The organism is Jeotgalibacillus aurantiacus, assembly GCF_020595125.1.
GTDB lineage: Bacteria > Bacillota > Bacilli > Bacillales > Jeotgalibacillaceae > Jeotgalibacillus > Jeotgalibacillus aurantiacus.
Window position 1 is genome coordinate 1 of sequence record NZ_JACNMS010000003.1, and the last position, 57,671, is coordinate 57,671.

The 57,671-nt window shown below is 40.2% G+C and carries 56 protein-coding genes, 8 tRNA genes and 2 rRNA genes; 49 read left to right on the forward strand and 17 right to left on the reverse strand.

Going from position 1 to position 57,671, the window contains the following annotated elements; translation table 11 throughout:
* The 17 genes from H7968_RS09450 to glmM all read left to right on the forward strand — a co-directional run.
* Positions 1-164 (forward strand): 23S ribosomal RNA (locus H7968_RS09450); the annotation flags it as partial.
* A 149-nt stretch (positions 165-313) separates the two neighbouring features.
* Positions 314-429 (forward strand): 5S ribosomal RNA (gene rrf / locus H7968_RS09455).
* A 5-nt stretch (positions 430-434) separates the two neighbouring features.
* Positions 435-509, forward strand: a tRNA-Asn gene (locus tag H7968_RS09460).
* Between the two features lie 7 nt (positions 510-516).
* Positions 517-592: transfer RNA gene (locus tag H7968_RS09465), tRNA-Thr, on the forward strand.
* 5 nt (positions 593-597) lie between these two features.
* Positions 598-672, forward strand: a tRNA-Glu gene (locus H7968_RS09470).
* Positions 673-695: 23 nt separating this feature from the next.
* A tRNA-Val gene (locus tag H7968_RS09475) sits at positions 696-771 on the forward strand.
* A 7-nt stretch (positions 772-778) separates the two neighbouring features.
* Positions 779-854, forward strand: a tRNA-Thr gene (locus H7968_RS09480).
* 16 nt (positions 855-870) lie between these two features.
* Positions 871-954: transfer RNA gene (locus tag H7968_RS09485), tRNA-Tyr, on the forward strand.
* Positions 955-1,025: 71 nt separating this feature from the next.
* Positions 1,026-1,100 (forward strand) — tRNA-Gln (locus H7968_RS09490).
* A gap of 1 nt (position 1,101) precedes the next feature.
* A tRNA-Lys gene (locus tag H7968_RS09495) sits at positions 1,102-1,174 on the forward strand.
* A gap of 684 nt (positions 1,175-1,858) precedes the next feature.
* Positions 1,859-2,761: an arginase gene (gene rocF / locus H7968_RS09500; RefSeq protein WP_227395917.1), complete on the forward strand. Its 903-nt coding sequence runs from the start codon at positions 1,859-1,861 to the stop codon at positions 2,759-2,761.
* A gap of 321 nt (positions 2,762-3,082) precedes the next feature.
* Positions 3,083-3,646 carry an RNA polymerase sigma factor SigW gene (gene sigW / locus H7968_RS09505; protein WP_227395918.1) on the forward strand — a complete coding sequence of 188 codons (564 nt, stop codon included), beginning with the start codon at positions 3,083-3,085 and terminating at the stop codon, positions 3,644-3,646.
* Between the two features lie 15 nt (positions 3,647-3,661).
* Complete coding sequence (locus H7968_RS09510) at positions 3,662-4,294, forward strand: zf-HC2 domain-containing protein (RefSeq protein ID WP_227395919.1); 633 nt, start codon at positions 3,662-3,664, stop codon at positions 4,292-4,294.
* Positions 4,295-4,457: 163 nt separating this feature from the next.
* Complete coding sequence (locus H7968_RS09515; protein ID WP_227395920.1) at positions 4,458-5,501, forward strand: GGDEF domain-containing protein; 1,044 nt, start codon at positions 4,458-4,460, stop codon at positions 5,499-5,501.
* A gap of 169 nt (positions 5,502-5,670) precedes the next feature.
* Positions 5,671-6,510 (forward strand): diadenylate cyclase CdaA, encoded by an 840-nt coding sequence (gene cdaA, locus H7968_RS09520; protein WP_227395921.1) that lies wholly within the window; start codon positions 5,671-5,673, stop codon positions 6,508-6,510.
* Positions 6,503-7,840 carry a CdaR family protein gene (locus tag H7968_RS09525; RefSeq protein WP_227395922.1) on the forward strand — a complete coding sequence of 446 codons (1,338 nt, stop codon included), beginning with the start codon at positions 6,503-6,505 and terminating at the stop codon, positions 7,838-7,840. Before cdaA ends, H7968_RS09525 begins: the two co-directional genes overlap by 8 nt.
* Before the next feature lie 44 nt (positions 7,841-7,884).
* On the forward strand, positions 7,885-9,234 hold the full coding sequence (gene glmM, locus H7968_RS09530; protein ID WP_227395923.1) for a phosphoglucosamine mutase: 1,350 nt from the start codon (positions 7,885-7,887) through the stop codon (positions 9,232-9,234).
* 581 nt (positions 9,235-9,815) lie between these two features.
* Here glmM and H7968_RS09535 read toward each other — a convergent pair.
* Positions 9,816-11,681, reverse strand: a complete 1,866-nt coding sequence (locus tag H7968_RS09535) for a DUF2207 domain-containing protein (protein ID WP_227395924.1) — start codon at positions 11,679-11,681, stop codon at positions 9,816-9,818.
* An 839-nt stretch (positions 11,682-12,520) separates the two neighbouring features.
* Between H7968_RS09535 and glmS the strand changes: the two genes are divergently transcribed.
* Positions 12,521-14,323: a glutamine--fructose-6-phosphate transaminase (isomerizing) gene (gene glmS, locus H7968_RS09540; protein ID WP_227395925.1), complete on the forward strand. Its 1,803-nt coding sequence runs from the start codon at positions 12,521-12,523 to the stop codon at positions 14,321-14,323.
* A 205-nt stretch (positions 14,324-14,528) separates the two neighbouring features.
* Positions 14,529-18,377, forward strand: a complete 3,849-nt coding sequence (locus tag H7968_RS09545) for an RNA-directed DNA polymerase (protein WP_227395926.1) — start codon at positions 14,529-14,531, stop codon at positions 18,375-18,377.
* Between the two features lie 288 nt (positions 18,378-18,665).
* On the opposite strand, the gene H7968_RS18160 is transcribed toward H7968_RS09545, so the two are convergent.
* Entirely contained in the window at positions 18,666-18,932 is a 267-nt protein-coding gene (locus H7968_RS18160; RefSeq protein ID WP_406566409.1) for a hypothetical protein, read from the reverse strand.
* The gene (locus H7968_RS09550; RefSeq protein WP_227395927.1) at positions 18,896-19,306 is read right to left on the reverse strand and encodes a hypothetical protein; all 411 of its coding nucleotides are present in this window, start codon (positions 19,304-19,306) and stop codon (positions 18,896-18,898) included. Before H7968_RS09550 ends, H7968_RS18160 begins: the two co-directional genes overlap by 37 nt.
* Before the next feature lie 244 nt (positions 19,307-19,550).
* Here H7968_RS09550 and H7968_RS09555 point away from each other — a divergent pair, with 244 nt between their 5' ends.
* Positions 19,551-20,168 carry an SLATT domain-containing protein gene (locus H7968_RS09555; protein ID WP_227395928.1) on the forward strand — a complete coding sequence of 206 codons (618 nt, stop codon included), beginning with the start codon at positions 19,551-19,553 and terminating at the stop codon, positions 20,166-20,168.
* Positions 20,169-20,358: 190 nt separating this feature from the next.
* Here the strand turns inward: H7968_RS09555 and H7968_RS09560 are convergent, their stop codons facing one another.
* From H7968_RS09560 to H7968_RS09570, 3 genes are all read right to left on the reverse strand, one after another.
* Positions 20,359-21,024, reverse strand: coding sequence for an ABC transporter ATP-binding protein (locus H7968_RS09560; RefSeq protein ID WP_227395929.1), 666 nt, complete (start codon positions 21,022-21,024; stop codon positions 20,359-20,361).
* Between the two features lie 78 nt (positions 21,025-21,102).
* Complete coding sequence (locus tag H7968_RS09565; RefSeq protein WP_227395930.1) at positions 21,103-21,576, reverse strand: hypothetical protein; 474 nt, start codon at positions 21,574-21,576, stop codon at positions 21,103-21,105.
* Positions 21,577-21,767: 191 nt separating this feature from the next.
* Positions 21,768-23,417 (reverse strand): restriction endonuclease, encoded by a 1,650-nt coding sequence (locus H7968_RS09570; protein ID WP_227395931.1) that lies wholly within the window; start codon positions 23,415-23,417, stop codon positions 21,768-21,770.
* A gap of 379 nt (positions 23,418-23,796) precedes the next feature.
* On the opposite strand from H7968_RS09570, the gene H7968_RS09575 reads away from it, so the two are divergent.
* The 5 genes from H7968_RS09575 (at position 23,797) to H7968_RS09595 (ending at position 28,695) form a co-directional block, all read left to right on the forward strand.
* Positions 23,797-24,477 carry an EcsC family protein gene (locus tag H7968_RS09575; protein ID WP_227395932.1) on the forward strand — a complete coding sequence of 227 codons (681 nt, stop codon included), beginning with the start codon at positions 23,797-23,799 and terminating at the stop codon, positions 24,475-24,477.
* Positions 24,478-25,648: 1,171 nt separating this feature from the next.
* Positions 25,649-26,524 carry a phosphotransferase family protein gene (locus H7968_RS09580; protein ID WP_227395933.1) on the forward strand — a complete coding sequence of 292 codons (876 nt, stop codon included), beginning with the start codon at positions 25,649-25,651 and terminating at the stop codon, positions 26,522-26,524.
* A 73-nt stretch (positions 26,525-26,597) separates the two neighbouring features.
* Complete coding sequence (locus H7968_RS09585) at positions 26,598-27,503, forward strand: aminoglycoside phosphotransferase family protein (RefSeq protein WP_227395934.1); 906 nt, start codon at positions 26,598-26,600, stop codon at positions 27,501-27,503.
* Between the two features lie 123 nt (positions 27,504-27,626).
* Positions 27,627-27,917 carry a hypothetical protein gene (locus tag H7968_RS09590; protein WP_227395935.1) on the forward strand — a complete coding sequence of 97 codons (291 nt, stop codon included), beginning with the start codon at positions 27,627-27,629 and terminating at the stop codon, positions 27,915-27,917.
* A 610-nt stretch (positions 27,918-28,527) separates the two neighbouring features.
* On the forward strand, positions 28,528-28,695 hold the full coding sequence (locus H7968_RS09595; protein ID WP_227395936.1) for a hypothetical protein: 168 nt from the start codon (positions 28,528-28,530) through the stop codon (positions 28,693-28,695).
* A gap of 215 nt (positions 28,696-28,910) precedes the next feature.
* On the opposite strand, the gene H7968_RS09600 is transcribed toward H7968_RS09595, so the two are convergent.
* A complete protein-coding gene (locus H7968_RS09600) occupies positions 28,911-29,489 on the reverse strand; it encodes a hypothetical protein (RefSeq protein WP_227395937.1) in 579 nt (192 codons plus the stop codon).
* 162 nt (positions 29,490-29,651) lie between these two features.
* On the opposite strand from H7968_RS09600, the gene H7968_RS09605 reads away from it, so the two are divergent.
* Both H7968_RS09605 and H7968_RS09610 read left to right on the forward strand, forming a co-directional pair.
* Positions 29,652-31,898 carry a DEAD/DEAH box helicase gene (locus tag H7968_RS09605; RefSeq protein ID WP_227395938.1) on the forward strand — a complete coding sequence of 749 codons (2,247 nt, stop codon included), beginning with the start codon at positions 29,652-29,654 and terminating at the stop codon, positions 31,896-31,898.
* 284 nt (positions 31,899-32,182) lie between these two features.
* Positions 32,183-32,500, forward strand: coding sequence for a hypothetical protein (locus H7968_RS09610; RefSeq protein ID WP_227395939.1), 318 nt, complete (start codon positions 32,183-32,185; stop codon positions 32,498-32,500).
* 87 nt (positions 32,501-32,587) lie between these two features.
* Here the strand turns inward: H7968_RS09610 and H7968_RS09615 are convergent, their stop codons facing one another.
* Positions 32,588-33,526, reverse strand: a complete 939-nt coding sequence (locus tag H7968_RS09615) for a sigma-70 family RNA polymerase sigma factor (RefSeq protein WP_227395940.1) — start codon at positions 33,524-33,526, stop codon at positions 32,588-32,590.
* A gap of 231 nt (positions 33,527-33,757) precedes the next feature.
* Between H7968_RS09615 and H7968_RS09620 the strand changes: the two genes are divergently transcribed.
* The 10 genes from H7968_RS09620 (at position 33,758) to H7968_RS09665 (ending at position 42,340) form a co-directional block, all read left to right on the forward strand.
* On the forward strand, positions 33,758-34,720 hold the full coding sequence (locus tag H7968_RS09620; RefSeq protein ID WP_227395941.1) for a helix-turn-helix transcriptional regulator: 963 nt from the start codon (positions 33,758-33,760) through the stop codon (positions 34,718-34,720).
* 74 nt (positions 34,721-34,794) lie between these two features.
* Positions 34,795-35,421, forward strand: a complete 627-nt coding sequence (locus H7968_RS09625) for a type 1 glutamine amidotransferase family protein (RefSeq protein WP_227395942.1) — start codon at positions 34,795-34,797, stop codon at positions 35,419-35,421.
* 247 nt (positions 35,422-35,668) lie between these two features.
* The gene (locus H7968_RS09630; protein ID WP_227395943.1) at positions 35,669-35,917 is read left to right on the forward strand and encodes an acyl carrier protein; all 249 of its coding nucleotides are present in this window, start codon (positions 35,669-35,671) and stop codon (positions 35,915-35,917) included.
* A complete protein-coding gene (locus H7968_RS09635) occupies positions 35,898-37,295 on the forward strand; it encodes an AMP-binding protein (RefSeq protein WP_227395944.1) in 1,398 nt (465 codons plus the stop codon). The genes H7968_RS09630 and H7968_RS09635 overlap by 20 nt, the downstream gene beginning before the upstream one ends.
* A gap of 18 nt (positions 37,296-37,313) precedes the next feature.
* Positions 37,314-38,765, forward strand: a complete 1,452-nt coding sequence (locus H7968_RS09640; RefSeq protein ID WP_227395945.1) for an MBOAT family O-acyltransferase — start codon at positions 37,314-37,316, stop codon at positions 38,763-38,765.
* 7 nt (positions 38,766-38,772) lie between these two features.
* The gene (locus H7968_RS09645; protein ID WP_227395946.1) at positions 38,773-39,681 is read left to right on the forward strand and encodes a hypothetical protein; all 909 of its coding nucleotides are present in this window, start codon (positions 38,773-38,775) and stop codon (positions 39,679-39,681) included.
* A 10-nt stretch (positions 39,682-39,691) separates the two neighbouring features.
* Positions 39,692-39,940, forward strand: a complete 249-nt coding sequence (locus H7968_RS09650) for a hypothetical protein (protein ID WP_227395947.1) — start codon at positions 39,692-39,694, stop codon at positions 39,938-39,940.
* A 112-nt stretch (positions 39,941-40,052) separates the two neighbouring features.
* Positions 40,053-41,027, forward strand: a complete 975-nt coding sequence (locus tag H7968_RS09655) for a quinone oxidoreductase family protein (protein WP_227395948.1) — start codon at positions 40,053-40,055, stop codon at positions 41,025-41,027.
* A gap of 95 nt (positions 41,028-41,122) precedes the next feature.
* Positions 41,123-41,407, forward strand: coding sequence for a hypothetical protein (locus H7968_RS09660; protein WP_227395949.1), 285 nt, complete (start codon positions 41,123-41,125; stop codon positions 41,405-41,407).
* Positions 41,408-41,542: 135 nt separating this feature from the next.
* Positions 41,543-42,340, forward strand: a complete 798-nt coding sequence (locus H7968_RS09665) for an aminoglycoside adenylyltransferase domain-containing protein (protein WP_227395950.1) — start codon at positions 41,543-41,545, stop codon at positions 42,338-42,340.
* Between the two features lie 82 nt (positions 42,341-42,422).
* Here H7968_RS09665 and H7968_RS09670 read toward each other — a convergent pair whose 3' ends face one another.
* The 4 genes from H7968_RS09670 to H7968_RS09685 all read right to left on the reverse strand — a co-directional run bounded on the left by H7968_RS09670 (position 42,423) and on the right by H7968_RS09685 (position 44,674).
* A complete protein-coding gene (locus tag H7968_RS09670; protein WP_227395951.1) occupies positions 42,423-42,707 on the reverse strand; it encodes a hypothetical protein in 285 nt (94 codons plus the stop codon).
* A gap of 42 nt (positions 42,708-42,749) precedes the next feature.
* The gene (locus H7968_RS09675) at positions 42,750-43,679 is read right to left on the reverse strand and encodes an alpha/beta hydrolase family protein (protein WP_227395952.1); all 930 of its coding nucleotides are present in this window, start codon (positions 43,677-43,679) and stop codon (positions 42,750-42,752) included.
* 64 nt (positions 43,680-43,743) lie between these two features.
* On the reverse strand, positions 43,744-44,196 hold the full coding sequence (locus tag H7968_RS09680) for a hypothetical protein (protein WP_227395953.1): 453 nt from the start codon (positions 44,194-44,196) through the stop codon (positions 43,744-43,746).
* 37 nt (positions 44,197-44,233) lie between these two features.
* Complete coding sequence (locus H7968_RS09685) at positions 44,234-44,674, reverse strand: class I SAM-dependent methyltransferase (protein WP_227395954.1); 441 nt, start codon at positions 44,672-44,674, stop codon at positions 44,234-44,236.
* Between the two features lie 459 nt (positions 44,675-45,133).
* Between H7968_RS09685 and H7968_RS09690 the strand changes: the two genes are divergently transcribed.
* Together H7968_RS09690 and H7968_RS09695 are read left to right on the forward strand one after the other, a co-directional pair.
* Entirely contained in the window at positions 45,134-45,451 is a 318-nt protein-coding gene (locus H7968_RS09690; RefSeq protein WP_227395955.1) for a PadR family transcriptional regulator, read from the forward strand.
* Positions 45,438-46,004, forward strand: coding sequence for a DUF2812 domain-containing protein (locus H7968_RS09695; protein WP_227395956.1), 567 nt, complete (start codon positions 45,438-45,440; stop codon positions 46,002-46,004). The genes H7968_RS09690 and H7968_RS09695 overlap by 14 nt, the downstream gene beginning before the upstream one ends.
* Positions 46,005-46,066: 62 nt before the next feature.
* On the opposite strand, the gene H7968_RS09700 is transcribed toward H7968_RS09695, so the two are convergent.
* Positions 46,067-46,936, reverse strand: coding sequence for an Rgg/GadR/MutR family transcriptional regulator (locus H7968_RS09700; protein ID WP_227395957.1), 870 nt, complete (start codon positions 46,934-46,936; stop codon positions 46,067-46,069).
* Positions 46,937-47,225: 289 nt separating this feature from the next.
* Here H7968_RS09700 and H7968_RS09705 point away from each other — a divergent pair, with 289 nt between their 5' ends.
* A complete protein-coding gene (locus tag H7968_RS09705; RefSeq protein WP_227395958.1) occupies positions 47,226-47,927 on the forward strand; it encodes a hypothetical protein in 702 nt (233 codons plus the stop codon).
* A 190-nt stretch (positions 47,928-48,117) separates the two neighbouring features.
* On the opposite strand, the gene H7968_RS09710 is transcribed toward H7968_RS09705, so the two are convergent.
* Positions 48,118-48,522 carry an HIT family protein gene (locus H7968_RS09710; protein ID WP_227395959.1) on the reverse strand — a complete coding sequence of 135 codons (405 nt, stop codon included), beginning with the start codon at positions 48,520-48,522 and terminating at the stop codon, positions 48,118-48,120.
* 287 nt (positions 48,523-48,809) lie between these two features.
* Here H7968_RS09710 and H7968_RS09715 point away from each other — a divergent pair, with 287 nt between their 5' ends.
* Positions 48,810-49,658: an MBL fold metallo-hydrolase gene (locus H7968_RS09715; RefSeq protein WP_227395960.1), complete on the forward strand. Its 849-nt coding sequence runs from the start codon at positions 48,810-48,812 to the stop codon at positions 49,656-49,658.
* Positions 49,659-49,735: 77 nt separating this feature from the next.
* On the opposite strand, the gene H7968_RS09720 is transcribed toward H7968_RS09715, so the two are convergent.
* Positions 49,736-50,329: a hypothetical protein gene (locus H7968_RS09720; RefSeq protein WP_227395961.1), complete on the reverse strand. Its 594-nt coding sequence runs from the start codon at positions 50,327-50,329 to the stop codon at positions 49,736-49,738.
* Entirely contained in the window at positions 50,313-50,849 is a 537-nt protein-coding gene (locus tag H7968_RS09725; protein WP_134376049.1) for an RNA polymerase sigma factor, read from the reverse strand. The genes H7968_RS09720 and H7968_RS09725 overlap by 17 nt, the downstream gene beginning before the upstream one ends.
* Positions 50,850-51,037: 188 nt before the next feature.
* Between H7968_RS09725 and H7968_RS09730 the strand changes: the two genes are divergently transcribed.
* The 8 genes from H7968_RS09730 (at position 51,038) to H7968_RS09765 (ending at position 56,660) form a co-directional block, all read left to right on the forward strand.
* On the forward strand, positions 51,038-51,820 hold the full coding sequence (locus H7968_RS09730; protein ID WP_227395962.1) for an MBL fold metallo-hydrolase: 783 nt from the start codon (positions 51,038-51,040) through the stop codon (positions 51,818-51,820).
* A gap of 118 nt (positions 51,821-51,938) precedes the next feature.
* Positions 51,939-52,466: a nucleotidyltransferase domain-containing protein gene (locus H7968_RS09735; RefSeq protein ID WP_227395963.1), complete on the forward strand. Its 528-nt coding sequence runs from the start codon at positions 51,939-51,941 to the stop codon at positions 52,464-52,466.
* Between the two features lie 44 nt (positions 52,467-52,510).
* Positions 52,511-52,945, forward strand: coding sequence for a hypothetical protein (locus H7968_RS09740; protein ID WP_227395964.1), 435 nt, complete (start codon positions 52,511-52,513; stop codon positions 52,943-52,945).
* 56 nt (positions 52,946-53,001) lie between these two features.
* Positions 53,002-53,571, forward strand: coding sequence for a GNAT family N-acetyltransferase (locus H7968_RS09745; RefSeq protein ID WP_227395965.1), 570 nt, complete (start codon positions 53,002-53,004; stop codon positions 53,569-53,571).
* Positions 53,572-53,675: 104 nt separating this feature from the next.
* Positions 53,676-54,374: an SGNH/GDSL hydrolase family protein gene (locus H7968_RS09750; RefSeq protein WP_227395966.1), complete on the forward strand. Its 699-nt coding sequence runs from the start codon at positions 53,676-53,678 to the stop codon at positions 54,372-54,374.
* A 124-nt stretch (positions 54,375-54,498) separates the two neighbouring features.
* Entirely contained in the window at positions 54,499-54,951 is a 453-nt protein-coding gene (locus H7968_RS09755; RefSeq protein WP_227395967.1) for a hypothetical protein, read from the forward strand.
* A gap of 17 nt (positions 54,952-54,968) precedes the next feature.
* The gene (locus tag H7968_RS09760) at positions 54,969-55,490 is read left to right on the forward strand and encodes a GNAT family N-acetyltransferase (RefSeq protein ID WP_227395968.1); all 522 of its coding nucleotides are present in this window, start codon (positions 54,969-54,971) and stop codon (positions 55,488-55,490) included.
* A gap of 369 nt (positions 55,491-55,859) precedes the next feature.
* Positions 55,860-56,660 (forward strand): hypothetical protein, encoded by an 801-nt coding sequence (locus tag H7968_RS09765; RefSeq protein ID WP_227395969.1) that lies wholly within the window; start codon positions 55,860-55,862, stop codon positions 56,658-56,660.
* Between the two features lie 49 nt (positions 56,661-56,709).
* Here the strand turns inward: H7968_RS09765 and H7968_RS09770 are convergent, their stop codons facing one another.
* Positions 56,710-57,039, reverse strand: coding sequence for a hypothetical protein (locus H7968_RS09770; RefSeq protein ID WP_227395970.1), 330 nt, complete (start codon positions 57,037-57,039; stop codon positions 56,710-56,712).
* Positions 57,040-57,671 lie beyond the last annotated feature (632 nt).

Here is a 57,671-nt window from a genome sequence, read left to right on the forward strand (position 1 = left end):
CGGGATAAGTGCTGAAAGCATCTAAGCATGAAGCCCCCCTCAAGATGAGATTTCCCACACGCAAGTGGTAAGATCCCTGAAAGATGATCAGGTAGATAGGTTCGAGGTGGAAGCATGGCGACATGTGTAGCTGACGAATACTAATCGATCGAGGACTTAACCAAATCGGTGATTCTCGGAAAAACCTTGCGGTTGTTTGATGTTGTGTCCAGTTTTGAGGGAATGAAATTTTTTGTTCTTTCTTTTAAACCTGTTGTTGAAATCAGCAATGGAAACTTGGTATAATAGTTTTTGTTCCAAGCAAGCAGAATAGTCTAGTGATGACAGCGAAGAGGTCACACCCGTTCCCATGCCGAACACGGAAGTTAAGCTCTTCAGCGCCGATGGTAGTTGGGGGTTTCCCCCTGTGAGAGTAGGACGTCGCTAGGCAATATTCCACAGTAGCTCAGTGGTAGAGCAATCGGCTGTTAACCGATCGGTCGTAGGTTCGAGTCCTACCTGTGGAGCCATTTTTCTGCTTCCATAGCTCAGCAGGTAGAGCACTTCCATGGTAAGGAAGAGGTCGCAGGTTCAAATCCTGTTGGAAGCTCCACTCATGGCCCGTTGGTCAAGTGGTTAAGACACCGCCCTTTCACGGCGGTAACACGGGTTCGAATCCCGTACGGGTCACCACTTTTAAAATGAAATCATCCCATGGAGAATTAGCTCAGCTGGGAGAGCATCTGCCTTACAAGCAGAGGGTCGGCGGTTCGAGCCCGTCATTCTCCACCATTTATTTGCCGGTGTAGCTCAACTGGTAGAGCAACTGACTTGTAATCAGTAGGTTGGGGGTTCAAGTCCTCTTGCCGGCACCAGTTTTCATTTAAATACGGAGGGGTAGCGAAGTGGCTAAACGCGGCGGACTGTAAATCCGCTCCTTCGGGTTCGGCAGTTCGAATCTGCCCCCCTCCACCATTTTTTAAAAAACGGACATATTAAAAGATGTCCTTTCTGTTTTTTTAGGGCATACTGTTCTTAAATAACATTGGGCTATAGCCAAGCGGTAAGGCAACGGACTTTGACTCCGTCATGCGTTGGTTCGAATCCAGCTAGCCCAGCCAAGAGCCATTAGCTCAGTTGGTAGAGCATCTGACTTTTAATCAGAGGGTCGAAGGTTCGAGTCCTTCATGGCTCATTACAAAGCGTCTCATCGATTTTATCATCGATGGGGCGTTTTTTATTTTGGTTTTTGAGTTAGTGAGGTCGGCACAATAAAGGGGCAGGAGTGTCTAATAATGGTGGAGGTCCTCATAATAATGAGGAAGGGCTATCTAATTGGGGGTGAGGCTGCGCTCAATGCTCTTCGGAACGGATAGTCCATGGTCCAGATCCAGTCGCGAGCTTGTCTTTGAGTTACCCAACGGCATGAAAGGCCCCCGGGCTTCGCCGGGATGTTTCTGGAGGTGTGCAGAATGAGGAGCGAAGTGTGTAGAATAACGGTGAAAGTATATCGAATAAGACCAAAAGTATGAAGAATGAAGAAGAAAGTGTATCGAATAGCAGGCTTAGTTTATAGAAAAGCCGCTCGCTGCAGTTAGCTAACTTCATGAAAGGCCCCGAGCTTCGCCGGGATGTTTCCAGAGGTATGCAGAATAACGAACGAAGTGTATCAAATAAAGAGCAAAGTCTATCGAATAAACCCAAAAGTAAGAACAATAAAGAAGCAACTACATAAAATAACCACGCTAGTCATCATAATACTCCCCCAACTGTTCTCCACCCATAGACACCTGTATATATATACATAATTCTGCCCAGTTGAGTCACTTCAAATGAAAGCGTTACAATAAGAAGGCAGTACATTGAAGGGGGAGCAATCATGCAAAAGAAAAACATCTCTGTAATCGGAGTACCGATGGATCTTGGTCAGATGCGCCGCGGCGTGGATATGGGACCGAGTGCGATTCGTTATGCCGGATTACTTGAACGTTTAGAGAATATTGGTCATACGGTGACAGACCTTGGTGATATCCGGATTGACCAGGCTGAGCGCGTACATACGGCTGAGACGAACCTTCGTAATCTTGAGGCTGTGGTAAAGGGAAATACGGAGCTTGCGGATCAGGTAAAGGCTGTGAAGGATGCAGGTGATTTTCCACTGATTTTAGGTGGAGATCACAGTATTGCGATCGGCTCACTGGCAGGGATCAGCAGCAAGCATGAGAGCCTTGGTGTCATCTGGTATGATGCACATGGTGATTTAAATACAGGTGAAACGTCACCTTCAGGTAATATTCACGGGATGCCGCTTGCGGTGAGTCTCGGTCTAGGACACGAGGACCTTGTGAACATTCACGGCTATACGCCTAAAGTAAAGCCGGAGAACATTGTCATTATCGGAGCACGATCTTTAGATGAAGGGGAACGTGAGCTGATTAAGGAAAAAGGCATCCGCGTCTACACGATGCACGAGGTTGACCGTATGGGTATGACGCGTGTAATGGAAGAGTCGATCGAGTATCTGAAAGGTCGCACGGATGGTGTGCACCTGTCGCTTGATCTGGACGGACTGGATCCAAGTGACGCACCTGGTGTGGGCACGCCTGTACTTGGCGGCATCTCTTACCGCGAAAGTCACCTGGCGATGGAAATGCTCGCTGAGGCGGATATTCTGACGTCAGCTGAATTCGTGGAAGTGAATCCGATTCTTGATGAAAAGAACAAGACTGCAACGGTTGCAGTTGCTTTAATTGGATCTTTGTTTGGCGAAAAGCTTCTGTAATAAGCTAACGCAATTCTTCATTTAATAGTAAGGTGAACAGACCGGAACAACCTTTTGCAGCTTGTTCCGGTTTGTTTAATTTTTAACTATGTTACGCACGCATATACCCTCCCCACCTATTCCCAAAAATTTCATATCTTTTTACTTTAACTGGATGACCCTTGTGTCGAAACATAGTATAATAGAAGGGATGTAATTCGACACATAGGTCGAAAATGGACGTACATAAAAAATCTCGAAATAAAAATAAAAAGCGTGAAACCTTTTGCGCCTTCGATCCGTAAACAGGTTAGAGCCGCATGAAGCGGAGGTAAAGGAAGAATGGAACTCATCGTGAAAAAGAGAATACAGCAGGTGCTGAAGGGTGATCAGAATGCGTTCGGCGAAATTGTGGAACTCTATAAGGACAGAGTGTATCATGTATGTTTCAGGATGTTAGGCAATCGTCATGAGGCGGAAGATATTGCGCAGGAAGCATTTATCAGAGCTTATACCAACATTCATACATTTGATATCGACCGCAAATTTTCAACGTGGATTTTCCGTATCGCCACGAATCTTTGCATTGACCGGATCCGTAAAAAGAAACCGGACTATTACCTGGATGCAGAAGTTGCTGGGACAGAGGGGTTGACGATGTATTCTCAGGTGGAGTCGGATGAACCGTTGCCTGAGGATGAAGTAGAATCAATGGAATTACAGGAATCAATTCAGAAAGAAATTTCATTATTACCCGACAAATATCGTTCTGTGATCGTATTAAAGTATATAGAGGAGCTATCGCTGAAGGAAATCAGTGAGATTCTGGATTTACCGCTTGGAACAGTCAAGACCAGAATTCATCGTGGACGGGAAGCGCTCCGAAAGCAATTAAGATCAATTTAGGAGAGGGTGAGTCTCGTGAACACTTGTCCTGAACACATCGTGCATTTAATGCATGAGTATTTAGATGAAGAGATTTCACAAGAACAGGAAAAGGAGTTAAAGGCGCACCTTCAGCAATGTGAAGCGTGCAAAACTCATTTTCATGAATTAAAAAAGACGATTGCGCTTGTCCAGAGCACATCGCATATCCAGGCGCCGTCTGACTTTACGGCAAACGTCATGAACAGACTGCCAAAGGAAAAGAAAAAAGCCGGTATGAATCGATGGTTCCAGCGTCATCCGCTGTTTGTAGCCGCAGCTGTGTTTTTCGTCTTAATGAGCGGAAGCCTCTTCACCACATGGGGTGGGGACAATGAGTTTGCCTTTACACCAAGTGAAAAAGTGGTGGTAGAGGGCAGTACGGTTGTGATTCCTGAAGGAGAAACGGTTGAGGGCGACTTTACGGTCCGCAACGGCGATCTGCGTGTGGAAGGGGAAGTCACTGGTAATGTGACCGTTATTAACGGCGAACAGTATACGGCAGGTGCCGGAACGGTTACAGGTGAAATTGAAGAAATTGACCAGGCCTTCGAATGGCTCTGGTATTCGATTAAATCAGCTGTGAAGGATCTGAGCGATTTCGGTCGCTCTTCAGATAACGAGTCATAAGAACTGCCCTTGAGGTGGTTCTTTTTTCTGTTGTATACAGTATCTGAACTTAAATGAATGATTTAAAATAAAATAAGTGGTTTTTGGTTGAAAAATGGGTATAAAGAATTATAAGACGATTCGCATTCATTGTGTTAAAGTGATGAAGAGAGGGGGATGGAAGATGAAGGATATCAAAACAGAACAATTATTTTCCCTGTTACGCTGGATTTTTCTTATTGCGATCTTCGCAATCTATCTGATCCCTTATTTACGTGAACAAATCGGCTTTACCGGACAGTCGTTTCCAATATTGGTTTTGACCTTTTTTCTATTTACTGTGTTCGCGCAGGTTCAATTATATAAAGCGACAAGACAGCAGTTGTTATTCCCGCGGTTGTTGCAGAGTGGTGTGTGGATCGATTACGGCGCCTTTGTCTGGCTCGTAGCGATTACAGGTGGAATCGAAAGTGAGTTTCTGCCGATTATGTATATTATTTTGATGCACGCGATGATTTACTGGAAAGAACGCGGTGCTGTTTTGATGACCATGGCCTTAATGATGGCCATCTGGTCCATGCCGTATTTTTTAAATGGCTATACGCCGGAGGTTCTGATTTCCGGTGCACTGCAGACGTTTATTTTAATTGTCATGGCCGTTTTCAGCGCCATCCTCGTTTTGCAGGAACGCAGGCATTTAGATAAGGCCGCACATCTTGGAAATGAACTTCGCCAGGATTATTTAACGGGCCTTTACAATGTCCGTCATTTTGATGAAGAGCTTGAGCAGCTCGTGAAGCGCAATGAGCCTTTTCATTTATTGATCGGGGATGTTGATCACTTTAAGGTGGCAAACGATCACTATGGTCATCTATATGGCGATTATGTGCTTGAAAGGGTTGGCCCGATGCTGAAAAAGGTGAGCGGCGAGCATCTTGGAAAGGCATTTCGCTACGGTGGCGAGGAATTTGTCTTTTTATTTCCCGGGAAAGAATTTAATGTCGAACGTTTTTTAAGTGATCTTCGGAAAGAAGTAGAACTGCTGGATCTGCAACAGCCTGAGTGGACGCTCAGTATGAGTGTAGGTTACACGATCTTTAAGCGGAACCGTTCTGCTGAACAGGTCGTGGCGGAAGCCGATCAGCGTCTGTATCACGCGAAGCGGAACGGGCGGGCATGTGCCGTTCTTGAAGATGAACAGGTCTTTCACTATTTAAAAGCACAGTAACAGCTGTTTCAGTTTGATGACATTCCGTTTCACACACACGAAACAGGGGCATTGTGTTATAATGGTGGAGTTTAAATGATTTTATACCTGATGGTGGTAAGTGAAAACTGCCTGAACAATAGAGAGATAAGTGAACAGCCCTTTTAAATAGATAAATGGAGGAAGTCCCATGCCGTTTTTTGAACAATTTTCAGATTTAACGGTGTTAGACATTGCAGTGCACCTTTTAGACATACTCCTCGTATGGTATTTGTTGTATAAGCTGATTACCCTGATTAAAGGGACGAAGGCTGTCCAGCTGCTAAAAGGAATCTTTGTCATCGTTATTGTACGGATACTAAGTGAACTCCTTGGTTTTAATACACTTGCAAGTATTATGCAGGAAGTCATGTATTGGGGGGTTCTCGGGGTCATTATTATCTTCCAGCCGGAGCTTCGTCGTGCACTGGAGCAGCTTGGACGGGGAAGGATTTTTACAAGAGGTAATTTGCAGGAGGATGAAGAGCGGACACGTCTTGTGGAAGCGGTCACGAAGGCCGTCAGCTACATGGCCAAACGCCGGATTGGTGCCCTGATCTCCTTTGAGCGTGAAACGGGGATGGGGGACTATATTGAAACCGGCATCCCGATGGATTCCAAGCTGACGAGCGAGCTGTTGATTAATCTGTTCATTCCGAATACACCGCTTCACGATGGAGCGGTGATCGTTCAGAAGAACCGGATTTCAGCCGCAGCATGTTATTTGCCGCTGTCCGAAAGTCCGTTCATTTCAAAAGAGCTGGGAACGCGGCACCGTGCTGCACTGGGTGTCAGTGAGGTCACGGATAGTATTACAATTGTGGTATCAGAGGAGACAGGAGCCATCTCCATCACGACAAACGGTGAACTCAAGCGTAACCTGGAGCTGGAGGAATTCAGTAAGATCCTCCGCCGCGAATGGTTTAACGAAAAAGCCGGCACATCCGGATTGTCACGATGGAACTGGAGGGGGAAAAAGTCTAATGGATAAATTCCTTGAAAGCCGTTGGTTTTTGCGAGGTTTTGCCCTCATGATTGCCCTTTTTATGTTTTTTTCCGCCAACACTGAAGAAGAAGGGTCTAACAGCTCGACCAGCTCTCAAAATGATATCGAAACAATTGAAAATGTGCCTGTTGATACGATGTACAACGAAGAAGAATTTGTTGTCAGCGGTGTGCCGAGCACAATAGACGTCACAGTGGAAGGCCCTGCTGCGCTTGTGATGAGAACGGAATCCGCACGTGATTTTCGCGTGTTCATTAATATGGCTGACCTTGGAATCGGGACACACGAAGTGAATATTCAATATGAGAACTTTTCCCCTGAGCTTCGTGTCACGCTGAATCCTTCTGTGGCAACGGTCACCATTGATGAGCGCTTGACACAGGAATTCAGAGTGGATGCCGAGTTCAACCAGTCGATCGTTCCGGAAGGCTATCAGCTTGATTCAATTGATGTTGAGCCAGAGACCGTTGAAATTACCGGCGCCAGAAACGTGCTCGAGTCCATTCGTTATGTACGTGCCTCCCTGAGTGCAGATGGAGAAGTAGAGGATGGAGACACCTTTGAATCCGCCGTTCAGGTGCTTGATGGCAATCTGGACAAGCTGCCGGTTTCCATTGAACCGCAAAATGTGGATTTGACCGTCAACATATCACAGCCGAGCAAGGAAGTAACCCTTGTTCCGGTTCAGGAAGGCGAACCTGGCGACGGACTTGAGCTTGAAAATATTTCTTTAGTCAATGAAACCGTCACGATCTTTGGTCCGGCAAGAACGATCGATGCGATTGAGCAGATTGAAGTACCGTTTGACATATCAGGCGTAACAAGAAGCGGTTCGCGCATTGAAGTGCCAATTCCGGTACCTGAAGGGGTCTCAGAACTTTCATCAGAAATGGCTTCTGCGGTCGTGACATTGACAGAAAGCGAAGGAAACGCAGATAATACCGAGGAGACAGCTGACACTGAAGAACCGGTTACTACTGATCCGGACCAGGACGAAACGGCTTCCGGTGACAATGATAATAATGAAAATACAACAGAAGAGCTGACTTTGTCGGCTCTTCCTGTTGAAACGAGAAATATTGGCGAGGATCTGCAGGCAACCTTTTTAGAGCCGGCCGGCGGGGAGCTGAATCTGCGTGTATCGGGTGATGCCGAGACGCTTGAAGGCTTATCAGAAGAAGATTTTTCACTGTATATTGATGCTGAAGGTTTAGATGAAGGTGAACACAACGTTGAGGTCCAGGTGGAGGGGCCCTCGAACGTCACATATATCCTGTCGCGGCCAAGTGTCACCATTTCACTTGCGCAGGCGTAATCCTGTATAAAACAGGAGCGATTAATTAAGGAGCGATGATTAGAATGGGTAAATATTTTGGGACAGACGGTGTACGTGGAGTAGCAAATACAGAGCTTACACCTGAAATGGCTTATAAATTAGGACGTTTTGGCGGTTATGTTTTAACAAAAGATACGAACCGTCCAAAAGTATTAATCGGACGTGACACACGAATCTCAGGACATATGCTTGAAGGCGCACTCGTTGCAGGTCTTCTCTCAATCGGGGCAGAAGTCATGCGCCTTGGTGTCATTTCAACACCTGGTGTAGCATTCCTGACGAAAGCAATGGGTGCACAGGCTGGCGTGATGATCTCAGCTTCACACAACCCGGTACCGGATAACGGAATCAAATTTTTCGGTCCGGACGGCTTTAAGCTGACAGATGAGCAGGAAAATGAAATAGAAGCACTGATCGATGCAGAAACAGACCAGGCACCACGCCCAACAGGAGGCGATCTCGGTATTGTGACAGATTACTTCGAAGGCGGACAGAAGTACCTTCAGTATCTGAAGCAGACAGCTGACGAAGACTTCGGCGGCATTCATATTGCATTAGACTGTGCGCACGGTGCAACATCAGCGCTTGCTACACACCTATTTGCCGACCTTGATGCGGACCTTTCAACAATGGGTGCATCACCAAACGGCCTGAATATTAACGAAGGTGTCGGCTCGACACACCCTGAAGCACTTGCTGCCTTTGTAAAAGAGCGCGGGGCAGACGTCGGTCTATCCTTTGACGGAGACGGTGACCGCATGATCGCGATCGATGAAAACGGCCAGATCGTAGACGGCGACCAGATCATGTTCATCTGCGCGAAGCATCTGAAATCAGAAGCACGCCTGAAGCAGAACACAGTCGTATCAACGGTGATGAGTAACCTCGGTTTCCATAAGGGGCTTGAGGAAGCAGGCATCCAAAGCATCCAGACCGCTGTTGGTGACCGTTACGTTGTAGAAGAAATGAAAAAAGGAAGCTACACACTGGGCGGAGAACAATCCGGCCACATCATCTTCCTTGATTACAATACAACAGGAGACGGCCTTCTATCCGGTCTTCAGCTCGTCAACATCATGAAGCTGACTGGCAAAAAGCTGTCTGAGCTTGCGGCTGAAATGGAAATCTTCCCGCAAAAGCTCGTCAACATCCGCGTAAGCGACAAGCACGGCGTAACCGACAATGCACGCGTTAAAGCCGTGATCGAAGAAGTCGAAAAAGAAATGAACGGAAACGGCCGCATCCTCGTGCGTCCATCCGGCACAGAACCACTCGTCCGCGTCATGGCGGAAGCCCCAACCAAAGAACTTTGCGACCAGTACGTCAGCCGTATCGCTGCAGTCGTGGAAGAAGAGATGGGTGTAAAAGCATAATCAAGTTAAATGAAGCAGGTATCCTTTGGGTGCCTGTTTCTTTTTGTTTGGGCAGTGGCGGGTGTCTGGCGGAGAGGTAATGCGTTGTTGGGCGGCTGGCGGGAAATGAGGGGATGAGGATGTGTCTTTAAACGGCTGACCGGAAGTGAGGGAATAAAGTTGTGGAGTAAAGGAATCAGGAGGCCGGAGTGATGGAATCTTGTCCTGCAATGAAGGGAAAAAGGAGCTGGATAAGCTTAGTGAAGGAATTAAATTCCAGAAAGAAGGAATAAAAATCTGAAAAGCACGAAATAAAATCTCAAGCGATCGAATAAGTGCCAACAGTGAAGGAATCCCGGGCGCCGCCAGAAATCGCATCACTGGTTACCCAAGTGCATTCAGCAGGACAGGTACCGCAGAACCGGACAGACTGATCTACAAACCCCAATTGCGCAAGCAGCTCTTCGGCAATCAAGAAGCAGAATCTGAGCAATAAGGCGGCTCCGCAGACGAGACAGTCTACCAATGAAGCCCCATCTCCGCAAGCAGCCTTCAACCACACAAAAAACCTCCGCATTCACGGAGGTTTCTCACACGATGAATCAGTCGCCACCACCGCCGCCACCGTCACCGCCTCCATCAAAGGAGCCGTGGTCGTGATGGTTGGCAGGACCGTCATCAAAAATCAGTATGCCGTCAGAGGAATTTCGGTTCCTTTTCAGCATGTGACTCATGAATTTAAAAGGATCTTTCCTGTGCACGACACCATACGTGAACGGATGATCGCGCAGGCTGCCGGCATCTTTAGGCGCATATTGCTTCAGATTGGCATTCCGGCGTTTAATCATGGCAGCGCGCAGCATCCACGGGTCAAGCGCCTCATCCGTAATCGTAAATGTCTCTTTTGAATCAAGCACCTTACGGAAAGCCTGAATACTGGATTTGATGCGGTTTAACTCCAGGTTTTCTGTAAAGATCGGGATCAGCAGGATATAAAAAAGTGCCGTGATAAAAAACAAAAAGAAGGCTCCTGCCGAACTTGTACTCTCCAGACTCACGGCAGCGAAAAAACTGACGAATACGAGCAGAATGGCCCAGCGCTTACGCATAGGCAAGCGGATAGATTGTACGAGTAAAAAGCCTGCAACCACAGTGAAAATCACCATCTCCCAAATGCCGGAGCGGTCAAGCACCTGAAAGACTAAGACGAGCACCAAAAGTAATCCAAGAAGACTATTCCGCACAATAATGGGCCACCGCACCGTGCCCAGCTTCTGTTGAAATTCTTTTTTCGCAAGCCTGCTCCACTTATTTTCACGATAGCTGAAACGCGTTTTGCTGTGAACGTCCTCACCAAGCGCTTCATCCAGCCTGAAGGTTCCGCCGGTCGGAAACAGCCAGTCGAGTAAGTACGTCTCAGCATCCGTGTAATCCTTTTTATTGCCGACTTTTTCAAATGCGACCGTTTCCTCTGGCAATCCTTTTTTGCCGACAGATACGACGGACGTTCTCAACACACCCTGCTCTACAAGTGAATACAGGCCGGCGATCAGTCTGTGCTGAATCGAGGCAGATTTAAACTGAATAAAATACAGCATCAGCGGATCAACGGTCATGATATCAATGGCATCTCCGCGCTGTCTTCGTTTACGGATCAAGAAAAGCACGCCCGATACAATTAAAAGGCCCAGCAAAATGGCGCTTGCACCTGCCATCACAGGACTGATCGCATCCTGAATGCCCCGGAAACGTTCCGCTCTGGCAAGCGCAGCTTCCTCACGTTCCACCGCCTCTTCATACGATACAGGAGCGGCGATAGCAGGCATCAATGGCACAACCTCTGATGGAAACAGGACCTTCACCTCCGTTGTCGTAAACAGCGGTGATTCCGGTGTTTGGAACATGACACCGTCTGACTCCTGATGCACAATCCGCCCGTTGCGGTCATCGAAAAAGGCGCTGTAGTTTTCAGGTGCAACCGGCTCCGGGAAAATAACCTCGATCGTCACGTTATAAAGATCTTCATCATGCTCACTGCCCGTGCCGAAGAAGGGAAGGTACAGCTCGCTGTATTCATAGTAGCGATCAACCGCTTCTTCAAGCGTATATGCATAAAAAATCTTATACTCACCGGCTTCGGCATTGATATTCATCCGCATTTCATTGGCGCTGCTGACCACATCAACCGGACTTAAATCCTCAGCGGATAAATACCCTGGTCGATCCTCCTCACCAACGACCCGGTAAGCCTCAAACGCCTCCACACCTTCATGTCCCCTCTCATGAATCGTGCGCAAAATATCCTCCTGCCTGTCATCGAATGTATAATGAAACACTTCATTGACGATAACATCCCCATCCGGCTCAATCCAGGCGCGCACTTTTACCTCATCAATCGTAAAGGCACCCGCAGGCACAGCGATGGCAAGCCAGATTAGAAAGGTTGTAATACTAAGTTTAATCTTCATCGTATCCTCCATAAAAGAGTTATTGTATGTAATGGTGGCTGTTGGGTGAAACAGGACAAAAACGGGCTGGAACGATACAAATCGTTACCTGAAACGGAACAATCCATGCAGTGAACATAACAAAAAATGTCACGTTGCAGGTGAACGATACAATAAAAAACTGAAACGATTGAATCCCCGTCTGAAACAAGCGAAAAATCATGCCAAACGATTGAAAAACCAGCCGTAACGATACAAATCGCCACCCCCGCAATCCGCACCCAAAAAACCAAAAACCTTCTATTTTTTACAATATGTGATTATACCATACCGGAGGCCCGATAAAATTATTTTTTCAAATATGAAACTTATTTCATTTCCCGGCGTCTTATCCTATGTACCACCGCATACATAGAAATGTAACGTTTTCGTAACCCACGGCAACGCGGCACGTGCTATAATCCTTTTCGTGCGTGATAAAATCACGATTGACGAAAAAAAGTGATGTCGCGTATGATGGAAAGAGTGTAAACTTTATGTAAACGGGGTATACACAAAAAGTTCAAATCATTCTAGAGAGAGAAAGGTGGATCGTGAGGTAGGCAAACAGAGCAACACAAAGCGCCAGGACTGCCCGGTGGAGCGGCAGTTGACGAGGAGAAGGAGCATCGACGATTCGGCGGATGCCTTCCGGCTGATGACTGCACAGCCGACAACCTGTGATCTGAAATCATAAAGGCGACTTTATGGACAAAGACGCAGGGCTGCAGCACCAAAAAAACTTATAAAAGAGAAAAGGAGGGCCCGACCGTCCTCTATTCGGTCATGCCCTCCGGATCCATATTGGAGGAAAAATTATTATGTGTGGAATCGTAGGATATATTGGATTAACTGACTCTAAGGAAATTTTGCTTAAAGGTCTTGAAAAGCTTGAATACCGCGGTTATGACTCTGCCGGTATCGCAGTGAAAAACGAAGACGGCGTATCTGTTTTCAAGGAAAAAGGACGTATCGCAGATCTTCGCGCAATCGTAGATGACAGCGTAACAGCGAACATCGGAATCGGGCACACGCGCTGGGCAACACACGGTGAACCAAGCCAGGTCAACGCGCACCCTCACCAGAGTGCATCAGGCCGCTTCACGCTTGTACACAACGGCGTCATCGAGAACTACTCAGGTCTTAAGCGTGAGCACCTGTCAGCCGTTGCGCTTCAGTCTGAAACAGACACAGAAGTCATCGTTCAGATGATTGAAACATTTGTCAATGAAGGTCTTGAAACAGAAGACGCATTCCGCAAAGCATTAAAAGAGCTGAAAGGTTCTTATGCAATCGCGCTTTTAGATAACCAGAACGAAGACACAATCTTTGTAGCGAAAAACAAGAGCCCATTACTTGTTGGACTTGGAGAAGACTTCAACGTTGTTGCATCTGATGCAATGGCGATGCTGCAGGTTACTGATCAGTACGTTGAGCTGATGGACAAAGAAATGGTCATCGTGACAAAAGACAGCACAACAATCAAAACGCTTGAAGGCGAAGTCGTTGAACGTGACGCGTACACAGCTGAAATCGATGCAAGCGACATCGAAAAAGGCACGTACCCTCACTACATGCTAAAAGAAATCGACGAGCAGCCAGCTGTCATGCGTAAAATCATCCAGGCATACCAGAACGACAAAGGTGAGCTGACAATCGAGCAGTCTACACTAGACGCTGTCAACGCAGCTGACCGCATTTACATCATTGCCTGCGGAACAAGCTACCACGCAGGTCTTGTCGGAAAAGAATACCTTGAGAAAACAGCGAAGATCCCAACAGAAGTACACGTGGCAAGTGAGTTCGTCTACAACACGCCACTGCTTTCTGAAAAGCCATTATTCATCTTTATTTCTCAAAGTGGAGAAACAGCAGACAGCCGTGCCGTACTCGTACACATCAAAGAGCTTGGCCACCCGGCACTGACACTGACAAACGTAGCAGGATCAACACTTTCGCGTGAAGCGAACCACACGTTACTGCTGCACGCTGGTCCTGAAATCGCGGTAGCATCAACAAAAGCCTACACAGCCCAAATCGCTGTCCTTGCGATCCTGGCTGAAGTAGCAGGAAAAGCAAAAGGCTTCGACCTGAAATTCGACCTGATCCAGGAGCTTGGCATCGTCGCAAACGCGATCCAGACCCTGACAGACGACAAGGAAGCATTCGAGCAAATCGCACGCGACTTCCTAAGCACAACACGCAACGCCTTCTTCATCGGACGCTCAATGGATTACCATGTCGTTCAAGAAGCGGCGCTGAAGCTGAAAGAAATCTCTTACATCCAGGCAGAAGGCTTCGCAGGCGGCGAGCTCAAGCACGGAACCATCGCTCTAATCGAAGACGGCACACCTGTCATTGCCCTTGCAACACAGGAAAACGTCAACCTGAGCATCCGCGGCAACGTCAAAGAAGTAGCAGCCCGCGGCGCCAACCCATGCGTCATCGCCATGAAAGGCCTTGAAGAAGAAGGAGACAGCTACGTCATCCCACACGTACACGAACTCCTGGCACCACTAGTTTCAGTTGTTCCAACACAACTGATCGCCTACTACGCAGCCCTTCACAGAGACTGCGACGTAGATAAGCCACGTAACCTGGCGAAGAGTGTTACTGTAGAATAATCGGGAAAATTAGAAAAATTTGCGAAAAAATGTAGTACAATGGAACCCTTTCCGTTACACTTATTGTAAGTGTGATGGGGAGGGTTTTTTGTTTTTCAATTGCCACCTATCAATGCTTAAAGGTTAGTTTAGGTATGAGAAAAATGGTTGGTAGTAAAAATAAATATCTAATACCAAACTAAATAAATTTAATAGGTGTGATAATGTGAAAATATTAACTGAAAAATATAATAATCTTAGACCAGACCCTAGCTTTTTAAATGATCCAGTTATTTTATCAAGTGCATGGAAGAAATCACATAATTATATCAGACAACACAATTGGTATGCGGATATTTTAGAGTTAGATAGTAGTGTCATAAACTTAGGTTCAAACATAAGTGATTTATCAACAAGATTAAAAAATAATGAATATAGACCTTCTTCCCTAAGACTTGTACCTGCTCCTAAAAGCCATGAATGGTATTTTCCAGAGGGGACTGATAAGTGGATACCTAAAAAATCAGAAAATGAGAAGGGTCAAGAACTTAGACCATTAGCGCATCTTAATATTGAAGATCAGACTGTCGCTAGTGCCGCTATGATTTGCCTCGCTGATGCAGTTGAAACAGCTCAGGGACCTACAGAGTATAGTGGTTACTTAGATGCTCAAAAGAGAAAAGTCTATAGCTATGGCAACCGTCTACATTGTGAGTGGTTATCTCATTTTAATAAGAAAAAACAAGCAAAATTTAATTGGGGGAACGCTCAATCTTATAGGAAATATTATATTGATTACCAAACTTTCTTAAAGAGACCTTACGAAGTTTGTCGACATCATAATGATACAGTCCAGTTCGATGAGGAACTTTTTATCGTTTCAATTGATTTGAAGAAATTTTATAACAATATTGATCTAACGGCTTTAATAAACGTTCTTAAAGATATCTATAAAAGTTATTGTAAAGAATATTCAATACAGTTGGAAAATGATTATGAAAACTTCTTTAAACAATTGGAACAAGTTTTTGACTGGAGATGGGATTCAGAAGATGAACAATACATAAGTTTTTTTAAAAATTCTAATGATGATACAAATGATAACAATGATGTAGTTAAATATGGTCTTGGTCTGCCCCAAGGGTTGGTATCAAGTGGCTTCTTTTCCAATGCATATCTTACAAATTTTGATCAGGATATGGGTAACGAAATAGGAAAGAGAAACATAAATCAATGCATTAAAGTATTAGATTATTGTAGGTATGTAGATGATATTAGGATAACAATAAAAGTAAAAAAAGATAAAGAAATTAATGATAATAATATAGAAAAATTAGTAATTAGTAGGATTACAACAATACTGGAGAGTTATTTAGAAAAAATAAAAGCTAAGAGTAAAATTTCAATTAATGGACAAAAAACAAAGCTTATTCCTTTTAAACAAGTTTCATCTGAAAAAAACATATCTTCTTTAATGAATAGTATACAAAATAGAATTAGCGGAACCCCGAATGCAGATTCATTAGAACAAATCGCAGGAGAACTTTATGGATTACTTAATTCTACAAATGATTTAAATAGGGTAAATGTAAGTTCAAATAAACTCAAACTCTCTAACATTTTTTCAACAGATACAGATATTAAAGATGATACTTTAAAGCGCTTTGTAGCTACTAGACTAGTAAAAACGTTAAGAAACAAACGTACCATGACCGTATTAGGAGAAGAAATTTCGTGGAGTGAAATCAATAATCAGCCTGTTACAGCTGAACAAATTATTGACCAACAATTTGAAGCAGCAGCAAGGAAACTAATTTCACTATGGACAGATAATCCGTCTCTTTCCCTCCTTTTAAAGGTAGGTCTCGATTTACATCCAGACTTTCAACTGTTAGACCCTGTATTAGATGCCATAGAAAACAAGCTTTATGATGAAAATACTCCATTTAAGGAGAAAAAAACTATCGAATATCTAACGGCTGATCTTTTAAGAGCAGCTGCAGTAAATATAGGTTATGGAAATGAAAAGATTTATTCGAGAAATATCAATTTGAATATATTTAGAGAAAGGATTTGTAAATTCGCAAAAAAAGTGTTGAAGTATCACATACCTTTTCCTTGGTATGTTCAACAACAAGCAGTTTTATATTTGATTACAAATCAGAATTTAGGTTTTACATTTTCGATGGATGTTAAAGAATTAAAACATTATAAGGCGTTATATAATTCATCTATCTATAAATTCGATGCCGATGAGGATATCAGTGATTTAATAACATATATTATAATTTTTCAACAAATGAACCCCAATAAAGAAAAAGCCATCGCTTTTTTACAAGAGATATTCGAGACATTGAATATTTCGGATAAACAAAAGGTTATACGCATTTTGAAAGAAACTCAACCAGCATTTTTAGAGGAGTTGATAAAGAGAGAAATAAACAAAGGAGCTTCAATGCGGAAATTACTGTCACCTCAAGAAGTAAGTTATTACACGTTAAAAAGAGAGAATTTAAAACTTACTAATTTTGATAAGTCACCTTTGCTTAAAGTGGTTTATAGTTTAGATAATCCTTTCAAACAGGAAAATGCAGTATTACTCTTAATCAAAGCAATATTAACTAATTCAGATAGTATTGAAATACTAAACAATATAAACGCAATAGATTATTTAACAATCAGTTGCAGAGACTGGTCAGATATTCAAAATCCAAAGAATAAAGATATCGATAAATTTATAGAAATAAAATATGATAAGAAGAAAAAACGAAATAACTCAAATTTATTTCCAACATGGGTAGATGAAAATTATTACTGGGCATATACATTAGGAACCATCATTAGATCTTGTTTAGTAGGTAGCAGGGATTATACTGAGCACACATTTTTATATCGTGATGATATTGATGTATATAGAGGAATTAAATCAACTGCTGTCACTAGACAGTTTTCATTAATTAATCAAGGATCAGCACTGATGGGTGAACCATTACCTATAACCCCTTGGTTAACCGAGCTGCTTTATAAACTTCTTCAGTGGCCTGGAATAGATTCATTCAACTCTTTTATAAAAGACTGGGATGATGTAATTGATATTAATGACTTTCATAAACTAATCAAAAATAGATTGGATGAACAAGCTGTATTGTATGGAGATCTATCAAATACTCCTATGTATAAGTTGCCAGTTCCTAAAAATTCCGAGAAAGAATCGAATAATTTAAGGTGTGCGATAGTCCAGACATTAATGCCTCAGACTACAGACTTTAATCAAAAAGATCCAACAAGTTGGAGTGTTAATTTTAGAGCTAAACATAGAGATCATCTAGCGTCAATGTGTGAACTATTAATTAAACAAATTAAAGCCTCGAATTATGTAAAAAAGAACATAAATAGTAGTAAAGGTGCTATTGATGTAATCATTTTCCCGGAACTATCAGTTCATCCAGATGACTTGGATATTTTACAGAGACTTTCTGACAGCACGGGAGCTCATATTTTTGCAGGCTTAACTTTTACTAAATTAAACTCATCGGATTTAGTTATAAATCAAGCTCTTTGGCTAATTAGAACTAAAACAAAATCTGGTAGAACACTTACTCCCTTATATCAGGGAAAGTATTACATGACCACTAATGAAAAGAAAATGAAAATCACTTCATCAAGAAATTATCAATTAATTATTAATTTACAGGATGGAAGAGATGATATTAATCTCACTGGTGCGATTTGTTATGATGCAACGGATATGAAATTAACTGCCGATTTAAGAGATATATCAGACGTCTTTATAGTTGCAGCTTTAAATAAGGATATACAAACATTTGATAACATGATTGCTTATTTACATTATCATATGTTTCAGCCCGTTATACTTGCTAATACTGGGGAGTTTGGAGGTTCATCCGTTCAAGTACCATTAACCCGACATGAGAGAACAGTTTCTCACGTTCATGGAAACCAACAAGCTATAATAAATATTTTTGAACTAGAGCCCGGAATATTTAAAGATGTGTCTAAGCCAAAAGAAATAAAAAATAAAAAAACACCACCCGCTGGATTTATGGGGAGATGAATAAAAATTGTAAAAAAATGAATTTTATGCGTAGGGACGTATGCCGCACATTAAGATTTGTGGGGACGTATATTTTGAACCATTAGAGACGCGAATGATTCATCATATACGTCCCTATGTTTCGCAAGGTCAATATATAAATAAATTACGTTAAAATCTAGAAGGCTATTTATTTCAATATTATATCTTTAAAAAAAGATTGGTTAGTTGCAATTGAATCACTTCATGAGAACGATTCAATTCAAATTATGACAACACGTCTGTTGATTAACCAATATTTAGGTATGTTTAATAGACTTCATGTCTAAGATCATAAAGCCATTCTGACAGCGCATTCCGCCAGTCGATTGGTAAAGCATCACATATAAACATGCTCATAAAACCCTTTTGTGACAGGTGTTTCCTCACTTTTTTCTTGATTTCACTAAAGGTCCATTTGATCAACAGATAAGTGAGCAGCGCGATAAATAGTTGAGAAAACACCGCATTTGGCGATGTCCCAAATAAAGTCGGGACATTCAGTTCCCCTTTAATCCATTGAAAGAAGGATTCGATTTTCCAACGGTGATGGTCGTAGAATCAATCAATAGTAAAGCATGTCTGATCGGCTTCGATCTCCTTTGAGCGCGATTACAGTGGCTAACAAGCAGGTGAAACAGATCCTTGACTAACTCATAAGGAACCTCTGCGGCCTTTTTACTGATCGTTGAATAATGAACAGCCTTTAACTGAAGGGAGGCCATCCGGTCCGCACCGTCACGGTAGCCATCCCATTTTTCAAGCGCTGCGGCCATGAGAAAATCAATGAGATCTCTCACACTGAATTTACGAGAAACGTCCGTGTAATCGTGCTTTTCGAGTAAAGACTGAAATGAATCTGTTGAAATTAAATGATCAAACAAGTCGGAAATTGTGCTAAACTGGTTCATAGAAAACACCTTTCTGTGATGTGGGTTTGGTCGCTTAACATCGTATCAGAATAGGTGTTTTCTTTCTATATTCAAGTGGAAAAAACTAAATAATCAACAAACATGATAAATGAAGGAAAAAGTTCACTCTTGTCGAATGTAAAAAGATAGGATGAGATTTAAGAGGGATTTTCCATTTAATGTTTGGGATGTTCAAAAATAAGTTTTATTTTAATCCATGAAATATGGTGGAGGTAGGAAAAAGGTGTCAGAAGAAAAAAACTATGCTAAAAGTATTGAAGAAGAATTTATTGACTTGAAGAAGCGAATTAAAGCAACTAGAAAGTCTAGAATTGAAGCTTCAAAGAGATTAAGAACAAAAAATAATTTTTACGAAAAAATAACCCATTTTTATTCACTAGTAGTATTAATTTTATCAGTTTGGTTCTTAAATCTAGCAGGTGACGGAGGGCTGTTTACAGCAAAAGTATTACTTATACTTTCACTCTCCATTACTTACTTTACACTCTTTCTTAGTTTAAGAAATTATAAAGAACGAGCAGGGGATTTTGAAGTGAACTACCAACACTTAGATGTTCTAACTAATAAGTTAGATCGATTTGCCACTAGCGGCGCAACACTGGACGAAACGGTTTTAAAAAGTTTTCAAAGAGAATATGAAAAATTGATTATTGGAAAAGAAAATCATACAAATATTGATTATTATAGGTCAACCGATGAAAATCAAATAAAGTATAAAAAAGAAATTAAGAGATTTATTCTTCAAGAAAGAATAGCGAATGTATTAATAGCAGTTTATCCTATTTTCATATTTTTAATTATTTTTATATTTTCCAAGATAGTAACTTTTTTCGATCAATAAAATTAATATGGAAACAGCCGAATATAATTAAAGCCATGACTTTTCGAAACACGGGGACGTAGATCTTGTTTCACTCGATACTCGAAAGATTGCTGACTAAAACCAGAATATTAAACTGTTAGATACGGGGCGTGTGTTGGGAATCATCAACCAGTTGATTCCCAACTCACGTCCCTGATTTTTAACTATTTTAAACCACCCGCCTAACCCCAACTTGTCCATCCAAAAAAATCTCCTCCAAAGAAGGCTCTTCTACTTCCACACGATAGATATCGATCTTGCACTGGTTGAAGGCGCGGATGATGTCTGCGATTTTTTTCTCCTGGTTAACGGTGATGATGATATGTTGCTCTTTCATTTCTAGGTTGTCGCCGACGTGGGTTAGCCATTGGGTGAGCTGGGTCATGTCTGCGGTAGGGATGTTTCCGTGTTTGATTTTGACTAGAATGGTTGATTGGTAGTAGGATCTGAGTTCGTCCATGGATCCGGTTTTGATGATTTGACCGTCTTTCATGATAGCGATTCTTGTGCAGAGCTTTTCGACTTCGTCCAGGTTGTGGGAGGTCATGAAGATGGTTTTGCCTTCATGATGCAGCTCACGTATGAGGTGCTGGATGTGAATGACGGATTCGGCGTCCAGGCCTGATGTTGGTTCGTCGAGAAAGATGAGCTCAGGGTTATGGATGATGGCTTGGGCGATGCCGAGCTTCTTTTTCATGCCGAATGAGAATTTACCGGTTTTCTTATGGGCATCCTTTTCAAGGCCGACTTTTTTCAGGATGGATAGGCATGTTTCTTTTGATGCTTTGTTTCCTGACAGTTCGGATAAGAATCTTAAGTAGCCCATGGCAGTCATGGATCCGTCAGAACACCGTTAGAGTTAGTAGAGACACTTAATTATCATTGTAAAAACGTCTCAATAACTTGGTTACTTCTAAATAAAATCACTATTTAGGATGGCCTTTTCTTTTTCACTTGCCTCATGAGTTAACTGATCAATTTCATTGCTTAATTGATTAAATGAAAATTTTATTGATTTCATTATATGCTCATAACCGAATTTATTTAATAAATTTTCTAATTCTACTGATGAATATTCATTTGTTCTATTATTAGATTCATTTGAAATTATTTTGTCATCTAATGAATATACCCAGAATTCATCTTCAAAGTTACTAAATGCAATTATAGGACCAGTTTGTGTATAGAATTTTTTATCTGAAGTTGAAAAGACAACACCTTTTTCTTTCAATAAACTAAAATATGGGTAGGCTGTCTTAAGACTTTCTTCAATATCTGTGATTTGATAATCCAAATAGTCTTTGACTTTCTTTTTGGATAAGTCCACTTTTCTTAAGTCGCTCTCTAAACTATTTATCTTCTTTTTTACTTCTTTTTTTGTGATCAAGTAATACGCGCCTCCCATTAAAGTAATAGTCTTCTTAATTGAGGTCAAACAATTTTATCGTAGAAGAAAGCTATTGTTCTAAGAAATAAATACATCGCATTAAAAATGACTGAGATTGAATGATTTTAGAAATTTTCAACGGTTGTGGATTTATTCTGTCGAATAATTCAAGATAAAAAGGTTTTTGAACATTAGTTATTCTGCTTAAGAATCTTCTTAGCTTCCTTCAAATCTATCTTCGCGCGATGGCCGTGCTTTTCTAATAAGTGAAGCAGGTTGCTGCCATTCAATAAAGTGATCGGTTTGTCTGTAGCAAAGTTATAGGCATCTGGTCCGTAATCTGCTGTAGAGACTAAAATTCCTTTTGTTGCACCTTCGTTTAAAACTGTTCCATATAAATCCCTTACCGCAGAAACTCCTTCGACATTTGTATAGCGCTTTGCCTGAATGACGATTTTTCCGCCACGGATAGGGTCTGGGTCAAAGGCTACTGCATCAACTCCACCATCTTTACTTGCCTGGGTAATTTTAACCTCGCCACCACTTGAGTTAAATTCTTTCTCGAATAGTTCTCTGATGAGATGTTCGAAATCCTGCCAATCCATAGCAGCAAGGTTTGTCTCCTGATCCATTGTTGCAGCAACATCATAAGAGCTTACAAAACGAGTATCTTCGCGATTAATATTCAGAATTGGAGCGATAGGAGTAAGGCTAGACAGCTTGCTGCTCCCGACCCCTTTTAAATTCTTGAAGCATATTTTAGAATCAACCTGTTGCAGATTGATAGCCAGGAACGCATCTTTATTGGCTTGTACAGATAAAATGCATTTTTTTTCATAGTTTCCATTCGCCTTATTTAATGTGTTGACCCACCCGTTAAAGACGATAGAATCCAGTGCACCTGTAGCATCCGCTTCATACAATTCATGAATAGTCCTTAAAGTCGTGTCATAAAGCAGTTTTTCGTAAATTTTATTGACGGCAGCCTCTGTCAAATAAGTTTCTTTATACTCATCTTTAGTGGCAACATATTTAACTTCTTTTAATTTTGGTATTGCCTCAATATCTGGAAGATTATATTCGACTAATAGAGTTTTAGTGGCTAGAATGTACTCTAAATCGTATTCCTTAGGGAAAAGATCAGGGTACTCTGAGTTTGATAAGACCATATCACAATATTCTTCAATTGCTAAAGGATCATTATCAAAATATCTTTGTTTTTGGAGATCAACGGCCTCATTAGTTTCTTTTTTCTCCAATTCAAATTGATTTTTGCTCTTCTCCCAATCTGCAAGTAAAGATTTATACTTTTTAAGCGCTTCGGCGTCAGAAATTTTTATACGTTCAATTTCCAATGTCCATTCTTCCAATGCTTTAGAATAGTTGAGATCTGCTTCTTTTATCTTTTTTTCTTTATTCTTTGAGAAGATTTTATCTGTAATACTAAAGGTTGGTTCAAAAGCACTTTTAACTGGCTGAGAAGGTCTATGAAGAGGAGTAGGCTTTACTGGATAAGGTTCTACAAAGCTAGAATGATCTTTCAAATCATCCCAGTCGATCCGGTCATCGATATCTAATGTATGCAATAAGACATTGTCTAAGACTTGTAAGTTCTCTACAGCATCAGTCGTTTGTTGAGATGCATATTCTTTCTTTTCTTCTTTTTCCAATGCTAATAATTCTTTTTCATGTTTCTTTTCAAGCATTTCTAATTGTTTTTCCCATCTCTCATCCCAATCCTTAATTTGAACAGCTGCCTTTTGTTCAACGACATGCCTATCTTTTCCTTTTATCAACCGGTACTTATTTAGTCCATCATGCTTGATCTCAATTTGATACATATAATCACTCCTCAAAAATGTAATAATTTTCTGATATCTACAGTTTAACACTATAATACTGGTAATTTATATAATATTATTAGTAAATTTGAAACATCGGGAAGTAAAGATTATTTCGTTTGAAACTCTAAAGGTTAGTGACTACAGCCATAAGATTGATCAAGCGCTGCATTTAGTAATTAAGAAATGGGGAGGGACCCTGTTAATCATTAAACATCCAAATGATTAACAGGATACGTCCCCCTTAATTCCTTGGTTAGTCAAGCATTATCTCCGTCTTGATATTTTAAAAACCCCAGTAGATATTATCTTTGATATTACAATTTATAGAAATAATATATGATGTGATCAATAGATAAAGAGAGGCGGTAGTGTGCTGATGGCTAAAAATAAACCAAAAGAATTGACGCATGAAGCAATAATGACAGCTCTAGATTGGTCTTATGATAAGGCGATCAATGGCGGAATACCAGGTATGGATACAGCTACAGAGGTAGCTGATAGTTACTTAAAGAAAAAGGGCACACTTGATGAAAAGGTAAAGAGTTTAATCCGTTGGCAGAATACGAAAAGTGCTACTAGTGGATTTTTAGCTGGGCTGGGAGGGATTATTCTTATGCCAGTTTCAATTCCGGCCAATATAGCAAGTGTGATTTTAGTGCAGATAAGAATGGTTGCTGCTATCGCGCATATGGGTGGATATGATCTGAAAGATGATCAAGTTAAGTCGTTTGTATACGTGTGTTTAGCGGGAACCGGCGCAAAAGATATCCTCAAAAGCACCGGTATTCAAATAGGTAAAAAACTTGCGGTTAGCGGGATTAAGAAGATTCCATTTGAGATTATTAAAAAAATCAATCATGCAGTAGGATTCAAACTGTTAACAAAATTCGGAGAGAAAGGCGTTATCAATCTCGGAAAGATGGTTCCTCTAGCAGGAGGGGTGATCGGTGGAACTGTCGATGCTGTCTCAACAAACATCATTGGTAAAGTTGCTCATAATGTTTTCATAGAGAATTCAGAAATGGATCATGATCAGGACATTATAATTATGAGTTAGTTGGATTTGTGGGGACGTATATTGTGAATCATTAGACTTTCGAATGATTCACAATATACGTCCCGACGTTTCTTAAGCGTTTGATTACAATGGTACAAATTCAATAAAATAAACAATGAGGAGTAGATAGTTTTGTGAGTGGCGTGCTTATAGAAGAATACATGAAATTTATCTATTTACCTTTATTATTACAATTTATAATAATAATTCCTTTAATTTTCGTGTTTTTCTGTATTTTTTTCTTTATAATTAGAATGGTGGATATTAGTATAAAAGGTTCTAAAAAAAGTTATTATGAAACTAGTTATGATCCGTTAACATTCAAAAGATTATTACGAGCAGCTTTTTTTTGTACCGGTTCGCTAACAATACTTCATATAATGGTTTTATTTGATAGGTGAAAAATAACTGAATATAAAATTTAGGTGTTTGACTGAATTATTAAAAGGTCTGTATTGAAGTAAAACCTTCTCACAGACCTTTTAATTTTATTGGAAACACCGGGGCGTAGATCTTGTTTCATTTGTCACTCGAAAGGTTCCTGGCAGCAGCCATTAAATTGATCTGAGGTTGCCATTTTTTGCTCCACCCTTGCCACAATGAGATCCATTCTACTTTTAATATCAAGTGGTGTATTTAGAAAATAATCAGTGATTTGTGGGGACGTATGTTTTGAATCATTCGGGATGCGAAGAGTTAACCCTAAGCGTCCTTTTTTGACAGAAATGATCAAAAGTAATGATAACAAACCTGACTAATTATGGTTATAATTAACATTAAAAAAGGGGAGGGAGATCTGTGCTAGAGGCAATCATTAGCGGTTTATTTGCATATAAGCTATAAAGTGTTCAGATATCTACTTGATAAATGTAAAAGTTTATCAAGTGAATTTACTTTAAATATCTTTCCTGGCTGGCTTTTTATTATGGTCACTTCTGGCATAGTACTCTCTCTTCAATATGATTTTCCTGGTATCATCGTTATACAATTTGTTTTTGAGTTATCAACATTTTTTACAATCTCATTAATGATCATCCTATTTATTATTAAACCGATATCTAAACCTTTACACGATAAGATAACAGGAACGATCGATCGGATTTATAGGTGATTCATCATATACGTCCCGGTGTTTCAGAATTAATAACTAATTTAAATGGAGAATTACTAAATGAAAAATAATCTTATAAAAAGCATTCAATTGGTTTATTCTGATCTTCCCATTGAAGACTATTATGTTAATGAAATTGGACAGAATAACGATGTGTTGATTGTAAACAATTCATTGGTTTTTAGATTTCCGAAATATAAAAATGGAATCACTCAATTAAAAAGAGAAACAGTAATTTTGAATTATATTAAAGATACTGTCTCTACTCCTGTTCCGATCCCTATTTATCAATCTTTTGCAGATTTAGAACCAGGCAAGGTTTTTACCGGCTATCATCTTATAGATGGAGTCCCTTTATGGAGAGATAGTTTGGATGGTATTAAGAGTGATGAATTAGTTAGTGTAATAGCAGCTCAACTTGTTTCATTTCTTAAAGAACTTCACTCTATAACAGAAGACAAAGCAAGTAAAGATTTGAATTTAAAGGCTCGCCATCCGCGAGAACAAATGCATAGCTTGCATAATAAGATTCAAAGTAAACTGTTTTCTTATATCAGAAAAAGCGCTCAAGAAGAAATCTCACACTCTTTTGAAACGGTCCTAAATGGGAAAGCATTTTCGAATTTAGATAATACCCTTATACACGGAGATTTCGGAGCTGCTAATATTTTATGGAATCCGGAAACAAACAGGATATCAGGGATCATTGATTTTGGTGGTTCTGGCATAGGAGACCCTGCGTATGATTTCGCCGGAATACTCTCCAGCTATGGTGAAGACTTTTTTAATATGTGTATGAATCTATATCCCAACGGTGAAGAAATATCAGAACGAGTTAGATTTTATAAAAGTACATTCGCTCTACAAGAAGCATTGCATGGAGTGGAGAATGATGACAAAGAGGCTTTTGAAAATGGAATTAAAGATTATAGATAGAATGAAACACCGGGACGTATACCGTGTTTCATAAGATAACTTTTTAGAAAATGAATAACAGGAGGGTGAGGACTTGAGTGAAGCATTATTAAAACAGATCCCTTTAATAAGTAATTACAAAGAAGCTGTTGAAATTAAAAAAGGATTTTCCTCAGATGAAAAATACGTGATACATATGCCGAATGGTAACGATAAGTTCTTGCTTCGGATGTTTGATGTAGAAGAGTTGGAATCAAAGAGGACGGAATTCTTTATCTTAAAAAGGATGCAGGATTATGACGTTACTTGCTCACAGCCGGTGGCGATTGGTGAGGCGGGAAATCGGGGGTATATGGTTACATCGTACATAGAGGGTGAGGATGCTGGGGATGTCATGCCAACATACTCGAACCAGGAACAATACAGTATTGGTTTTGAAGCGGGAAGAGAATTAAAGAAAATGCATCAATTTGCTGCTCCAAGCCATATCCCTTCGTGGTATTCAAGGAAGGTCGAAAAGCATCGGAAGTATATAGATGCTTACTTAGCTTGTGGGGTAAAGATAAAAAATGATCATAAAATCATGAGTTTCATTGACGAAAATATCCATCTCATGAAATCACGACCGAATTTGTTTCAACATGATGATTTTTGTCCTGGAAACATCATTGTGAATGATCAAAAATTTGCAGGAGTGATAGACTTTAACCGATATGATTGGGGAGATCCTATTCATGAATTTCTGAAGATAGGAATTTTCACGCGCGAAATAAGCGTTCCTTTTTCAATCGGTCAAATCAGAGGTTACTTTGATGATAAGGAGCCAGACGAAGATTTTTGGAGGTTGTATTCACTTTACTTAGCAATGTGCGTTTTCTCAACAGTAGTCTGGACATTAAATACCATTCCAGACAATATGGATGAGATGTTAGATAAAGTTTATACCTTTTTAGAAGACCATGATGATTTCAGTAGATTGAAGCCTAAGTGGTATGAATAAAACATGGGGACGGAGCGGCCGTTCCTTTTCTTCAGCTCTGTCCCCCAGACTAAAAAGACAGAGGGACAGAGCTTAGCCATTGGCGCACCCGCTCCGTCCCCTTGTTTCAAAGGAGAGTTTTTGATGAAGAGAATAAAGATGACACTTGGAATAGTGGCAAGTGTAATTTTGGGATTTATTTTCATGGGTGGATTGGATTTGGATGACATTACTTTTCGAAGGAATATCATGAGACTGAAAAGAGAGGAATGGTTCAAAAAAATTATTAAGTCCGGCTATCATTATAACGAAATATATGACAATCCAAAAGTTCGTGAATATTTACTTCAAGAGAACATTGTCTCGAAAATTAAAAATAATGAGAAGGAAAGAGAGTATTTTCAACTTATGATAAGTAAGAATACGCCTAAGTAACTAAGTGAGAGCTTTTTTGAAACACAGGGACGTATACTATGTGTGATTTGTGGGGACGTATATTGTGAATCATTAGACTTCCGAATCATTTTTTAGCTGCATTTTCTAATATTGATTTAACTAGAAAGTTCAGAACTTTTGACTTTAGTGATAACTACTTTATACATGAGAAAGGGGAGTACTATGATGGGGAGATTAGACAATTCACGATGGAAACTTAGTCTGGCTGGCTTCACTGCGTTTATTATTGCGACTATTTTCTACTTAATAACGGGTCCTAATATACCTGGAATACTTGGCTTTTTAACTGCTGCAATCGTATTATTTATTCTTAATGCTGCGTATGTTTTATATACGAATAAGAAATCTGAGGGATGATTTTTGGGGACGTATACTGTGAATCATTAGTGACACGAATGGTCCACTATATACGTCCCCGCACTTCCCTTACAGATGTAAATATTAAATTTGAATATGGGCATAAAAGAGTTTCAGGCTCTGTAGCTGTTGGAGTATATCCAGGTGGTTTTGGAATTATCCCTGCTTGGAATACTGATCTTTCATACCCATACGCATTGACAATACATTATTAAAAGGTGGTTTAAAAGATATGGCAAAGGTTTTAGGTGTTTTTGTATTAGTTCTTATAATTTCGGCTCTTGTTTTGTTTCCTTTGACTAGTAGTGCTAGTGTGGACAGTGAATACATATTGTCACTTTCAGTTATCATCGTGGTTCAAAATGCATTGATCATAGCACTTTTGTTAGGAAAAAAATAAGTAACCACTGTATTGATTAATCTAAAACATCCTTACTGCCTATCTTTTTTAGATTCAGTAAAAAACATACTGAAACACCGGGACGTAGATCTTGTTTCATTTGAAATGCGAAGGGTTGCTGACTAACTGCAGTCACAAGACCAATGCAGGGTTGTTCTAAAACTCAACAATACCCTCAACATTTGGACATTTGAAACAGCAATACCCCTAATGAGCTAGAGAATAGGCTCATCAGGGGTATTTTCATGTGAATTTATTTGGTCATTAAGATATGACCACACTTTTAAAATATGATGGTCTGAAAAAATTTCTTTCTTTCGAGGGTTCCAATTTTTCACCTCTTTAATAACATAGTTGGAGTCTGTAGACTTCACTAGGTTTTCTTGCATGATCCAGTAAACGGTAGAGAGCAGCTCCATTCCGTAGGGATTCTCGAAACCTTTGATAAGTGATTTCACTTCTTTAAGTCGCTCTGTTACAATTTTGTCATTTTGAAGAAAATCTTTTGCTTTTTCAGCTGCATCATCAACCAGATAAATCTCTGCTTCGCGAGTTCGATCACCATATCCCCGGATATAATGACCTTCCATTCTCTGCAGTACGTGGTTTAAGTTTTCTGCATAAGGGCCATATTTATATTTCTTAAAGTCCAGCTTCATTTGTTCTCCAGTTTCCTGAAGAATATAAGCTAACTTTTGAACTTCCAGATGAGAAAGGCGGTATCCAGGGACTGCATAGCTCTCCATCAACGCAATGAGTAATGCCTCATGAGTATTCATTTTATGCTTTTCCATCCTCCTCACCCTCCCACTTAACTATATTATGTTCTTTTAGCATGGTCACAAATGAATATATGAGAAAAAATCTCTATGTATATAGTTCAGTAAAACGCTTTTCGATATACTTAACTCAACAATAATCGAATTTTTTTATACCCCAATCCAGGAGGTGACACAATGTCCTTAGAAAGCAAACTCGAGGAACTAACTGCTGAAAATAAACGTTTAAAGAAACAACTTGAGCAATATCGCTTCATCCTGGAGCAACACAATCTTCTCCCAAAAGAAGATCATAAATCTCAGCCACCATCTAATGAAATCAACAAGAATGAGGTTATTCGCAGGAGACTTCAAATTTACATGTCCCTATTCAGAGGAAGAGATGACGTGTTTGCTCATAGATGGACTTCTGGGGAGCAGGCTGGTTATGCGCCGGTGAAGAATCAGGATGGTTCGTTTGCGCCTTTGAGTGAAGAGGTTCTTTATCGGCATTTGTCAGGGGAAAAGACGGTTGGATTGTATCCATTGGTTACAGATAACAGCTGCTATGTACTTATTTTTGATTTTGATAAGAAGAACTGGATGGATGATGTTTCTGCGTTTGGTCAGGCTTGTGCACGTTTTCAAATTCAATGCTCTTTTGAAATTTCCCGATCTGGTGAAGGGTGTCACGTGTGGTTGTTTTTCTCTGAGAAGGTTCCTGCAACAATTGCTCGTCAGTTAGGAGAACGGATGTTAACAGAAGCAGCTTTTATCAGAGGGACGAAGAAATTGAAGTCATTTGACCGTATGTTTCCAACTCAGGATCATTTAACGGAAAATGGTCTCGGGAATTTAATTGCATTGCCTCTGCAGGGTGAGAAACGAAGATTGGGATGCACCGTGTTTGTGGATCAGAACTTTCAAATCATAAAAGATCAGTGGGGACATCTTGAGAACGTTCGACGATATACATGTGATGAGATTCAAAAGTTTGTTGATGACGTGGTTGAAGGTAAAGTGAAAAATGAAGGTCATGGGCAAAATGAAGCCGTGTTGAGAGAAGGGATTTTCATTCCTAAAAGCATGCTCAATGCAGCGACTGCCGAAAAGTTGACTAATATGTGCACCGTTAAGAATCCGGAATATTTTAAGGCAAAAGCACAACGGTTTTCAACCGACAGGATCCCTTCACAAATCAAAGCTTACTCAGAAAGTACCAACGCATTTGTTTTTCCAAGAGGGAAAGTGGAAGATGTAATAGCGGAGCTTGGTGATGGGAATGTCTTAAAGGATTTACGGCATTATGGAGAAAAATTAGACGTGGATTTTCTGGCCAGTTTATTCCCGCAGCAGCAGGAAGCTTTGGATCATTTAAAAGCAAGGAACTGTGGCGTGCTTTCTGCAACAACAGGGTTTGGTAAAACGGTAGTTGCTTCAGCTCTGATTGCAGAACGGAAAGTAAACACGTTGATCCTGGTACACAGAAATCAACTCATTCAACAATGGAAAGGAGCTCTTACTTCTTTTCTATCAGTAGATGCTGATCAGATAGGACAAATAGGAGGCGGGAAGAATAAGCCCACAGGTCAAATCGATATTGCCACAATACAGAGTATCAGAAACAAAGAGCTGCCGCATCAGTATGGTCAGGTCATTGTCGATGAGTGCCACCATATCTCCGCCTATTCATTTGAGGAAATCCTGAAGAAGCTCAGAAGTGCATACGTACATGGGCTGACGGCTACACCTGTCAGGAAGGATGGACTTCATCCTCTGATGTATATGCAATGCGGTCATGTTGTTTACAAAGTAGATGCGAAAGATCAGGCAGAAATCAGACAGTTCCATCATCTGATCCATCCAAGAATGACAAATTTTAAAAGCAGGGCAGACACTACAGATATTCAGGATATCTATAACCAGTTGATACATGATGAAAAGCGTAATGAAATGATCTTTAATGACATATTAAAGGCGCTGGATCAAAAGAGAAATCCTCTTGTATTAACGGAACGCATTGAACACCTTCAGATACTCGTTGAAAAACTTAAGCATTTTACAAAGAATATGATCATCCTGACTGGCGCATTAAGCAAAAAAGAACTGCAGGTCCAGTTCCAGAAGCTCGCCTCTATTCCTGATCATGAAGAGAGAATTATTCTTGCGACAGGTAAGTATATAGGAGAAGGCTTCGACAACCCAAGACTCGATACCATCTTCCTGACCATGCCCGTCTCCTGGAAAGGCACCCTCGCACAATATGTCGGCCGTCTTCACAGAGCCTATGAAGGGAAAGAATCTGTCGAAGTATATGATTACGTTGACCGGAACGAAAAAGCGTTAATGGAGAAGTACGAGAAGCGGTTGAAGGGATATAAATCACTTGGTTATTCTACCGTGGAGGAAGCGAAGAAAGAAAAGAAACAAATGAAGTTGTTTTGAGGTGCAATAAGAAGCTGATAAGAGGAGTATAAAAACTCCAATCAAAGGAGCTGTAAAATGACACAAAGATGATCTGCAGGGCGGCAATCCTGATCTCTGGTAACTATCTGAAAGATAGCGCGTGGGGAACCATTCCCACCTCAGATTATCTTTGTGTTATTCATTAGTATAATTTATAAATTATGATTTGTGGGGACGTATATCTTGAATCATTGGTGATACGAAAGATTCTGCCTATGTTTCTCAGTGCTCCATCAAAAATAAATCATTAAGGCGGTGTGCTCATGGAAAATTCAACGGGATTCACTATCTTTCAGCCCGTAGGTATCAAAATTGACTATGTAAATGTTGATTTAAAAGAACAACGGGTGGCGGCAAATATTTTATGTCACGATGTAGTAAAGATGACTTTTGTGATCGATTTGAATCTTAATCAGGTATATAGAGAAGGTTCCATGGAAGAAGTATACGCTTTATTGCCTGATAAGGATGAGGAATCATATGTTGAGGAAATTACCAGATGGGCTCAAATATTCATCGATAACAAAGTCACTGATCCTAAAAAGTATTTCGAATCGTTAATACAAAACGCTGGGACATAGAGCCTGTTTCGTTTGAAGCATGGGGACGTATAACGAACCATTAGTGACACGAATGGTCCGCCATATACGTCCCCGCACTTTCCGGTTTTAGTTCCAGTTCACTGGTGGTTTTATTAACTGTGCTTTCATGCCGAGCTCTTCGGCCGCAGCTAAGATAAATTCTTTTCTGAAAAAGTAACTTTTATGGCTTACTATTTTTCCATTTTCTATTTCCTGCATTTGTATGTCATGTATTTCGCGCCCCTGATCACCATCAGCTAAAACAATGATAACGGGTTTACCCCAAAGGATAAATTCTTGAGCGGTATGGCCAGGCAATCCGAATTTTAGAGACCCTTTAAGCATTTCTTTCTTAGAAAATTCCTGGAAGCCAAAGAATGCTTCGTTTTGTGCGTTTTCACTAAACAAACTTAACATGCTATTTAAATCTCCATTATTAAAGGCTTCTAAGTATGCTTGAACCGTTTCGTTTTGACCTTGTGACGTTACACCGGATTCAGTTTTCGAAAAGTCTAAAGAAGCTATTTTTCTTCTCGCACGTTGCACAGCTGAATAGACACCTCCTGGCGTACTTTGAACAATACCGGCTACTTCTTCTGCGCTAAATTGGAAAATATCTAATAGTAGGAATGCAGTTGTTTGTTTAGGCGTCAAATTCGATTCCAACGATGTTAGGATTTCTTCCAGAAATAGACGATCTGAAAAATCAACACTTTGTTCAGGTACTTCATCTAAAGACCCTACTTCACGCTTTAATTTTCTGCACTGATCAAGCCACGTATTTGTGGCAATTCTGAACAGGTAGTACTTCTTGTCCGTGATATCACTCCACCTTTGAGGAAGTAATCCAAAAGATTTTATCATCGTTTCTTGATAAAGATCTTCTCCATCCCAAGGCGAACCAGTGACGTATTTACAATAATTCCAAAGATCTGTGGAATAAACTGACACGATCTCTGCAAAGTCATTTCTTAATTTTCGAGCTTCATCTATAAAATCCTTGTTAATGCTGCTTGTTTGCTCCATATGGTTTCCCTCCTAAAATGTTTACACTATAAAGACGTTTCCATTTAGAAAAATTATACGGTTAAATTCAAAATAATTATAGAAACTTCAATATGTTGTATTACACTAGGAGTGATTCATGTCATTAATTAGACAGCTTAAGCGATTTTAACAAAGTATGATAGCTCTTATTTATTCAACTATAACGTTCCTTAATTTTAATGAAAATAATTCAAATAGAGGCGGAATCAGATGCCCAAAATTGACAACATGTTAGCAATTCTATGGATGCTTCGTTCAGGTGAAAAGGTGACGGCGCAACAGATTTCAGAGAGGTTAGAGATGAATATCAGGACGGTGTATCGTTATATTGATACGATTTCAACGAGTGGGGTACCGATCGTGTCAGAACCGGGACATAATGGTGGATACAGTTTATTGGATCATTTTGTTGAGGCGCCTTTATTTTTTGATGCTGAGGAGCAAACGTCACTGTTTCACGCTGCTGTTTTTGCAGAAGAAGCCGGGTATTATGGTGGTGAGGCGCTGAATAGGGCGATTTCAAAACTGAGTAATTACTCGAATCAAGTGCAGGAAACGAAGGTGAACCAGCATGTCGCGAGTCTTGAAGTCATCAGTCGCTCACGCTCATTTTCTGTGGAGCCTTTTTTGAAGGAGCTGGAGCAGGCGGTTGCTGACGGTTACTCAGTAAACATGGTTTACCATAAAAACGGATCAAAGCAGTTGGATGATAGACTGGTCGATCCGTACAGAATGATCTATTGGAATCATAAGTGGTATGTGATTGGATTTTGTCATCTCAGAAATGATATTCGTAGTTTTAGAGTAGATCGAATTGAAAGTCTCACGCCAACCGAAAATACATTTAGCCGGCCCGAACATTTTTCAGCACGGGACTTTTTTACAAGAAATCTTCTTCCAGCTACAGATGATAAGGATGGGGTTATTTCTTTTGTGATCAGTGGGGATCGGCGTGTACTGGATGATATTTGCGAGCATTGGTTTTTGGGGCATTATGTAAAAGAGCGCACTTCCAATCAAGCTGTTTTCCTTCTTGAAGAAGATGTACTCCATACTTATGTGCCTTATTTGCTTTTACCGTACAATCAATCGATTAAAGTAGTAGAGCCGGTCAGTCTTAAGAAAAGAATGGTTGAAGTTCTGAAGGAATTAATCAAATTTCATGAAGTATGATCACTTCCCTGACGCTAACTGTCAGGGAAGTTTTATTATACTGGCAATATCAAATGTGATTGGAGTGTTAATGGATGCAAACGAAAAAAGCTTATTTATATGTATTTGATACAATGTCGGACTGGGAATATGGCTATTTAATCGCGGAACTCAACTCAGGAAGGTATTTTAAAAAGGATCTAGCACCTTTAAAAGTGATCACAGTAGGAGCGAATAAAGACATGATTACCACGATGGGAGGACTTTGCATAAAACCGGATATGTCCCTTGATGAATGTACGTTTGGAAAAGATGATCTTGTCATTTTACCGGGAGGGACTACGTGGAGTGAAGACATTCACCAGCCTGTCCTGGAAAGAATCGGCCGCGCTTTAGAGATCGGCACCATTGTTGCGGCAATTTGTGGCGCTGTTGATGCCCTCGCAAATAGAGGATACTTAGATACCAGAAAGCACACAAGCAACAACTTGGAATACACCAAAATGGTAAGCCCTCACTATAAAGGCGAGACCTTTTATGAATCGGGAGCTGCCGTCGCTGATACAAACTTAATCACCGCATCAGGAATCGCCCCGCTGGAATTTGCCATAGAAGTACTGAAAAAAATAGAAGTATTTACACCAGACGCTATACATTCATGGTATAACCTGAATAAGACAAATGAGCCTGAATACTTTTATGAGTTGATGAACGGTAAGTGACACTGGGGGACGGAGCGGCCGTTCTTTTTCTCCAGGTCTGTCCCCTTGATTCTAAATACATAGGGACAGAGCTTAGCAAATGGCGCAGCCGCTCCGTCCCCTTGTTTCCCACCCCTACCCACGAAAACCCTTTTCCTGTAGCATTCTTCCTCAAAACTAAATTGACCCTTACCCTTTCGCGTGCTAAAATCAGGAACGGGAATGATAATCGTTCTCAACATTATGCACGATGGAAAGGAACAGACTGATGAATAACATTCAAAAATATAACCAGGCTTTTATAAATATACTGGAAATCGACAAAACACAAGTAAATGAGGGGCTGGCGCTTGGCGTCACGCGTGAATGGGATTCCATTGCGCACATAGGCCTGATCTCCGAGATGGAGGAACTGTTTGATGTGTCGATCGACTATGACGTGCTCACGGAATTTAATACCTATGAAGCGGGTATGAAGCTTCTTGAGGGTCTTGGCGTTGACTTTAGCAATGACTGATTTTAAGACGCTGGAGGCATTCAGTGACCGGATTGCCTTGCATGCAGAGCGGGACTATTCTTACTCAGATATGATCGGGATCGCGGACACGATCGCGGATGCCGTCGGAAAGCGCACACTAGTCTTTATTCTCTGCGCGAACAATAAAGAGTCCGTGTTTGGCTACGTCGGGTTTCTTCGTAGCCGGATCGTTCCGGTGTTACTGGATGCAGCGATCAGGCATGATCAGCTCGAGAAACTGATCGATCTCTATCAGCCTGCGTTCGTCTGGGCACACAGTTCGCATCCATTTCTAAGCGAATCGATGGAAAGCACATTCACGCATGCGCATTATACTTTGTTTCGTCATCCGACACCTGCAGATCACGCTCTGAACGCGGAACTGGCTTTGCTCGTTACGACGTCCGGCAGCACGGGGAGTCCAAAGTTTGTGCGCTTAAGTAGCAATAATTTGTTCAGTAATGCGGAGTCCATTGCGGAGTACCTTCATATTACATCAGATGACCGGCCGATCACGACTTTGCCGATGCACTATTCATATGGGCTGTCGATCTTGAACAGTCATTTGATACGAGGTGCGACGATCATTTTGACGGACGCATCGATTGTCACAAAAGACTTTTGGCAACTTTGCAAAGAACAGCGTGCCACGACATTCGGCGGTGTGCCGTTTGTCTATGAGATGCTTGACAAGTTAAAATTCGATAAGATGGAGCTCCCTCACTTGCGAACACTCACACAAGCTGGCGGCAAGATGAAGCCCGAGCTCGCCTGCAAATTTGCTGAAATCTGTCAGTCAAAAGGCATCGAGTTCATCTCTATGTATGGGCAAACGGAAACCACAGCCCGTATGAGTTATCTTCCGCACGAGAAACAATTCGATAAACCAGGTAGCATCGGCAGGGCCATTCCAGGAGGGGAACTGACCCTGCAGGATGAAGAGGGGAACGAGATCAGTGATCCTCACATCAACGGCGAACTGATCTATAGAGGCCCGAACGTGTCACTTGGTTACGCGGAATCGATCGAAGATTTGGCAAGTGGTGATGACAATCACGGTATGCTTCGGACTGGGGACATTGCGTACCGGGACGAAGACGGTGATTTTTTCATCACCGGGCGCTTGAAACGAATCATCAAACTGTACGGCACACGCATCAGTCTTGATGAGATTGAACGCTTGCTATATGACCACGGCCACGACTGTGTCTGCACTGGGAACGATGATGAACTCATCATTTATACGGTGAAAGATGACACGGACGCGATACAAAAAACAATGAAAGAACATCTACACGTAAAAGGCTTTACTATTCGAAAACGAGACGAACTGCCACGCAACGCGTATGGAAAGATCCTCTATTCGGAGTTACGTTGATTTTTATAAGGTGATCCCATGGCTTTTATTTCAATAGAATTTCTCATTTTTATCGCACTGGTTGTTGTGACGTATTACACGTTGCCTCATCGTTTCCGGTGGATGCTGTTACTCGTTGCGAGCTACGTCTTTTACGCGACGCTCAGCATCCAGTTCATCCCGCTGCTTCTCATCAGCGCGGCGTTTACTTACGTGACCGGGATTTGGATCGAAAAGCAGGAAACGAAACAACAGAAAAAGCGCGTAATGCTCGGCGGGATTATTGTCCTTCTTTTGGCGCTCGGCTTTTTTAAATACTTAAATTTTGTGAACGACACGCTGCGTGAAGTGGCCGCTGTGATCGGCTTGAATTACGCGGTTCCGTATCAGGACATTGTGCTGCCGCTTGCCATTTCATTTTATACATTTCAGGCGATCAGTTACCTCGCGGACATTTACTTCGGAAAGCAGAAAGCCGAGCGTCACTACGGCTACTTTTCCATCTTTTTCAGTTTCTTCCCGCAACTTGTCGCAGGACCGATTGAACGCGCCAGGAAGTTGTTGCCGCAGTTTAAGACGGAGCAACGATTTGACGTAGCCAACATCACCTACGGCATGAAGCGAATTGCCTGGGGTTTTTTTAAGAAGACGTTGATTGCGGACCGGCTGGCACCGATCGTGGCGAGTGTCTACGATTCACCGGACCCGACAGGTTCTCAACTCGTTGTCGCGACGATTCTGTTCTCCATTCAGTTGTACGCCGACTTCTCAGCGGTCGCAGACATCGCAATTGGCTGTGCACGTATGTTCGGCATCAAGCTTACGGAAAACTTCAAACAGCCGCATTTCGCGACATCGATTGCTGATTTCTGGAATCGCTGGCACATCACGTTGTCTATGTGGCTTCGCGACTACATCTTTATCCCGCTGTGTAAAGGGAAGAAGAAGCGCGGGGAGATTTATGTGGCGATTATCATCACGTTTCTCGTGAGTGGCATCTGGCACGGGGCGGCGTGGACGTTCGTCATATGGGGATTCCTGCACGGCTTCTACCGTGTGTTCAGTGACTACACGAAGCATCCGCGTGAGAAGATGGCGTCCATTGTCCGGATTGACCAGCACCCTGCGCTGCACAAATGGTGGAAGATTGCAGTGACGTTCCTGCTCGTGTGTTTTTCACGTGTGTTTTTCCGTTCGGAAACGGTGGAGAGTGCGTTTCAAAATGGGCTTCTCTTTGTGAGTCCTGCTTCCTGGAATCCGTTCAGTTTGTTTCAAGCGCTCGAGCTGTTTTCGCTCCTTGACCTCGTGATCTTCACGGTATTTTTTGTGGTCGTCCAACTGTTCCACTACATCGAACGAAAGCATGTCTGTACATGGAAGTGGTTATCTGCACGACCGTTTCCAGCACGCTTTGCTGCCTACACATTCATCGTACTGTCGATCATCGTCTTCGGCATGACAGGAGGTGGATTCATCTATGGAGGGTTCTAAACGCACCATGCAAAAGTTAATTCTTAAAATTTCCGCCATAGTAACAGTATGTGTGTTGCTGTTCCTGCCGATCAATCATTTCGTCGGGATCTCTTACGATTACAACATCAATCGTTCCATCATTGCGTTTAAAAAAGACCCGCACCCGGTCGATATCATCAATCTCGGTGCCTCTCACGCCATGTATGGCTATAATTTTAAATCTACTGGCCTCGAGCACCTGGACCTGGCGCTGCCGGCACAGACGATTGAGTACGACTACAAGCTTTTAAAAGAATACGGTGAATACGTGAAACCAAACGGCGTCATCCTCGTCTCCATCTCGCAGATCACGTTCGGGAGCACAGAAAACAATTACATCGGCAACTACTACAAAATCCTGGACCGTACAGACATCGACCCGTTCAACTGGATCGATTACTATACGTACCTGTACCTGCCTGGCGCCAACACCGGACGCTTTCTATCTGCCGTTGCCGGAAGACTCAAACAGTTCCGCTGGGACGACCATCAACCGTGGGCAAACGGTGGCGACAACTACTCAATGAGAAAATTTCAGAAAGTGGAAAACGAGTACCAGGTAGCCGTTGACAACAACACCATCAGGGAGAACATGGCCTACCTTAAAGCCATCATCGATCATTGCAACGACAACGGCTATCCTGTCGTCCTGACGATGGAACCAGTTCACCAGTCTTACGCGGCTTATTTTGACGAAAACGTAATGAACGAGCTCGTATTCCAACATCTTGATGAACTTGACCTGGATGTTCCAATGCTCAACTACATGAACGATAAACGCTTTAGCGACCATCAGGAATACTTTATTGATCCGGACCATCTGAACAAAGAAGGAAGAAAGGTGTACTCGGAGATTGTGTATAAGGATTTGAGAGAGATGGGGTATTTGCAGTAGAGAGTGACACATGGGGGACGTATACGCTGCATCATTCGTAGCACGAATGATGCAGGTATACGTCCTTTTATTTCTTTTAAAAGGTTGTTTTACAGCCATGGTGAAGCGCCGGGACGTATATTTTGAATCATTAGCTACACGAATGATTCATAATGTACGTCCCTTTATTTCATTTTTAAGCTTGTTTTACAGTCAGCAGTTTGAAATAATTGGCATTAGAATTGCATACCAAATGATAGGCAGTGAGGATTACATATGAGAAATGTTTTAGTGTTGGTGACAGATGGGTTTGCGGATTGGGAGGCGCGGATTTCTGGATCACTCAATACTTACAGCTTTGATAACCTAATCCATTTAAAGGAGGAAGCCCATTGAAAGCCATCGTATTAGATCGTTTTGGAGGTCCTGAGGTATTAAAGGTTAAAGACGTAGACGTTCCTTCCATTTCTCTTAATGAGGTATTGATAAAAGTTAAGAAAACGAGCGTGAATTTTGCGGATATTAAAAATCGAACTGGCAAAAAAGCAGCAGGTGAATTTCCGTTAATTCTGGGATTAGATGCTGCAGGAATAATAGAGAGCACTGGCCCGGGAGTTAAGAATTTGAAACGAGGCCAAAGGGTGATTGCGTTTCCTAAACATGGTTCATATGCAGAATATGTAGTAGCTGATGAGCAGCTTACATTTCCAATACCGGATGAACTTGACTTTGATGTCGCTGCTGCATGCCCGATTGTTTCTTTCCTGTCTTATATGTTATTAAAACGAGTTGGCAGGATTGAAAAAGGTGATACGGTGCTAGTCCACGCTGCTTCTGGTGGTGTCGGAACTACAGCCATTCAATTAGCCAGGATACTTGGCGCAGGAACCATTATTGGGACTGTTGGGGATGAAAAGAAACTTAATACAGTCAAAGAAGCTGGAGCGGATTACGCCTTGACGTATGATGAATTTTATAAACATGTAAATGAAATTACCAATCATCAGGGTGCCGATATCATATTGGACTCGATTTCAGGAAAGATATCTGAAGAAAGTATGAATTGTTTAGCACCTTATGGAAGGCTTGTTCATTTTGGGAACTCCAGTGGAGAAGTAGGTACCTATCTAACTAAAAACCTTCATTTCAGCTGCCGTTCCGTATTAGGATTTAGCTTTGGAACCACTCGAAAGAAAAAACCCGAGATGCTGAAAGAAGTTTCAGAAGAAGTATTCAAGATACTGTCAGATGGCAGCCTCAACATTAAAATCGGAGAACAATTTAATTTAGAAGATGCAAATCAAGCTCATATATTAATGGAATCACGGCAGCATGTGGGTAAGATCCTGTTGAAGGTAGACGAGTAGTGAGTCGTGGGGACGCATATTGTGAATCATTCGAGATTCGAATGATTCAAGAAAACGTCTCCGATACTTATAAAAAAGAATGTAGGAGAGTTAAAATGTGGATCATATTAGGGATAATGGCAATAGTAGCAACAGTAATCAATCTACTTATGTATGCAGCAGGAAAGGATTATAAGCTGGCGATGGCAATGGGATTGTCATTGACCGCATTAACACTGTGCGCAGAATACAGTGTGGTATCTGATTGGGTAAAATCTGAAAGCTGGGCGTCTTTAGCGGATGTCGTACCCGGCATGGAAAGAGCGTTATGGTTCTTGACCATTGTTTCGATCTTGCTGAATATTACGCCTGTGTTTTTGGAGCGGAGAAAAAAGAAATAAGATCTGGGTGAGGCAGGGGGACGTATATTCTGAATCATTAGAGATGCGAATGATTCAGAATATACGTCCCCTCACTTTACTCGACAAAATAACTGGATGTAGTGAAGATGAGATGGAAAAAGGGGGTATTAATAAATGGTTACTCAGTTGAAATCGAGTTCATCCGATATAAATGATTTTATTGTGAATCTGCAAATAGGGATTTCAGACATAATCAAAGATGATTTGATTGGTATCTATATCCATGGTTCGTTAGCAATGGGAGGATTTAATCCGAACAGTAGTGATATTGATGTATTGGTCGTTACGAATAAGCTGATGACAGTTCAAACTAAAAGGGAATTAGCAAAACTCTTATTAATGCATTCTAATTCCCCATTCCCAGTTGAAATTAGCTTCCTGAATAAAGAGCAATTAAAGGTCTGGCAGCATCCTTGCCCATATGATTTTCATTATAGTGAATTTTGGAGAGAACGATATGCAAATGATTTATCAAATGGGACAATCGAATTCTTAAACTGTGATGTCAATGTCGATGCAGATTTAGCGGCTCATATTACCATCACTAATAATAGAGGGGTTTGTATATATGGTAGATCTATTGAAAAAGTTTTTCCTTTAATTCCATCCTCAGATTATCTTTCATCAATATTGAATGATTTTGAGGATTGTTTAGAAAATATTGAAGAGGACCTAATTTACTGTACGCTAAACTTGATTAGAGTTTATTGGTACCTAACAGAAGGAGTTATTTCTTCAAAACAAGAAGCTGGTAACTGGGGATTAACTGCATTGCCAAAAGAGATTAAAAATACAGTTGAAAAAGTGGTTAAATGTTATTCCTGTGATAAAAATACTTATGATTTTGAGAGAAATGAACTTGTGTTGTTAAAAAACTACATTTCAAACAATGTACAAGAGCTATTAAAATAACTGGGCACTCATGGTGAGAAAAGGGTACATATATGCTGGAACATTAGAGCTTCGAATGATTCACCATATACGTCCCCTTGCTTCACGGATTCCGAAAAGCAAACGCACCCACAAAACTAATGAACAAACTCACAACAAGTAACGTAATACTCACAGTGAGCACCAGGGCTCTATATTTTGTTCCCTTAGCAAGATAAGCAAATACTACAGCGGCTGTACTATAGATAATTAAAAATAAGAACATTAAAGGGCCGGTGTAGCCAAACGTTAACATGCTCGCGATAACTTGCTCATTCATCATAGAACCAATTAATACAGCTCCGATAATGATGAAAATCAGCGAAAGAGTAGCAAGAAAATTCCTCATTTAATTCTCCTTTAGGTAAAAGATACGATTCCAGATTACTGCTCAAGGCTTACTGATAAACTCAACAGCTTCTCTCAACAATTCAGTAAAATCATCAGGAAAGAAGTGGCCCAATCCTTCTTTAACAATCAATTTGCACGGAAATTCGTTGTCTTCTAAGAGCTTTACGAACTCGACAGTTTTCTTGTAAAAAGGATCTTGATCTCCTGTGATAATGCAGCCTTTAAGGTCATGCGTATTTCCCTTTAGCAAACCTTCCAAAGCAGCCACATCCTGAATGGCTGGAATGACCGCTATAAATCCTTTTGTGCTAAGTGTATTTCCATTAAAACTGAGTTCAATCGCTAATTTCCCACCCTGAGATGCACCCGCAATTATATCCTGTTTTGTATTGAAGTTTTCTTTGAAATCCTTGAATGATTCGGTAATTTCATTGACCGCAATACTTGGATTGTCCCAGCAGTAAGCGTTATATCCGAATACCTGAGAGGATTGTGGAAATGCCAAGAGAAGGTCACCTAATAAACGGTCGTCAAACCAATAAGGAGCAAAGGTCTCTACATTAGAACCCCGCATGTGCAACGAAAATAACCCTGTATCTGACTGATCATGGCCGTATGTAAACAGTTCAGGTTTAGACATATGTTGATGATTTTCTAAAATTCTCTGGCACTCATCTAAAATCAATTTGAACGCTTCGATGTCTTTGAGGTTTTTTAAGTGCCGGTCATAAGTCAGCGCAAGAGGGTTCCACCATATTCCTTGATGTAAACCGTCGTTAAGTGCTGCAATGGCGTTTTGCTCGTTTCCTTGAGCAGCATAAGCGCAAGCTCTCCAAAATGTTGTTTTCTCTAATCTATCGGGAAAACCATCCTGGGCTTGATCAATCAACAAATGAATGTCATCGTACTTTTCTAATTCAAATAAGCTAAAAAGTTCTTTTTGAAGTTCAACAAGCTTTGTTTCCTTCACGATTTCACGCTCCTTAATATTCTTCAGAAATAAACGTTGATGTTTTCATTTTAGTAATGACTGTTTAATCAACACTCAAAAACTCCTCGCCAGTTACCCACTCTACATCATCACCCAATTGAATAATCGGTTCTACGAAGCTGCCTTCCATCACCTTGTAATCATTGTTGCCGCCAATAAAAGACCCATCATCAAAGTCAAAAAAGTAACTGTTAAAGCCTTTATGGATGGTCATCGTATAGTCCAACAGCTCGTTATTTCTCCCGAATTGCTTGTTAAGTGATACAGTTGACTGGTCGGCAATTAATTGATTTATCATGTCGCGATCATCGATACGTGCCCATAAGGTTTCACCGTTTATACGGGATTCTAAAATGATATGAGTGATATCATCCGTTCCGCTGAGATTCTCGCTTAAAACCTTTCCAAACGTAGTATTACCAGTAAGTTGAAACCAGGTCATTCCACCTGCTGTTATGACGAGTATGATTAACAAACTTGCGATTAACTTCTTCAAAAAATCCCTCCCGCTAAAAACTCGTCCCCAACCTCCATCACTTCACAATCCTCAACATCATATTCGCACCCTTTTGAAACTCATAAGGCACATTCATCTCTTCAACCTGATAACCTTTGTTTTGTAAATAGTCTATGAGGCGATCTAAATGCTCGTATCGTTTTCCTTCTAAATCAATCAAAGGAAAGAGTCTAATCTCTTCTTTGGTCACCCTTAGAAATTCATTTAGCGTGTCTAAATGAAACTGGAAATCCAGTCTGTCAGCATAAGTAAACAGGAAGTGTGCGGATACCAGGATATCAAAGGCTTGATCGGCAAATGGCAATACGGGTAGCTCAACGGGAATATAACGGTCAGGATTTTCCTGCATATCCTGCGTACAGGTCAGCAAAGCTTTTTTACGATGTTCATGTAAATGACTGATGTCAGTAAAGTACTGCCATCTATAATGATCCTTCGCCTTCTCCATATGAGTCATCGCATGCTTAAGATCCTCCTATCTCAATTGGATTTCAGCTCCCCAGTTTTATTGAAAAAACTACGGTAGTAAACCTATCTTTTTATTAAACGCTCATAAAAACCGATACAAAAGACAAGAATCCCGGCTATGATTAGTGAATATATGTAGCCCTCAAGAACTGAGGTATATTCCGAACTTAAGTTCTAATGAAAAATGTCAACCAATCCATAAGCTAAAGGAGTGCTGAGAACTGTTATTGCAATGCCTAAAATAAAGTAAGTGTATGCTTTCATTGATTCACCTCCATATGTTATATCCATATTTTAGCGCTGGCGGGTGAGTGTTTTCTAACCATTTTTAAAAAGGGTATAAGTCTCTGTTAAGGTATTGTAAAAATCAGGTTGACTATTCAGTTCAACTGTATTAATGTATTTATTAAGTTGAACTATATAGTCAAACTGAATAGTGGGTGAAAGTATGAAACATAAATTATTACCGTTATCTGAGACCATGCATTACATTTTATTAGCTCTGCGTGAGCCGCGCCATGGCTATGCTGTCATGCAGGAGATAGAAAAGATGAGCAATGGCGACGTTATTTTAGCAGCGGGAACGTTGTACGGTGCGATTGAAAATCTGAATAAACACGGTTGGATTGAACCGGTAGGAAGCTCAGGCCGGAGGAGGATTTATCATATTACTGATGAAGGCAGAGAAGTATTAAAGACAGAGCAGCAAAGACTCCAACACATTTTATCCTTGTATGAAGGAAGTGAATGCAATGAAGAGGTTTAAAGTCTTTTTGGATGTAGAGAAAGAAGAGCAGTGGCTGAACGAGCAGTTGGAGAAAGGGTACCGCTGTACGAATATTAGCGGACTGGGGATCTACACTTTCGAAAAAACGGAAAAGAAATACGTGATGCGCCTTGATTATCAGGCTGATTTATCTAAACGTAGGCTTGAGGAGTACAAGGGGATTTATGAGGATTTCGGCTGGAACTATGTAAAGGGCTTTGCGCTGAACGGGATTAGATATTGGCAAAAGGAAGACGATGGTCAGAACGAAATCTTCTCAGACCGGGAGTCCACCGTTCATTACTATAGGAGGCTGATGAAGTACTCTTTATGGTTAGGTATGTTATTCCTGGCTTATTCCTTCATGCTCTATAGCGATTCAGGACTGTACCACGAAGGACTGTGGAATATGGAAGGCTCAATATTCTGGAAAGCACTTGTATTTGAAACCCCATTCGCTCTTATAAAGTTGCTGCCAGCCATCATGGTTGTTGCGTTCAGTTTGAGTTTTTATAAGTCTTATCAGAAATATGTGGTTTTGAAGGGGCAGTGATAATAGGAACGTGAATTCTGAGTCATCGGATTACCAAACGATTCAAAATTCACGTCCCTACTTTAATCTATCTCTAAAACATTTTCTAAATAACTTCTTTCTTGCTCTAATTGTACTTTAAGGTTTTCATCTTCCATTACTTCAGCGATATCAAAAGCTTTATTAATAGCTTTATCACCATTACTCTTGTTCAATAAGTTTTCCAGTAGCCCTTTTCTTATATAGCACAAAGCTATTTGGGGATAAGCCTTTTGTTCTTTTAGGTCTGTTAATACATCTTCATTTAAAGAGTTAGCTTGGATCAATAATTTTTTTCTAATGAGGAGTTGAACTAAATTGTATTTAAAAGGAATAAAAATTTTTTTATAATCTATATAGTTTTCATACTTTTCACTTTGCTTTAGAGCATAGTTTGTAATGGAAACGGCTGTTTCAATGGGGAACAAAAATAAAATAACACCAATTAATTTGAAGTCTGATAAATACCATGTATCGAGTTTCTCAAGTCTCTTCCAAACTTTTTCTGCATAGGATCGAGCCGACTCAAAATTACCGCTTTCCTCAATATTGATTAAACCTCTGGAAATACTCAAAATATCTTCTATGTAACGATCATCATTTTCCATCAAATACACTTTAGAGGCCGAAATAATTTCGTTCAGCGATCTTATATCTATAAACTTTATTTGAAAAAAATTTCTAATTATCTTATCCCGGGGTGAGTAATCATAACCATAATGGACAAACTTAAATTCCTCTAAATCCATCTCTAAATTATCAAGTATTTTATGAAATTTCTGATAACTTATTTCGATATTTTCCAGCTCAAACTTGGAATAACTTGTTTGATGCATAATATTTTTACTTACTTCGCTCTGTTTGTAATTTTTAGATAATCTGATCTGTTTTACTGTTTCTCCTACCATGTTCATAGATAATCACCTAATTTCAATATAAGGTTATATGCTTATTTTATCTTCTTTGTAGTTAAAAGTATACATAATAGAGGCAGTTAATAGAAAGGAGGATGGAAATGGATATCATAATAATGACGATCGGTTGGATGGTTGGGTGCTGCTAAAGGTTTATAACATATAACAATTATGAAAATTCAAGTATAACTTGTTTTTTAGTTTGTTATGACATTCTTTTAGATTTAGGCTGAACGAGATAAGCATGACACTTTTAAAAATGAAATTATAAAAAAGGGGGATGCAATAAATGAAGAAAATTGGTAAACTTTTCTTAGCAAGTAGTTTAGCTTTAGGTGGATTATTTTCATTAGGGGAAACAGTATCGGTGGCAAGTAGTAATCCTATCGATAGTTTAGAGAATATGAATGTAATTGAAGCTAGTGAGTTAGTGAAGGATAAAAAAATTAAAAACAATAACAAAAATCTCGAAGAGTTAAATGTCGAATATAATTTAAAAGATGTAGATTTAGATAATCTTGAGGAAGGAACGAATGTGTATAATTTTGAAACTGAAGAGGATTTACAAAAGTTCTTAGAAGAAATTGAAAGCACACCAAAAAAAGTCCATAAAGAAATAAAGCTAAATGATTCTAACAATGATCATAAAGTCTCTGATGATGGAGAATTTTCTACTATGGCAACATCTTCAGTTAGGCCTTCTACAAGCGAAAACACTGGCTTCTCAGATGTATATTTATATGCTGACATAAGCGTGTACTCAACTGGTTCATTCAGACAAATTACTGGTATAAATAAAGTTTGGACAGAACACAACGGTGTTACGTTCTCGCAAGATTGGAAAGAGACGTATGCTTACGGAACCGTCAATAGTACAAAGCAGTTAGCAAACATTTATGGTGGCGGTGAATTTAGTTACGTGCTCTTCATTGAGGGAATTGGTAAATTGTACACAAGAAAAATTGACTTAAGTTTTACTTACTATTTATAAGTTCAATTAAAACTTAAGAGGAGGTCACCAAATGTTTGATTATGTGTGGCAAATCACAAATGGTATTGTTTTCATCTCACTGTTTGTTTTTATATTGAGGTGGTTGTTAAAAAAGAATATTAAAACCTCGTGATTAAAAAGGACGTATAGCCTGAATCTCAGATCTCGGTGATTCTGTTATACGTCTTTTTTAATTTTTATTCCTCCTATTATCCTCCTGCTTCAACCAATACCTGATCCCCTTTCCAGCCAAAGGTTCATCGTTATATCTCGGTATCACGTGGAGATGACTGTGGGGGATTTCCTGGTTCGACACTTTGCCAACATTCCATCCCATTGTATAGCCATCCGGAGAGTATCTTTCATCTAGGATTCGTTTCGCCTCATGCAAAATTTCATAGGTATCCTTCCACTCTTCAGGTGTTAGCTCAAACGGATCCTGGCGGTGATTCTTAGGAACAATCAAGCCGCTGCCTTCTAAAATTCCCTGATGCTTATTGTGCTGCAGAAAATAGCACGTTGCATTCTCTAGTATAATAGTTTGTTCAATGTCCTGATCCGGGTTGCACAAAGGACAATGTTGATCGTAAGCCATATTTCTCCCACCTTAAAAAAATCTCTAAATAGCCTGATGTTATCGTTAGATTTTACCATAAAAAGTATGGGGAAGTTTATATCCACATCAAAACGTTTAGACGCAGACATTTATCATTAGAAATATATGTTAAAATCGAATTGTAGGTAAATCTTAATTTTACAAAGGGAGGTTGGTCCAGTGGTAAAGAAATAATCAAAGAAAATCTATGTCTTGAAAAATAGAATAGCATGTAGATTTTCTTCATTTACGACGAATAGATCAATAACGATTGAGGAGAAATGAACATGCTGAAAAATATACATTCATCCATTTACTATATGCCAAACGACGATGATCGGGAGCGGCCAACTTTAGGACTGGTCGTTGGTGATCAGTGCAGTCTTATTATAGATGCCGGGAATTCTGTTCAACATGCGCAGGATTTTTTGAAGGAAATAGAGTCATTGAATGTGCCGCCGGTAAAATACGTGGTGGTGACGCACGGCCACTGGGATCATTTTTTAGGGTTGAGCGAATTTAACGCGACGATCATCGCGAACCGCCTGACGAGCCAGATCATCCATGAGTGGCAACAGTTCACTTTTGATGATGATTCACTTCAGGAATACGTGGATGATAACAAGATGAGTGCTAAATGTATGGAGATTATAAAAACAGAGATGCCAGAAAGAGAATCCTTTAGCGTTGTTTCTCCTGATCTTACGTTTGAAACGTCTCTGACAATCGACCTCGGAAACAAACTGTGTGTGATTGAGAAAGTTCGGAGTACGCACACGGATGATTCCACGATCGTATATGTACCTGATGACAAAGTATTGTTCTTAGGGGATTGCGCATACGGTACCACGACAAACTCATTATTTCATTATAAACAGTCACAGTTACTGCCGATGATCAACGACATCCAAAAGTATGACGCTGAATTTTTCCTCCTTGGACATGAATCCCTTTGTGACCAGGCTGAGATGAAACAATACTGGGATGAACTCACGGCTGCAAGCAAAGCCACCAGCTCTGCTTCATTAGAAGAAGCCGTCCAGTCCTTCGAAAAAGAAAACAGCAGGCCGCCCAACGCAAATGAGACATTCTTTATCGAAGCATTTGTGAATGATTGGGTGATTAGGTCGAGGTAAGTGAAGAGTGGGGACGTATATGTTGAATCATTTGGTTAACGAATAAAGTAATATACGTCCCCGCATTTTTTGTAGTTTCAGTCTGGGGTTGGCAAGTTTAAAAGCATTGAATATAAGTTTAAAGCTGATCTGCTGTCAGAGAAATAGAATGTATCTTCTTCAAAATGATAAAAATAGATCCCTTTTTCATTTCCCCATAATTCTAACTTTATTTGTTTGCTCTGATCTAATGTAACACCAATATCAAATGTATTTGCGGAACCTCTTTCTAGATTCGCAATAGGTTCTGCATCGACGATAACATTCTTCAACTCATGAAAGAATTTTGAATCATCTTTGATTTCAATGACATTCAATGGGGAGGTAGAACTGAGTTCAAATAATTCATCTGTCTTAGATGCTTTGACTGTAACCAACGTAATGGTGATGTTTTCATTTGCACTACTCTGCTGGGGGGCATTGTCGTTAATATCAGAAAAAAACAAGAAAAATATTATAGAAAAACTAATGATCGATGTTATAGGGATCACCAGGAATCGTCTGCTGAAAAATTTGGTTTTTGAGTCGGTGTAATTGAGTAGGGCATTTAAAGATCTCATTCTATCTGCATCTGATCTTTCAACATTCTTCAATTCTTCAAATAAGTTTTTAAATTCATCTGAATGATTCACTAAAGCTTGCCTCCCTCTTTTTGAATTCTTTCCTCAGCTGAATGAGAGCTCTTGATGTCATAGATTTCACTTTGTCCTCAGACCATTCAAGAATCATGGCCGTCTCTTTTATGGAACACTCATTAATCTTTCTAAGTATGATGACTTCTTTATATTCTTTTTTCAATGTATTTAAAGATTGATACAGATTATTAACGTCTTCTGACTGAATCATCAAGTCCCCGTAAGATATTTGTTTATTCGTAAGGGTGTTCATAAAGAGGTCTATATTTAGTAGGTGCTTGAATCTCTTTTTCTTTAGGTGATCAAGCGTCACATTCCTCGCTATTTTAATCATCCATGTACTGATCGTTGAATCAGACCGAAACTGATTAAGGTTTTTGTATACTCTAATAAATGTTTCTTGTGTCAGGTCCTCAGCTAAATGTTTATCTGACACCATGTAATAAATATATTTAAATACAGCATCTGAATGAAGCAGATAAATTTGCGTTATTTTTTCATCTGAATGATCAGTCATTGTGACACCTCCGCATATCATTAGACGCTATTTTTTGAAAAAAGTGTCATTATTCCAAAAAACATTTACTTTATTAATAAATTGGTTTACCGTTTGATAAAAGACTAGTAGGGACGTATATGGTGGATCATTTTATTAAAGGATGAGAGAAGTTTTACTTACACAAATACTAGTAAAGGAGTGGTGAGATGATTAATGATCCCTGGTTTACAGTGCAACAAATCGATTCACGCACATTTGCGATTAGTGAATATGGCCATTGGGAGAAGGTTCATTCGTTTTTATTGTTAGGCGTGGAAAGAGCGATGTTAATTGATAGCGGACTTGGAATCGATAACATTAAGAGAATAACAGACCAGCTTACGCCTTTACCTGTAGAGGTTTTTACAACACATGTTCATGTTGATCATATTGGGAGTCACGGAGAATTTGATAAGGTATACGTGCATGAACGAGATAGAGAGTGGCTGGAAAACGGAATTTCAGGATTGCCAATCACTCAGATTAGAAAAGATATTGGTAGAGATATCACAAAGCCGACTCCTAAATCTTTTCATCCTTCAACATATCAGTCTTTTCAAGGAAAGCCCTCAGGGTTACTGGAGGACCAGCAACGTATCCATTTGGGAAATCGTGTCATAATCGTGCTACATACTCCAGGGCATTCACCAGGACATGTTTGTTTCTTTGATGAAACAAATGGTTACTTATTTACTGGAGATCTTCTATATGACACAACGCCGATCTATGCATTTTATCCTTCAACGAACCCAGAGGATCTCGTTGCATCGCTTGAAAAAATAACTATGATTAATGGGGTTAACAGGATATTCGGGTCTCATAATACACTTGGCCTATCAATCAGTATTCTAGATGAAGTTAAACTTGCTGTTACACACTTGAGAAAAAATAACTTGGTTAAATTCGGAACAGGGATACATGAATTCCGAGGATTTAGTATTCAATTCTAAATGAGTATGGATAAGTGCTGAGTAGGGACGTATATTTTGAATCTTTAGAGCTTCGAATGATTCAAAATATACGTCCCCCTGTTTCACACGTTACATATCGCTAGAACGGAGAATCAAAATGACACAGTATAACGCTGAGAATCAATTACAGGCCTTGTCCGACATAGGTGCAATCTCAAAAACATTAGGAATAGCGTTTTGGTTGCGTGGCGGATGGGCCATTGATTTTTTACTTGGAAGGGTTACTCGGCCGCACGATGATATTGATATAGTAACGTGGATTGATCATCGTGAGCGTTTAGAGATAGAGCTTGAAGAGGCTGGATACGAGAAAGTGCCTGTTAAAAAAGAATTTTGTGATCGGCAATCTGATTTTCATAAAGAAGATGTAGATATTACATTTACTTATATCACTCGAACAGCGGGTGGAAACCTGATCATGAATGGATTGCCTAAATGGGTTTGGAGACCGGAGTCTTTGCTTGCTGAGACTTTTATTTTGGAAGGAATAACAGCGCAGGTGATTCACCCTAATCAGCTTTTAGAGGAAAAAGAAGTCTATGAACAAATTGGTCGTTTACCAAGAAAAAAAGATGCAGTGAGTAAAAAGATCCTGCATCGAATCATTGATGAAAAATTGGTATAAAAGCATATGCACTTCAAAACCCTCTTCAGAAAGGAAGGCCAACCATGAAAGAAACCAACTTCTCTATTCAAATCAACGCACCAAAAGAATACGTCTGGACCATCCTTTGGGAAGATGAAACCTTCCAGGACTGGGCGAGCATTGTGGACGAGGGTACTTATAAGAAAGGTACCATGAAGGAAGGGAATACGATGGAGTTCATTTCTGCTGTAAACGGCTACGGCGTTACGAGTCTGGTGGAGAATCTCCAGCCCCATGAGTTCGTCTTATTCAGGCACCGCGCTGACACAAAAGAAAGCGGGCAGCAGGAGCGGGACAACGAGTGGACCGGTGGGAAAGAGAGCTATACTCTTAGCGAGGTGAATGGCGTAACGCTTCTAGTCATCACAATGGATATCCCAAAGGAACAGGAAGAAACGTTTGCTGACCGGATTCCGAAAGCATTGGAGCGGATTAAGGAGTTGGCTGAGGGAGAATGAAAGAGTGTAGAGTTGTGGTCTGTCTCTGAGGTCTACGCCATTTAAAGGAGAGTAAAATGATCATTAGAAGATACACGAAAGATGATGAAAAGGGCTGGCTGCGCTGCCGGGTTTTGTCATTTTTGAATACAGCTTATTATGACAATGTGTTGAAGGAGAAGGAGGTTTATGATCATCCTTCGATTGAATTGGTAGCAATCAGGGATAATCAGGTTGTGGGTTTGATTGATGTTGAGTACGAAAAAGAAGCGAAGTCTGTTTGTACCTCAAGGGACCGTCCGGGAGGCATGATCTGGCACATTGCGGTTCACCCTGACTATCAGCGTCAGGGGATTGGTGAAAAGCTTTTAGAGGCTGTCGTGGAGGAAACAAAACGGTTGAACCTGACCTATTTAGAGGCTTGGACGAGAGATGACGTCTGGGTTCAAAAGTGGTATGAAAAAATGAGCTTTGAACAGACAACTTCTTATTATCATTTGTATTTTGAAGGGAATGAGATTTCGTCTGATAAAGTAGAAAAGCTTTATACTGTGACAATGTTTGCACATTACATGGGGAGTGATGTGCAGCAATTTGATCATTTGAAAAGGAAGCATCTTTGTGTTTGTTATGTCAGGGAACTATAAAAGATTTAAGTGGGGACGTATCTGCTGAATCATTCGAATAGCGAATGAAACAAGTTCTACATTCTTTTGTGTTAATAAAGGGGATGAACGGGAGGAGACATAGCATGAAAATCGCATTAATCGGTGACAGTTTAACAGAGGGACGTCCTGGCGTTTCTTTTATAAAATTTTTAAAGGAAACATTTCCAACGGTTACTTTTGACAACTTAGGCAAGCCTGGAGAGTCAGTTAAAAGTCTACATTCTAGATTATTAAAAACCAAATTAGATTCTGATTGTGATCTTGCCTTCGTTTGGATTGGTGTAAACGATGTTTATACTAAATTATTGAAGGTGCAAGCACAGCCAGTGACGAAAAATCATGAAGAATTTAAAGATCTTTACGAAGAAATCCTGAATATAGTACTTGGATCTTCCAAAAATATTGTAGCAGTTTCACCAGCACTAGTGGGTGAGACGAACAATTTAGCTAACAAAGAAATAAAAGAATTAACCGCCATCATTGAATCTATCGTGAATAGAACGGCAAACACCAGCTTTGTAAATATTTATTCCGTGTTTGAAGAACGTTTAGCTAAGGTCAATAGTTCTGACTACATCAGCACGAAGGTGTTAACAGTCATGAAAGATGTATTGTTTTATAAAAAGAACGCCCGAATTGATAAATTATCTAAAAAAAGGGGATTAAATTTTACTTTAGATGGCATTCATTTAAATAGTTCCGGTGCTCGAATTGTGGCAGAAATAGACGCATCAGCTATCGACAAGTTTTTCTACATCAATCACAGTGTTATAAAAGAATAATGGGGTAGTGCGGTAAGTTGTATTGATGGCGTACATAAAAAAATTCGTTATACAAATAATTTTTAATGTTCTTTACTTTAATGCTCAATTTGAAATTTGATAAAACAGAATGTGAGAGGATCCAATGCAAAAGAAACCGACTGTAGTCATCCTATTAATCGTAGTGTTAGGCTTGTCTTTATTATCCGTTTTTCAATATAGAGAGCTGGCGGCTGCACAGAAAAACCAGGAGAATAACGTGCTGGATGCTCTTGGATTAATGGATACTTCTTATGTGAAATTTATGGAATTTGAAAATAACCTACTTACTGATAATCCGACTGATGAGCAAATGCAGGACTATGAATGTATCAGGGAAGTACTCATCAGCTATTCTCAGACAATCATGAACTTGACCTATATAAATGGGGAAGTGGATGACGACTATGTTGAATTTCATTATGCCCTGGCCACGCTGACTCAGAATTTCGGATCCGCGGGCACATCTGAAGAACGTCAGGAAATTCATGATGAGGTAGAAGAGTGGTATAGCCGTTTTCAGGACATTGTGGAGCGGTTAAGCGCAGAGTATGATTGACGAGAAAGGAATTTCAAATGACATACTTTCAAGATGAAATTCTGATGATCCGATCAATGATGGAACAGGATCCGGAGAAGTTCGTTGAGGCTTTCAAGAAGCAGGGGTGGGATAAACCACTCGAATTATATAAAAGATATTTTGTTCAGCAGTCCAGAAAAGAATTGTACGTCCTAGTGGCCGAGGTAAATCAGCAGGTTGCGGGTTACGTGATCCTGCTTCCTTTTGCAAAATCAGGACCATTTGCTGCAATGAATGTACCAGAAATCGCGGATTTAAATGTCTTAATGAGCTATCAAAAAAGCGGGATCGGAAATAAGCTGATGGACGTAACAGAAGCATTAGCTAAAGAAAAAAGCAATGCTGTGTCATTGGCAGTCGGTCTGCACTCGGGCTATGGCACTGCACAGAGAATGTATGTTAAACGGGGTTACCTCCCTGAAGGATCAGGCGTCTGGTACAAAGGAGAGCCGTTAGAGCAATATGCGAAATGTGAGAATGATGATGACTTGGTGCTTTATTTTATAAAAAAATTATAAGGGGATGGGTGACATGATGAATCAGGCAGCTGATGAATCTTCGCCTGCCCTTTTTGTTTTAGGAGCTGATACATGTGAGAGAATTAGTATTATCAAAAAAGTTCACCCCGGTCTATTTTATTGTCGGAATACTGGCTGTCATCCTATTTCGAGCGATTGAGCTTTCAGCGCTGGAAATTTTCATGTTGACCTTTTCGTGTTTTTTAGTAGGGATCATTTCGTTTTTGCAGAATTTTGTGTTTAAAAATAAAGAGTAAATGCAGGTATCGACTAATATATAAACCGATTACTTATGAATTCAATTCCATAAAATTACTTCATAAATCAATAAATGGGACGATATGTAAAATAAAGAAGGGAGGGAACCGTTTGAATATCAATAAAACAGGATTTAGCACTGATCATGCGATTTCATTAACGAATACATTTTCCAGTCAGCGTGAGGACGTAAAAAAGATTGAAGAAAAAGCAAGAGAACAAATAAAAAATAAACCCGTTGACCAGTTTGCAAGAGCTGACTCAGGAGCGCCTGTCAACTTAACAGCAACAGTAGTCGAGCTTTATAACCGCGAGAAGTTTAATTTCATTATAGGTATAAATGAAATGAGTATTGATGACAAGAGAACAATTATGAATCTGATCGAAAAAACAACACAAAAAGCCAGTGCAGGGAATGGTGATTATTTTCAAATGGAGCGCGCCCAGACAGGTATGCAATTACAGCTGATTGCAGAAAAACTTATTCCTGAAAAATATCAGGAGCAAATGCAACAGGCGATCAAGGATTATCAGGAGGAAGAGTTCAATCATGCTAAGAGCTCTTATGAACAAATGATCACTAAATTCGAGAACGACAAAAGTGATGTAGGGCAAAGAATGTTTGCAAGGTTTACAGCAGCTTTACCAATATTCATTGCTCAGGAAGAGAAAGTGAGAAGTTTTTATCAGGATATCGACCTGTCAAATCCATCCAAACTGGCAGAATCCTTTGAAAAAGCACTGGCCCATATGGGGGATGAACAAAAGAAAAGCATGACTCATGATGAGATCATCAAGGCTGACCAAGAAGCGCTGCGTACTAAATGGAACGAGTTCACTTCTATATTTCCAAGGCTCCAATCGTTTCAATTGCCGACTGCTCAAAAGGCTGTGTACGATTTTTCTGTTTAAGATCAATGGGACGTGAATCTTATTTCATTTGATTATCGTCCCCCGTTATTCAATCATTCCCCGGAGCCTTCTGCAATAAATGCCTTTCTCCTTCTCTATCCTCCACAATAATAAAATCCGTATCATTTTTAACGGAATAAATTATAGACCCTTCTTCAAAAAAGTTGGATTCATTATTATTTGGAAATACATCAGCTGGTACTTTTTTTACGACATTTCTAATCGCGTTTTGCACCTCATAATCCGCTATATCTTCTTCGGTACCGCCGTATTCAATATCATTCACGACCACAATTTGTGCGAAGCTTTCTGGAGGGTTCGTCTGGTTGCATGCTGCTAGAAATAGGATGCAGCATAACAATACGCCAGTTTTTCTCATTTAAAGTTCACTCCGTTTCAGGGAAATTAAAAATGATAGATCTTTTACTATGACTAAATGAGAGCATCTCATAAGCGTGTTCGTTTAATTACTCTCCGAAAGAAGCGGCATATCCAAATAAGATGAAGATAAAAATGAGTATATCCACGGAGCTGACTGCCAGTGCTATGGTGGGGAGAATCCTGGGTTTATTACTTTCTTTTTTAAAACTCCAAACACCAAAAATAAGGCCAAGAATCGCTGTGATGGGAGTAAACTGAAGAAAAACCACGATCGCACCAAAGCCATTGCTGGTAAGAGCCATTGTGACAAATAAAATAAGTTGGAAAATAAAGAGCAATAATATACCAATAGTGATCTTGCCCTGTAAGGAAATAGGCTTATGATCAGTCCTTTACTTAGGATGTTGATGAGTTATTGGAGGATTTTTTGGTTAAATTCAGCTTACCATATCGAGGTGGTAATTGCTGTTTGAAGGAAAATTTGACTTTGAGCTGCAGGATGATGAGAGATAGATAAGTCTCTATTTATAAGGAATCGGGTGGTGGAAGGCAACGGATTTATAGTCCCAGCTTGACTAGGAAACCTGTGGACGTAGATCTTGCTTCATTCGATCAACGAATAAAACAAGA

Bases quoted from the DNA above. Each gene is read 5' to 3' on its own strand.
- H7968_RS09705 (WP_227395958.1), top strand. From the start codon at position 47,226: ATGAAGAAAATTGGTAAACTTTTCTTAGCAAGTAGTTTAGCTTTAGGT.
- H7968_RS09535 (WP_227395924.1), bottom strand. From the start codon at position 11,681: ATGAAGATTAAACTTAGTATTACAACCTTTCTAATCTGGCTTGCCATC.
- H7968_RS09615 (WP_227395940.1), bottom strand. From the start codon at position 33,526: ATGGAGCAAACAAGCAGCATTAACAAGGATTTTATAGATGAAGCTCGA.
- cdaA (WP_227395921.1), top strand. From the start codon at position 5,671: ATGCCGTTTTTTGAACAATTTTCAGATTTAACGGTGTTAGACATTGCA.
- H7968_RS09595 (WP_227395936.1), top strand. From the start codon at position 28,528: ATGGCAAAGGTTTTAGGTGTTTTTGTATTAGTTCTTATAATTTCGGCT.
- H7968_RS09625 (WP_227395942.1), top strand. From the start codon at position 34,795: ATGCAAACGAAAAAAGCTTATTTATATGTATTTGATACAATGTCGGAC.
- H7968_RS09745 (WP_227395965.1), top strand. From the start codon at position 53,002: ATGATCATTAGAAGATACACGAAAGATGATGAAAAGGGCTGGCTGCGC.
- H7968_RS09715 (WP_227395960.1), top strand. From the start codon at position 48,810: ATGCTGAAAAATATACATTCATCCATTTACTATATGCCAAACGACGAT.
- H7968_RS09650 (WP_227395947.1), top strand. From the start codon at position 39,692: ATGGGGGACGTATACGCTGCATCATTCGTAGCACGAATGATGCAGGTA.
- H7968_RS09525 (WP_227395922.1), top strand. From the start codon at position 6,503: ATGGATAAATTCCTTGAAAGCCGTTGGTTTTTGCGAGGTTTTGCCCTC.
- H7968_RS09770 (WP_227395970.1), bottom strand. From the start codon at position 57,039: ATGAGAAAAACTGGCGTATTGTTATGCTGCATCCTATTTCTAGCAGCA.
- H7968_RS09620 (WP_227395941.1), top strand. From the start codon at position 33,758: ATGCCCAAAATTGACAACATGTTAGCAATTCTATGGATGCTTCGTTCA.
- H7968_RS09735 (WP_227395963.1), top strand. From the start codon at position 51,939: ATGACACAGTATAACGCTGAGAATCAATTACAGGCCTTGTCCGACATA.
- glmM (WP_227395923.1), top strand. From the start codon at position 7,885: ATGGGTAAATATTTTGGGACAGACGGTGTACGTGGAGTAGCAAATACA.
- H7968_RS09550 (WP_227395927.1), bottom strand. From the start codon at position 19,306: ATGAACCAGTTTAGCACAATTTCCGACTTGTTTGATCATTTAATTTCA.
- H7968_RS09730 (WP_227395962.1), top strand. From the start codon at position 51,038: ATGATTAATGATCCCTGGTTTACAGTGCAACAAATCGATTCACGCACA.
- H7968_RS09605 (WP_227395938.1), top strand. From the start codon at position 29,652: ATGTCCTTAGAAAGCAAACTCGAGGAACTAACTGCTGAAAATAAACGT.
- H7968_RS09725 (WP_134376049.1), bottom strand. From the start codon at position 50,849: ATGACTGATCATTCAGATGAAAAAATAACGCAAATTTATCTGCTTCAT.
- H7968_RS09670 (WP_227395951.1), bottom strand. From the start codon at position 42,707: ATGAGGAATTTTCTTGCTACTCTTTCGCTGATTTTCATCATTATCGGA.
- H7968_RS09740 (WP_227395964.1), top strand. From the start codon at position 52,511: ATGAAAGAAACCAACTTCTCTATTCAAATCAACGCACCAAAAGAATAC.
- H7968_RS09695 (WP_227395956.1), top strand. From the start codon at position 45,438: ATGAAGAGGTTTAAAGTCTTTTTGGATGTAGAGAAAGAAGAGCAGTGG.
- H7968_RS09515 (WP_227395920.1), top strand. From the start codon at position 4,458: ATGAAGGATATCAAAACAGAACAATTATTTTCCCTGTTACGCTGGATT.
- rocF (WP_227395917.1), top strand. From the start codon at position 1,859: ATGCAAAAGAAAAACATCTCTGTAATCGGAGTACCGATGGATCTTGGT.
- H7968_RS09580 (WP_227395933.1), top strand. From the start codon at position 25,649: ATGAAAAATAATCTTATAAAAAGCATTCAATTGGTTTATTCTGATCTT.
- H7968_RS09755 (WP_227395967.1), top strand. From the start codon at position 54,499: ATGCAAAAGAAACCGACTGTAGTCATCCTATTAATCGTAGTGTTAGGC.
- H7968_RS09600 (WP_227395937.1), bottom strand. From the start codon at position 29,489: ATGGAAAAGCATAAAATGAATACTCATGAGGCATTACTCATTGCGTTG.
- H7968_RS09710 (WP_227395959.1), bottom strand. From the start codon at position 48,522: ATGGCTTACGATCAACATTGTCCTTTGTGCAACCCGGATCAGGACATT.
- H7968_RS09590 (WP_227395935.1), top strand. From the start codon at position 27,627: ATGAAGAGAATAAAGATGACACTTGGAATAGTGGCAAGTGTAATTTTG.
- H7968_RS09700 (WP_227395957.1), bottom strand. From the start codon at position 46,936: ATGAACATGGTAGGAGAAACAGTAAAACAGATCAGATTATCTAAAAAT.
- H7968_RS09575 (WP_227395932.1), top strand. From the start codon at position 23,797: ATGGCTAAAAATAAACCAAAAGAATTGACGCATGAAGCAATAATGACA.
- H7968_RS09630 (WP_227395943.1), top strand. From the start codon at position 35,669: ATGAATAACATTCAAAAATATAACCAGGCTTTTATAAATATACTGGAA.
- H7968_RS09685 (WP_227395954.1), bottom strand. From the start codon at position 44,674: ATGACTCATATGGAGAAGGCGAAGGATCATTATAGATGGCAGTACTTT.
- H7968_RS09750 (WP_227395966.1), top strand. From the start codon at position 53,676: ATGAAAATCGCATTAATCGGTGACAGTTTAACAGAGGGACGTCCTGGC.
- H7968_RS09560 (WP_227395929.1), bottom strand. From the start codon at position 21,024: ATGACTGCCATGGGCTACTTAAGATTCTTATCCGAACTGTCAGGAAAC.
- H7968_RS09610 (WP_227395939.1), top strand. From the start codon at position 32,183: ATGGAAAATTCAACGGGATTCACTATCTTTCAGCCCGTAGGTATCAAA.
- H7968_RS09665 (WP_227395950.1), top strand. From the start codon at position 41,543: ATGGTTACTCAGTTGAAATCGAGTTCATCCGATATAAATGATTTTATT.
- H7968_RS09660 (WP_227395949.1), top strand. From the start codon at position 41,123: ATGTGGATCATATTAGGGATAATGGCAATAGTAGCAACAGTAATCAAT.
- sigW (WP_227395918.1), top strand. From the start codon at position 3,083: ATGGAACTCATCGTGAAAAAGAGAATACAGCAGGTGCTGAAGGGTGAT.
- H7968_RS09640 (WP_227395945.1), top strand. From the start codon at position 37,314: ATGGCTTTTATTTCAATAGAATTTCTCATTTTTATCGCACTGGTTGTT.
- H7968_RS09570 (WP_227395931.1), bottom strand. From the start codon at position 23,417: ATGTATCAAATTGAGATCAAGCATGATGGACTAAATAAGTACCGGTTG.
- H7968_RS09760 (WP_227395968.1), top strand. From the start codon at position 54,969: ATGACATACTTTCAAGATGAAATTCTGATGATCCGATCAATGATGGAA.
- H7968_RS09690 (WP_227395955.1), top strand. From the start codon at position 45,134: ATGAAACATAAATTATTACCGTTATCTGAGACCATGCATTACATTTTA.
- glmS (WP_227395925.1), top strand. From the start codon at position 12,521: ATGTGTGGAATCGTAGGATATATTGGATTAACTGACTCTAAGGAAATT.
- H7968_RS09645 (WP_227395946.1), top strand. From the start codon at position 38,773: ATGCAAAAGTTAATTCTTAAAATTTCCGCCATAGTAACAGTATGTGTG.